Source organism: Kocuria salina (assembly GCF_013368965.1).
Taxonomy (GTDB): Bacteria; Actinomycetota; Actinomycetes; order Actinomycetales; family Micrococcaceae; genus Kocuria; species Kocuria rosea.
This window is the reverse complement of the sequence record NZ_SSSF01000001.1, coordinates 223,800-280,341: the sequence shown is the minus strand read 5'-3', so window position 1 is coordinate 280,341 and position 56,542 is coordinate 223,800. Positions and strand designations below refer to the sequence as shown.

Genomic DNA, 56,542 nt, shown 5'->3' with positions numbered 1-56,542 from the left:
ACGTCGGCGTGGGGCACCGGGTTGGGGTGCAGCCCGGCGGCGACGAGCCCGGCGAAGTGCGCCATGTCGACCATCAGGTACGCCCCGACCTCGTCGGCGATCGCGCGGAACGCGGCGAAGTCCAGCTGCCTCGTGTAGGCGGACCAGCCGGCGATGATGAGCTGCGGGCGGTGCTCGCGGGCGAGCCGGGCGACCTCGTCCATGTCGACCCGGTGGTCGTCCTCGGAGACCCCGTAGGCGGCGACCTGGTAGAGCTTGCCGGAGAAGTTGAGCTTCATCCCGTGCGTCAGGTGCCCGCCGTGGGCGAGGTCCAGACCCAGGATGGTGTCGCCGGGCTGGAGCAGCGCGGACATGGCCGCGGCGTTGGCCTGCGCCCCGGAGTGCGGCTGGACGTTGGCGTGCTCGGCGCCGAACAGGGCCTTGAGGCGGTCGATCGCCAGCTGCTCGATCACGTCCACGTGCTCGCAGCCGCCGTAGTAGCGCCGGCCGGGGTAGCCCTCGGCGTACTTGTTCGTGAGCACCGAGCCCTGGGCCTCCATGACCGCCGAGGGCGCGAAGTTCTCGGAGGCGATCATCTCCAGCGTGGACTGCTGGCGCCGCAGCTCGGCGTCGACGGCCGCGGCGACCTCGGGGTCGCTCTCGGCCAGCGGCTGGTACAGGGAGTGGTCCTCGTGCACGGTCATGTGCCCTCCTGGGAAGTTTTCTGTGTGCAACTGATATATCAGTTGTTCAGGCCTAGTATGTGACGAGGGGCACGGCGGGTCAAGCATGACGTCCCGCCCCGTCGTCATCCGGCGCTCGGGCCCCGTCACACACGCCGCAGGAAGGGCCCGCATGCTGCAGCACACCGACGAGACCGCGGCGGGCGGCCGGTCCCTGGCCGACCAGGCCTTCCTCCGGCTGCAGGACCGGTTGATCCTGCTCGACATCCCGCCCGGAAGCCCGCTCAACGAGGCCCGCCTGAGCGAGGACCTGGGCGTGGGGCGCACTCCGCTGCGCGAGGCGCTCAAACGGCTGGAGTCGGAGCACCTCGTGGTGACCTATCCGCGCCGGGGGACGTTCGCGACCACGGTGGACATCACGGCCCTGTCCGAGATCTCCCAGGTGCGCGAGGTGCTGGAGCCGCTGGCGGCCCGTCTGGCCGCCGCGCGGCGCGGGGGTGCCGCCCGCGAACGGCTGGAGCGGCTGCGGGAGCAGCTCGAGGAGCCGGCCGCCGAGGACCGCGAGGACACCCTCCGCTGGGACGTGGCCATCCATCGGGCCGTGTACGCCGCCGCCGGCAACGCGCACCTGGAGACGACCCTGACGCGCTACGGCAACCTCGCCACCCGCATCTGGTGCGTGGCCGCCGACCGGATCCCGCAGCTGCAGGAGCACATCTCCGTGCACACGGCCCTGCTCACCGCGGTGCTGGAGGGCAGGGGTGACGAGGCCGCCACGATCATGCTCGAGCACATCCGCGACTTCGAGGAGCAGGTGCGGCGGGTCCTCTGAGCGGCCAATTGTTGCGCTGATCACAACTTCGATGCGTCGCCGCCGCACCACGGGCGGCTGAATGTCTCCCTGTGTGACCGGGTTTAACCTCGCAGTAACACGAATTAACGTCACGGCCATTGACGGTGAGCTGGATCACTCCCTACATTGAGGCAACGCTGTTGCATTGACAGCAACGCACTTGCGCCAAGAGGCACTCCTCTTCCCCGGCTCCCAGGCCGTTCGGCACGGATCCGCTCCGTGCCACCAGGAGCACCCACGAAAGGACGACCATGACCACCTCGCCCATCACCGCCCCCGCTGCCTCCGTCGCCGAGCTCGAGCGTCTGAAGACCCTGCACAACGGGCAGAAGGAGCAGCTGACCTTCTCCGACGCCGAGTTCGAGCGCCGGCTGGACGGCCTGCGGCGGATCATGGCGGAGCAGCAGCTCGACGCCGTCATCCTCACCAGCTACCACGGCATCAAGTACTACTCGGACTTCCTCTACACCACGTTCGGGCGCAACTACGCCCTCGTCGTCACCGCCGAGGACTCCGTCACGGTCACCGCCAACATCGACGCCGGCATGCCGTGGCGCACCAGCTACGGCGACAACATCGTCTACACCGACTGGCGGCGCGACAACTTCTACTACGGCCTCCAGGAGGCCCTGCGCCGGCGCGGTGTGCAGGCCCGGCGGATCGGCGTCGAGGACGACGCCCTGCCGCTTCTGACCCGCCGGCGCATCCAGGCCGCCTTCGAAGGCGCGGAGCTCACCGACGTCTCCCAGGACGCCATGCGCCAGCGCATGATCAAGTCCGCCGAGGAGATCGAGGTCATCAAGCACGGCGCGCGCATCGGCGACCTCGGCGGCGAGGCCATCCGCGCGGCGATCCGCGAGGGCATCACCGAGTACGAGGTCGCGCTCATCGGCACCGAGGCGATGGTCCACGAGATCGCCCGCACCTTCCCGCACCGCGAGGTCCGCGACACCTGGGTGTGGTTCCAGTCCGGGATCAACACCGACGGCGCCCACAACTGGGCCACCACCCGCAAGCTGCAGCGCGGAGACATCCTGTCCCTGAACTGCTTCCCGATGACGTCGGGCTACTACACCGCCCTGGAGCGCACCCTGTTCCTCGGCGAGCCGGACGCCCGCTCGCGCGAGCTGTGGGAGATCAACGTCGAGGTCCACGAGCGCGGCCTCGAGCTGATCAAGCCGGGCGCGGTGTGCAAGGACATCGCCGCGGAGCTCAACGAGATCTTCATCTCCCACGGCCTGCTCGCCAACCGCACCTTCGGCTACGGCCACTCCTTCGGCGTGCTCAGCCACTACTACGGCCGCGAGGCCGGCCTGGAGCTGCGCGAGGACATCGACACCGTGCTGGAGCCGGGCATGGTCGTGTCCATGGAGCCGATGATCACGGTCCCGGAGGGCGAGCCGGGCGCCGGGGGCTACCGCGAGCACGACATCCTCGTCGTCGGCGAGGACGGCGCGGAGAACATCACCAAGTTCCCGTACGGCCCCGAGCACAACATCGTGTCCGCCTAGGCGCGGAACGACGACGACGGCGGCGGCGCCCCGGTGCGCCGCCGCCGTCCTCCCCGGCAGCTCCTCTGCCGCAGCCGCACCCCGCGGCACCGCCACATCCACTGCACGGAAGGACCACGGTGGTCACCACCCGTTCGCTCGAAGACCTCGACGCCCACAGCTACCAGGAGTACGTGGCCACCGGTCAGGGGCTGGTGCTCATCCCCACCGGGGCCACGGAGCAGCACGGGCCGCACATGCCGCTGGGCGTGGACGCCATGCTCTCCCGCGCCATCTCCCTGGCTGCGGCGGAGGACCTCGACGCCCTGGTGGCGCCGGCCTTCTGCTACGGCTACAAGTCCCAGCCCCGCTCCGGGGGCGGCAACCACCGCGCCGGCACCACCAGTCTCTCGGCCCAGGCCCTCATCGCACAGACGAAGGACGTGGTCCTGGAGTTCTTCCGCCACGGCGTCCGCCGGATCGCGGTGGTCAACGGCCACTTCGAGAACTACCAGTTCCTCTACGAAGGACTCGACCTCGCGGTGCGCGAGGCCCGGGCCGGCGGCCTCGACGACAGCCGGGCCCTGCTGCTCTCGTACTGGGACTTCGTCGACGAGCAGACCCTGGCGGCCGTCTTCCCCGACGGCTTCCTCGGCTGGGACATCGAGCACGGAGGCGTCCTCGAGACCTCGCTGATGCTCCACCTGCACCCCGAGAAGGTCGACATGTCCCGGGCCCCCGACCATCCCCCCGCTGACCTGGCCCCCTACGACGTTTTCCCCGAGGACCCCGCTCGCACCCCGAGCTCCGGGTGCCTCTCCTCTCCAGCAGGCGCGACCGCCCAGCGCGGCGAACTGCTGCTCTCCACCGTCCGCACCGGCATCGTCCGGGCGGTCACCAGCGAGTTCGGGAAGTGAGAAACACATGAAGAAGTCACACGCCTCCGCGGCGGCCGCCACCGAGGCCGTGACCGTGCCGCGGTTCCGGGGGCGGCACCTGCCGGCCCTGGACCGGCTCGTCATCACGGTCCTCCCGCCCCTGCTCATCATCGCCGTGCTGGTGGTGGTGACCATGGACCCGGGCGGCGCCGCCGAGGCCATCTCCACGGCGCGCACCTTCGTGACCGGGAACTTCACGTGGCTGTTCATCCTGTACTCGCTCGTGGCGGTCGCCGTGTGCGTGTGGCTGGTCGTCAGCCGCGTCGGCTCGATCCGCCTCGGCGGCCCGGAGGCCCGCCCGGAGCACGGCAAGTTCGCCTGGTACTCGATGCTCTTCGCCTGCGGACAGGGCATCGGCCTCATCTTCTGGTCGGTCGCCGAGCCCATCCTGCTCCGGGACGACAACCCCGTCGTGCCCGCGGGACAGGACGGCGCGGCCGAGGGCGCCATGGTGTGGTCCTACTTCCACTGGGGCCTGACGGCCTGGGCCATGTACTGCGTGGTGGCCGTCTGCCTCGCCTACTCCCACCACAACCTCGGCAAGACCCTCACCTTCCGCGAGGCCACGGTCGACATCCTGCCGAAGTGGTCGCAGCGCGGGGCCGGCGTGGTCGTGGAGCTGCTGGCCATCATCGCCACCGTCCTGGGCCTGGCCACGTCCTTCGGCTTCGCCGCCATGCAGTTCAGCTCGGGACTCGCGTCCTTCACGGGGCTCTCGCCGAGCTCGGGCGTCTGGCTGCTGGTGATCCTGGGCCTGGGCGGGCTCACCGCCGTCTCCGCGTTCTTCGGCATCAACAAGGGCATGAAGCGGATCAGCGAGCTCAACTCGGTGCTGAGCATCGTGCTGCTCGTGGCCGTGTTCGTCTTCGGCCCCACGATCTTCCTCATCTCCAACATCACGCAGACCTTCGGCTCCTTCTTCACCAACTTCCTGCCGATGAGCTTCTGGACCGACGCGGGGACCGCGGGCCAGGACATCGCCACCTGGCAGGACAGCTGGAACGGCTGGTGGACCGTGTTCATCTGGTGCTGGGTCATCGCCTTCAGCCCGTTCGTCGCCGGCTTCATCGCCCGCATCTCCCGGGGGCGCACCATCCGTGAGTTCGTCATCGGCGTCACGGTGGTCCCCTCCCTGATCGTGATGGCGTGGATCGGCGTGATCGGCTCGGCGGCGCTGCACTATGACGACCGCAGCGACCGCGGCATCTCCGCGGCGGTCGCGGCGGACACGTCCAGCGGACTGTTCGTCATGCTGGAGTCCGTGCCCGTCGTCGGCTCGCTGCTGCTCGTGGTCGCCACCGTGCTCGTCGCCACCTACTACGTCACCTCCCTGGACTCCGGCGCCCACGCCCTGGCCGAGTTCGTCTCCGCGCCGCGGAGGGCCGGGCCCCTCTTCCGCGTGGTGCTCGTGGCCAGCATCGCCGCCGTGGCGGTCACGCTGCTCACGCTCGGCGGCACCGCGGTGGTGGACACGGTGCAGACCGGCACCATCATCGGGGCCTTCCCGTTCTCCTTCGTCATCCTGTTGATGATCGCGAACCTGGTCCGGCGGCTGCTCACCCGCACCCCGGAGACCGAGCGCCTGGAGCGCGAGGTCAACGACCCCTCGCCGGACGCGCCCGGCGGCGGGGACGCCACGGTGGTGGAGCGGGCGGTGCCGCGGCCCCCGGCCCGGCCGGCCGCGGTGCCCGCCGGGCGGGAGCCGGTCCCGGACGCGCTCGCGCGGCCGTGATCCCCGCCCGCGGGACGGTGGCCCTGACCGCGGTCGCGGCGTGGCCACCGTCCCCCGGCGCGAGCGCCGCGCACGGCCTCCGGGCGGCGGGGCCGCGACACACGGCCCCGCCGCCGGGACGGCCGTGCACGGCGGACCCGCCCCCGTGCAGGAGAATGGAGAGTCCTATGACTGAATCACCGGCCAGCGCCTCCTCGAGCGAAGCCCGCGCGGCGTCCGTCGTCTCCCACGCCCTGCGGGTGCTGCGGTGCTTCTCCGCGGCCGAGCCCACGCTCGGGGTGACCGAGATCGCGGCGCGCGTGGGTCTGCACAAGAGCACCGTCTCCCGGCTCCTGACCACCCTGGAGCGGGAGGACGTGGTGGAGCGGGACCCGCAGACGCGGCGCTACCGCCTGGGGCTCGGCCTGATCTCCGTGGCCGGCCCGCTGCTCGCGGAAATGGACGAGCGGCGGGTGGCGTACCCCGTGCTGCTCGAGCTGACCGAGCAGACCCAGGAGACCAGCGCGCTGCTGGTCTGGAACGGCGACCAGGCCGTGTGCGTGGAGCAGATCCCCAGCCCGCGGCAGATCAAGCACACCACCCCGCTGGGCACCCGGTACGACACGGCCCTGAGCGCCTCGGTGCAGATCTTCCTCGCCGAGCAGCCGCCGGAGCGGGTCCGGGCGCTGCTGCTGTCCGGGATCGTCGAGCTGCCCGATCCCACCGAGGCGGGCATCGAGCTCTACCTGGAGTCCCTGCGGCAGGTCGCCGAGGACGGGGTGGCCCTCAACTACGGCAAGACCTCCGTGGAGGAGGTCGGGGTCGCCGCCGCCGTCCGCGACCACCGGGACCAGCTGGTCGCGGCCGTCATGGTCGCCGCGCCCCGCTACCGGGTCACGCCGGAACAGGCCGAGCTGCTCGCGTCCGCCGCCGTGGCGGCGGCGGGGGAGGTGTCCCAGCGGCTCGGCGCGGCACCGGCGGCCCGCCGGACCGGGCGGGCGTCCCTGGAGGTGCGCTGACCGGGGCGCTCCTCACGCCTCGTCGGCCACGGCCCGCCCGATGGTCTCCCGCAGGATCTCGCTGGTGCCCCCGAAGATCGTCAGCAGCCGGGACGCGAGATAGGCCTGCGCCACCGGGTAGTCGAGGATGTACCCGTAGCCGCCGTGCAGCTGGAGGCACCGGTCGGTGACGGACCGCGCCCGCTCACCGGCCCAGTACTTGGCCTTGGACGCACCCACCACGTCGAGGGTCCCCGCGTTGAACGCGTGCACCGCCCGCTGCACGTAGGCCTCGACGACCTCCACCTCGACCGTCAGCTCCGCGAGCTCGAACCGGGTGTGCTGGAAGTCCAGCACCCGGGAGCCGAAGGCCGTGCGCTCGCCGGTGTACCGGAGGGTGTCCGCCAGGGTCGAGCGGGCGACGGCGCTCGCGGCCACGGCCACCGCCAGCCGCCCCTGCGGCAGCACCTGCTGGATCTGCCGCAGCCCGCCGCCCTCGGCGCCGACGAGGTTCACCGCCGGGACCCGGACGTCCTCGAAGAACAGCTCGGCGGTGTCCGAGGCCCTGACCCCCATCTTGTCGAGCTGCTTGCCCGTCCCGTAGCCGGGGGAGTCCGCCTTGTGCACCAGGAACAGGCTGAGGGCGTCCTCCCCGGCGCGCCCGGTCTCCCCGTCCGTGCGCGCCAGGACGAGGGCGGCGTCCCCGCTGATCCCGTTGCCGATGAACGTCTTCTGACCGGTGAGCACCCACTCCTCGCCGTCGCGCACGGCCCGGGTGCGCACCCCGCGCAGGTCGGAGCCCGCGCCCGGCTCGGTCCAGGCCACGGAGGTGACGAGCTCCCCCGTGAGCATGCGCGGCAGCCACCGCCGCTTCTGCTCGTCGGTGCCGTGGGCGAGCAGGTGGGGCAGCACCCAGTCGTCGTGCAGGTGCAGGGCCAGGGCCACGCCGAGGGCGCCCTGGCGGACCAGCTCCTCGTCGAGCACGGCGCGGAACCGGTAGTCCGTCAGGCCCATGCCGCCGAACTCCTCGGGCACGGCGAGGCCGAGCAGGCCGGCCCCGCCGGCGGCCGTCCACAGGCTGCGGGGCATCATGTGCTGGGCGTCCCACGCGGCGTAGTGCGGGGCCACCTCGCGGGTCGTGAACTCGCGGGCCACCTCGCGGAACTCCTCGTGCTCCTCCTCGTAGAACGCCGGGGTCTCGGTCACGGGGTGCCTCCTGTGCTGGTGGGGGTCGGGGCGAACGCGGTGCGCAGCGCGGCCCAGGTCATCTCCTCGAGGGCGGCCCGGGCCGCGTCGAGCCGCCCCGCGTCCTGCGGGGCGCGCAGCCGGTGGGCCGTCCGCAGGGAGTGGGGGGTCGAGTTGATGAGCCCGAAGGCGGCCTGGGCGCGCAGGGTGAGCTCCGCGACGTCGCGCGCCGGGGCCAGCTCCTGCAGGGCGTCCACCCACAGCGTCACGTAGCCGCGCTGCAGGACGCGGACCGCGCGGCGGTCCTCCTCGGTCAGGTTCGGCAGCTCCCGGTCCTGCACCACGATCACGGCGGGACGGTGCAGCGCGAACTCCACCTGGAAGGAGATCAGCGCCCGCAGCCGCCGGGCCGGATCGGGGGAGCGGGCCACCACCTCGCGGCCCCGGTCGAGCAGGTCGTGGCTGACCTCGAGCAGGATCGCGCCCAGGACCGCCTGCTTGCGCGGGAAGTGCCGGTAGACCGCGGGCCCGCTGACCCCCGCGGCGGCGCCGATGTCGTCGATCGAGACGCCGGCGAAGCCGCGCTCGGCGAAGAGCGTGGCGGAGGCGGCCAGGAGGTCCTGGCGCCGCCGGGCCTTGGCCTGCCCGCGCACGGTGGTGGGCGGGCCGGGGCCGCGCTGGGTCTGGGTCACGGGTCCTGCTCTCGGGGTCGGATTCCTGGACATTCTAGTGAGCCACCACTAACCTGAACCCCAAGTTAGTCGTGATTAACCGAAATGGCATCCCCGGACGGCCGGCCCGGAGCGGAGGGAACCCATGCGCGTGCTGAGCACCCAGGTCGATCCGGGCGGCGCGGAGTTCGCCGCCAACGCGGCCGCCCAGCAGGGGCTCGCCGAGGAGCTGACCCGGCGCCTGGAGCGGGCGGCGCAGGGCGGGCCCGAGGCCTCCCGGCGGCGGCACGTGGCGCGCGGCAAGCTGCTGCCGCGCGAGCGGGTGGATCACCTGCTGGACGAGGGCAGCCCGTTCCTGGAGCTCGGCGCCCTGGCCGCGGAGGGGATGTACGACGACGAGTGCCCGGGGGCCGGCCTGATCGCCGGGATCGGCCTGGTCCACGGCCGGCAGGTGATGGTCGTGTGCAACGACGCCACGGTCAAGGGCGGCACCTACTACCCCGTGACGGTCAAGAAGCACCTGCGCGCCCAGGAGATCGCCCTGGAGAACCGGCTGCCCTGCGTCTACCTCGTCGACTCGGGCGGGGCGTACCTGCCGCTGCAGGACGAGGTCTTCCCGGACCGGGAGCACTTCGGGCGGATCTTCTTCAACCAGGCCCACCTCTCGGCGGCGGGCATCGCGCAGATCGCGGCCGTGCTCGGCTCCTGCACCGCTGGCGGGGCCTACGTCCCGGCGATGAGCGACGAGACCGTCATCGTGCGCGGGCAGGGCACGATCTTCCTGGGCGGCCCGCCGCTGGTGAAGGCCGCCACCGGCGAGGAGGTCACCGCCGAGGAGCTCGGCGGCGGAGAGCTGCACGCCCGGACGTCCGGGGTGGTCGACCACCTCGCCGAGAACGACGCCCACGCCCTGCAGATCGTCCGGGACATCGTGGCGACCCTGCCGCCGCCGGGCCCGCGGGCCTGGCCGGTGAGGGAGCCCGCGCCCCCGGCCGTGGCCGAGGACGAGCTCCCCGGGGCGGTGCCGGTCGACCCCAACTCCGGCTACGACGTGCACGAGGTCATCGCCCGGCTCGTGGACGGCAGCCGCTTCGCCGAGTTCAAGGCCGAGTACGGCACCACGCTGGTCACCGGCTTCGCCCACGTCCACGGCCACCCGGTGGGCATCGTGGCCAACAACGGGGTGCTCTTCGCGGAGTCGGCGCTGAAGGGCGCCCACTTCGTCGAGCTGTGCGACCAGCGCGGGATCCCCCTGCTGTTCCTGCAGAACATCACCGGCTTCATGGTGGGCCGCGACTACGAGGCCGGCGGCATCGCCAAGCACGGCGCCAAGATGGTCACGGCCGTGGCCACCACCCGGGTGCCCAAGCTCACCGTGGTGATCGGCGGCTCCTTCGGGGCCGGCAACTACTCCATGTGCGGGCGGGCCTACTCCCCGCGCTTCCTGTTCCTCTGGCCCCAGGCGCGGATCTCGGTGATGGGCGGGGCCCAGGCCGCCTCGGTGCTGGCCACCGTGAAGGCCGACCAGCTGGCCGCCCGCGGGCAGGAGTGGGACCCGGCCGAGCGCGAGGCGTTCATGGCGCCCGTCCGGGCCCGGTACGAGGCCCAGGGCAGCCCCTGGTACTCCACCGCCCGGCTCTGGGACGACGGCGTGATCGCCCCCACCGACACCCGGGAGGTGCTCGGGCTGGCCCTCGAGGTCTGCTCCCGGACCCCGCTGCCCGAGCCGGCCTTCGGCCTCTTCAGGATGTGATCCCCGTGACCGCCGGCACGCCGCCGCGCCGCTTCGACGTCGTCCTCGTGGCCAACCGCGGGGAGATCGCCCGCCGGGTCCTGCGCACGCTCCGGGCGCTGGGGATCCGCTCGGTCGCGGTCTACAGCGAGGCCGACCGGGACGCGGTGCACGTGCGGGAGGCCGACACAGCCGTGTGCGTGGGCCCGGCGGCCCCGGCCGAGAGCTATCTGCGCATCGACGCCGTGATCGGGGCGGCGCGGGCCACCGGCGCGCAGGCGATCCACCCCGGCTACGGGTTCCTGTCCGAGAACGCCGCCTTCGCCCGGGCGTGCGCGGACGCGGGGATCGTGTTCATCGGCCCCGGCGTGGAGGCCCTCGAGACGATGGGCGACAAGATCCGCGCCAAGCGGCACGTGTCCGCCGCCGGGGTGCCCACGGTCCCCGGGGTCTCCGAGCCCGGTCTCGACGACGACGCCCTGGCGGCCGCGGCCGCCGGGATGACGTACCCGATCCTGATCAAGCCCTCTGCCGGGGGCGGCGGCAAGGGCATGCACGTGGTGGCGGCCCCGGGCGAGCTGCCGGAGGCCCTGGCCACGGCCCGCCGGGTGGCCGCGGCGGCCTTCGGCGACGACACCCTGCTCCTCGAGCAGCTCGTCGAGTCCCCCCGGCACATCGAGGTGCAGGTCCTCGCCGACGCCCACGGGGCCGTGGTCCACCTGGGGGAGCGGGAGTGCTCCCTGCAGCGGCGGCACCAGAAGGTCATCGAGGAGGCGCCCTCGCCGCTGCTGGACCCCGCCACCCGGGAGCGGATCGGGCAGGCCGCCTGCCGGGTGGCCCGCTCCGTGGGCTACACCGGTGCGGGCACCGTGGAGTTCCTGGTGCCCGCAGCGCAGCCCGGCACCTTCTACTTCATGGAGATGAACACCCGCCTGCAGGTGGAGCACCCCGTCACCGAGCTGGTCACCGGCACGGACCTCGTGGCGCAGCAGATCCGCGTCGCCGCGGGGGAGCCGCTGGACCTGGCGCAGGAGGACGTGGTGCTCACCGGCCACGCGGTCGAGGCCCGGCTCTACGCCGAGGACCCCGCCCGCGGCTTCCTGCCCACCGCCGGCACCGTGCTCGCCCTGGAGGAGGCCTCCGGCCCGGGGATCCGCGTGGACTCCGCGCTGGCACCGGGGCTGACCGTGGGCTCGGACTACGACCCGCTGCTCGCCAAGGTCGTCGCCTGGGGCGCCGACCGGGTCCAGGCCCTCGACCGGCTCGACCTGGCCCTGGCGGACACCGTGGTGCTCGGGGTGGGCACCAACACCGAGTACCTGCGCGCTCTGCTGGCCGATCCCGGGGTGCGCGCCGGGGTCATGGACACGACCCTCATCGAGCGGCGCCTGCCGGAGCTGGAGTTCACGGCACCCGACGAGAGCCACTTCGCCGCCGCGGCCGCCCACCTCGCCCGGCACCGGCCCGCCGACCCGCGCCCCGCCGGGGACACGGGCCCCTGGTCCCGCCCGGACGGCTGGCGGGCCGCCGGCCGCGCCCGGCCCGCGGTGGTGCTGGCCCACGGGCTCGAGGAGCCCCGGCGGACCGCCGTGAACCCCGCCGTGCGCCTGACCCCGCTGCCGGGCCGCCCGGCCGCGCACCTGCTCGAGAGTGGCGGGACGGCCCGGGTGGTCCACGTGGCCGCGGGCGCGGACAGCGTCTGGGTGGGCGAGGGCGGCTGCGCCTACGAGCTCCGGGTGCTGACCCGCGAGGCCCGGCTCGAGCGGTCGCTGGCCGCCCTCGAGCGCACGGCCGGGCCCGCCGCCCCGGAGCTGCACTCGCCCATGCCCGGCACCGTGGTCGCCGTCCCGGCCGCCACCGGGGACCGGGTCGCCGAGGGGCAGACCGTGGTGGTGGTCGAGGCCATGAAGATGGAGCACCGCCTGACCGCCCCCACCGCCGGCACCGCCGAGCTCTCCGTGCGGGCCGGTGACCGCGTGGTACTGCACCAGCTGCTCGCCCGCGTGGTCCCCGACGTCGTCCCCGAGGGCGTGCCCGCACCGGTCCCCGGGGACGCCCGCGACGACGTGCCGGACGGCGCTCCCGCCGGGACGCCCGGCGGCGCCCCGGAGGACCCCGGCACCCGCCCGCAGACCGACCCCCGTCCGACCGACCAGGAGCGCACCCCATGAACTTCGAGCTCGACGAGGAGTACCAGGACCTCTCCGACACCGTCCGCGACTTCGCCGACGAGGTGATCGCCCCGGTCTCCGCGCGGTACGACGCCGCGCACGAGTTCCCCTACGACATCGTGGCGCAGATGGGGGAGATGGGCCTGTTCGGCCTGCCCTTCCCCGAGGAGTACGGGGGGATGGGCGGGGACTACTTCGCCCTGTGCCTGGCGCTGGAGCAGATCGCCCGCGTCGACCAGTCCGTGGCCATCACCCTCGAGGCCGGGGTGTCGCTGGGCGCCATGCCCATCCACCGCTTCGGCACCGAGGAGCAGAAGCAGCGGTGGCTCCCCGATCTCGCCGCGGGCCGGGCGCTCGCCGGGTTCGGGCTCACCGAGCCGGAGGCCGGCTCGGACGCCGGCGGGACCCGCACCACTGCGAAGCGGGAGGACGGGCAGTGGGTGATCGACGGCGCCAAGGAGTTCATCACCAACTCCGGCACGGCGATCACCCGCCTGGTGAACGTCACCGCGGTCACCGGCACCACGGAGCTGCCGGACGGGCGGGTGCGCAAGGAGATCTCCACGATCATCGTCCCCACGGACACCCCCGGCTTCTGCGCCGAGCAGGCCTACGACAAGGTCGGCTGGAACGCCTCGGACACCCACCCGCTGTCCCTCCAGGACGTCCGCGTCCCCGAGGAGAACCTGCTGGGGGAGGAGGGCCGCGGCTACGCCAACTTCCTGTCCATCCTCGACGAGGGCCGCATCGCCATCGCGGCCCTGGCCACGGGCGCGGCCCAGGGCTGCGTCGAGGAGTCCGTGCGCTACGCGCGGGAGCGGCAGTCCTTCGGCCGTCCCATCGGGGACAACCAGGCCGTCTCCTTCAAGATCGCCCGGATGCAGGCCCGCGCCCACACCGCCCGGCTGGCCTACTACGACGCCGCGTCCCGGATGCTCGCCGGGCGGCCGTTCAAGACGCAGGCCGCGATCGCCAAGCTCGTGGCCGGGGAGGCCGCGATGGACAACGCCCGGGACGCCACCCAGGTCTTCGGCGGCTACGGGTTCATCAACGAGTTCCGGGTGGCCCGCCACTACCGGGACGCCAAGATCCTCGAGGTCGGCGAGGGCACCACCGAGGTGCAGCTCATGCTCATCGCCCGCGAGCTCGGACTCTGAGGGGGCCGCCGTGACCGAGGAGCGCCGGGTGGTCCGCCAGCGCGGGCTGTGGTTCGAGGAGTTCGAGGTCGGCACTGTCTACGAGCACGCCCCGGGCCGGACCGTGACCGAGGCGGACAACGTGCTGTTCACGACCCTCACCATGAACACCCAGTCCCTGCACCTGGACGCCGCGTGGTCCGGGCGCCAGCCCTTCGGCCGGCGGCTCGTGAACTCCATGTTCACCCTCTCGACCATCGTGGGGGCGTCCGTGGCCCAGCTGACCCAGGGCACCATCGTGGCGAACCTGGGCTTCGAGGAGGTCGCCTTCCCGCACCCGCTCTTCCACGGGGACACCCTGTACTCGTCCTCCGAGGTCCTCGGCGCCCGCCCCTCGGCCTCCCGGCCCGGGCAGGGCATCGTCCGCGTGAAGCACGTGGGCCGCAACCAGGAGGGGGTCGTGGTGGCCGAGTGCACCCGCTCGGTGCTCGTGTGGTCCCGCGATGCCGCCCCGCAGTGACAGCGCACCGTGAAGCCCCACCGCGACACCCCGCCGCGACCCCCGGCCAAGGAGCCCCGATGACCGACCCGTTCACCCTCGGACCCGCCCTGCTGTTCTGCCCGGCCGACCGCCCCGAGCGCTACGCCAAGGCGGCCGAGCGCGCCGACGCCGTGATCCTGGACCTCGAGGACGCCGTGGCGCCCTCCGCCAAGCCCGCCGCCCGGGACGCCCTCGTGGCCACGCCCCTGGACCCCGCCCGCACGATCGTGCGGATCAACGCCGAGGACACCGAGGACTTCGCCCACGACCTCGTCGCCCTGCGGCACACCGGGTACACCACCGTGATGCTGCCCAAGACCGCCTCCGCGGAGCGGCTCGCCGTCGCCGCCGAGCTGGGCCTGCACCGCGTCGTCGCGCTGTGCGAGACCGCGGAGGGCGTGGTCAACGCGGCCGAGATCGCCCGGTCCCCCAACGTGGTCGCGCTGATGTGGGGCGCCGAGGACCTCGTGGCCTCGCTCGGCGGCAGCTCGTCCCGGCGCCGGGACGGCGCCTACCGGGACGTGGCCCGCCACGCCCGCTCCGCCGTCCTGCTCGCGGCCGGCGCCGCCGGCCGGCCCGCGATCGACGCGGTGCACGTCGACCTCGGCGACCACGACGGGCTGCGCGAGGAGGCCCTCGACGCGGTGGCCTCCGGCTTCGCGGCCACCGCCTGCCTCCACCCCGGGCAGGTCGAGACCGTCCGCGCCGCCTACCGGCCCGGTGCCGAGGAGGTCGCTGCCGCCCGGGAGCTGCTCGCCGCCGCCCGCCGCACCCCCGGCGTCTTCGCGTTCCGCGGGCGGATGGTCGACGCACCCCTGATCCGCCACGCCGAGCGCCTCGTGCGCCGCGCGGACGCCTGAGACCCCGTCCGTCCGCACGGACCGCCCGTTCCCGCCCCGTCCCGTCCATCCCCGTCCCGCCCGGAGGAGACCATGAGCCAGCCCCTGACGATCGTCGTCCCCGTCAAGCACGTCCCCGACGCCGCGGGGGACCGCGTCCTCGCCGGGAGCCCGCCCCTGCTCGAGCGCGCGTCCGGGATCCTCTCCGAGCTCGACGAGTACGCCCTCGAGGCCGCCGCGCAGATCGTCGAGACGCACGGGGGCGCGGCGGCCGGGCACCGCGTGCTCGCCCTCACCCTGGGACCCGCGGGTGCGACGGGCGGGCTCAAGCGCGCCCTCCAGCTGGGCGCCGACGCCGGGTTCCACGTGCTCGACGACGCCCTCGCCGGCTCCGACGCCTGGGTCACCGCCCGGGTGCTCGCCGCGGCGGTGCAGCGGATCGCCGCGGCGGAGGACCGGGCCGTGGACCTCGTGCTCACCGGCATGGCCTCCACCGACGGCGAGACGTCCCTGGTCCCCGGTCAGCTCGCCGAGCGGCTCGGCCTCGCCCACGTCGGCTTCGCGAGCTCCCTGGCGCTGGCCGAGGACGGCGCCTCGCTCACCGCCGTCCGGCACACCGAGACCGAGGCCCTCCGGGTCGCCGCGGACCTGCCGGCGCTCGTGGCCGTGACGGACCAGGTCAACACCCCGCGCTACCCCAACTTCAAGGCGATCATGGCGGCCAAGAAGAAGCCCGTGCAGACGTGGTCCGTCGCCGACCTCGGCCTGGACACCGGGGACGTGGGCCTCGCCGGCTCGCTCACCGAGGTGCTCGACGCCGTGCCGCGCCCGCCCCGGACCGCCGGGGAGGTCGTGGCCGACGACGGCGAGGGCGGCATCCGCCTCGCCGAGTTCCTCGTGGCCCGGAGGCTCGTCTGAGCACCCGGCCGCACCCCGCCGGACCCCCATCGCACGCGCCCGCCCGCCGGGCAGGAGGAGGACGACCATGACCACGACCACGACCACGACCGTCGCACTGGTGGTGCTGGCCACCACGGACCGGCTGCGCCGCGCCGACCGGGAGCTGCTCGTGCTCGCCGGCACGCTGGGCGAGACGCACGTCGTCGTGCCGGACGCGCCCGGCGACGCCCTGCTCGGCGAGCTCGCCGCCCACGGGGTGGGCGCCGTGCACGCCCCGGAGGGCGGGCCCGGCGACCGGCTCACCACGCCGGCGGTCGCGCTCGCGGAGGCCGCCGCCCGGGAGACCGGCGCCACGGCGCTGCTGCTCGCCGCCACCCCCGAGGCCAAGGACGTCGCCGCGCGCCTGGGCGTGCGGCTCGGGGCCGGGGTGGTCACCGACGTGGTCGCCCTCGACGCCGACCTCGTCGCCACCAAGTCCGTCCTCGCCGGCGGGTGGACCACCCGGTGCCGGGCCACGAGCCCGGTGCTGATCGCGACCGTCCGCCCCAACTCGGTCGAGCTCCCCGCCGACCCCGCGGCCCACGCCGCCGCGGGCGCCCCCGGCGCTGGGCCGGCCGGGGCGCAGCGCCCGCGAGTGCGCACGCACGCGCTCGAGGACACCGTGCCCGCGGCCCGGGTGGTGGGCCGGTCCGCGCTGCCGGCCTCCGGGCGCCCGGCGCTGGGCGAGGCGCGCGTGGTCGTGGCCGGCGGCCGCGGCACGGGCGGGGACTTCGGGCCGCTCGAGGCGCTCGCCGACGTCCTCGGCGGCGCGATCGGGGCCTCCCGCGCGGCGGTGGACGCCGGGTGGATCGGCCCCGAGGCGCAGGTGGGCCAGACCGGGCGCACCGTCTCCCCGCAGCTCTACGTCTCCTGCGGGATCTCCGGGGCCGTCCAGCAGCGCGCCGGGATGCAGACGGCGGGCACGATCGTGGCCGTGAACAAGGACGAGCAGGCGCCGGTCTTCGAGATCGCCGACCTCGGCATCGTGGGCGACCTGCAGAAGGTGCTGCCCCAGGCGGTCGAGCACCTCAGGGCGCTGCGCGGATAGGAGCCGGGCGGCGGAGCGGCCGGCAGGGCCGTCCCGGGCCGGGGCTCAGTGCGCCACGGTCCGGTGGCCGGCGTCCAGCCGCCGGGTCCAGCCGCGGGCGTCGAGGTGCTCGAGCAGCGGGATCGCGACGCGCCGGGAGGTGCCGAGCGCCTGGCGGGCCTGGCTCGTGGTGAAGGGCTGCGGCAGCCGGGCGAGCTCGCGCATCGCCAGGGCGGGGGCGGTGGGGAGCAGCACGACGCCGTCCCCCAGCCGGAGCAGCCGGCCGGTGCGCTCGGCCGCGGCGAGCTCGCGGGCGCCGAGCCGCAGCGCCGTCAGGTCGTCGGCCTCCGGGCTCCGGAAGGGCTCGGCCCCGAGCCGCCGCTCCAGCTCGAGCACGGCGGTCTCGTGGGCGCCGAGGCCGCCGCGGTGGTGCGGGGACCGGACGTGCCCGCCGTCCTGCTCCAGGCCGGCGCCGCGGACCACGGGGTCGACCAGCGCGGCGTCGGGCAGCGCGAGCAGGTCGCGGGCGGCGCCCCGCGAGAGACCCGCGGCCAGGGGATCCCGGGCGTGCAGCTCCTCCACGGCGGTGCGCAGCCGCTGCGTCCAGGACTCGAGCACGGGGGCGTGCACCCACCAGCCGCAGAGCGCGCGCACGTCGCCGGGCGGGGCGGCGTCCGCGGTGGGCACAAGCCCGAGGCGGTGCAGGTGCTGCGCCGGCACCGCACCGCGGCGGGCCACCTCCGCGCCGACGTCCCCGCGCAGGTCCGTGCCGGCGAGCCGGACGGCGCGGCGCGCCCGGTCGCCGCGCCGCCGCAGCGCGGGCGGGTCGGCGTCGAGGACCTGGGCGCCGCCGAGCACCGAGCGGCTGCCGGGGTCGCGGAGCACCAGGCGGTCCCCGAGGACCAGGGGCAGGGGCCGGTCCAGGACCAGCCGGGCGTGGTCATCGTCGAACGGGCTCAGCCGGGCGGGCACGGCCGCGGTGCCGGCGTGGACCACGAGGTGCTCGGCCGTGTCCGTGAGGGCGGGGCCGGTGGCCCGGCGGACGTCGAGGACGTCGGTGAGCGGCCACGTGCCGGGGGTGACCAGGGCGTCGCCGCGGTGCACGTCGGAGGCGGAGACCCCCCGCAGGTTGAGCGCCACGCGGGTGCACGGCTCCAGCGCGGTGTGGGCCACGTTCCGGCTGTGCATGCCCCGGACCACGACCGGCACGGTCCCGCCGTCCCCGAGCAGGTGCAGCCGGTCGCCCTGCCGGAGCGATCCCGCGGCCAGCGTGCCGGTCACCACCGTCCCGGAGCCGGTGATCGTGAAGGACCGGTCCACCCACAGCCTCAGCCGCCCCTGGGCGGGGGCGGGCGCCCGCGCCAGGACGTCGTCGAGGACGGCACGCAGCTCGTCGAGGCCCGTGCCCTCGAGGGCCGAGACGGTGACCACGGGCGCGTCGTGCAGACCGGTCCCGGCCAGCTCTGCGCGCACCTGGGCCAGCACCTCGCCGGTGCGACCGGGGGCCCGGTCGGCGCGGGTGAGCACCACCACGCCGTGCTCGATGCCGAGGGCCGCGACGGCGTCGCGGTGGTCGCCGGACTGGGCCTGCCAGCCCTCGTCGACGGCGACCACGAAGCAGACCACGGGAGCCGGGCCGAGACCGGCGAGCATGTTGCCGAGGAAGCGCTCGTGGCCCGGGACGTCCACGAAGGCCACGTCGCGCCCGGACGGCAGCGCGGTCCAGGCGTAGCCCAGGTCGATGGTCAGCCCGCGGCGGCGCTCCTCCTCCCAGCGGTCGGGCTCCATCCCGGTGAGGGCCCGCACCAGGGTGCTCTTGCCGTGGTCGACGTGCCCGGCCGTGGCGACGACGTGCACGCTCACCGGGCCCCTCCCGGGCCGCCGTCCGCCCCGGCCAGGGCGGTCAGGGCCGCCTGCACCGCCGCGCGCAGGCGCTCGTCCTCGGACTCGGGCACGCAGCGCAGATCGACCAGGCACGCGCGGTCGTGGACCCGGGGGAGCACGGCGGGGCGGCCGGTGCGCAGCAGCGGGGCCGCCGCCTCGGGCAGCCGCACCGCCCACCCCGGCAGGGGCACGCCGGGCGCGCCGCCGCCGCCGACACGGCCGTCGTGGGCGACCACGGGTGCGCCGACGGCCGCGCCGAGCCGTTCGGCCCGGTCGCGGAGCCGGTCCGGGTCCGCGTGCAGCGCGGTCGTGACCGGGGCGGGCCCCCCGGTGAGCGTGGCCTCCAGGGCGGCGAGCGCGAGCTTGTCGGCGCGGACCGCCCGGGCGAGGGGGTGGGCGGCCAGCCGGGCGACGGCGTTCGAGCCGCCGAGCAGCAGCCCGGCCTGCGGGCCGCCGAGCAGCTTGTCGCCGCTCGCGATGACGAGGTCGGCACCGCCCTCGAGGACCGAGGCGGCGTCGGGCTCGGACGGCAGCTGCGGGTCCGGGACGAGGAGCCCGCTGCCGAGGTCCGCCACGAGGGGCAGGCCGTGGGCCCGGGCCAGCGGCCGCAGCTCGTCGACCTCGACGGCCGAGGTGAACCCCTCCAGCCGGAAGTTGCTCGGGTGCACCTTGAGCAGGCAGCCGGTCTCCGGGCCGATCGCCTCGGCGTAGTCGCGCAGGTGGGTCCGGTTGGTCGTGCCCACCTCGCGCAGCCGGGCGCCGGTCGACTCGATCAGCTCCGGCAGCCGGAAGCCGGCCCCGATCTCGACGAGCTCGCCGCGGCTGATCACCACCTCGCGGCCGGCGGCCAGGGCCGTGGTGGCCAGCACGAGGGCGGCCGCGCCGTTGTTGACGACCAGGGCGTCCTCGGCGGGTGGGCAGGCGGCGAGCAGGGCCGCCCGGGCGGCGGCGCCGCGGCGGGAGCGGGTGCCGCTCACCAGGTCGAGCTCCACGTCGACGTACCCGCCGGCCGTGACCAGCGCGTCGAGCGCCGCCGCGGACAGCGGGGCGCGGCCGAGGTTGGTGTGCACCACCACGCCGGTGGCGTTGAGCACCGGCGTCAGGCTCGAGGCGGAGCGGGCCCCGAGCGCGGCGAGCACCGCCGGCTCGACCTCGCCGGGGGCGATCTCGCCGCGCCGCGCCCGGTCCTGGGTCTCGCGCACCAGCGCGCCGACGACGTCCTCGCTCAGCCGCTCGAGCGCCCGGCGGACGGGCGGCAGGGCCAGGAGCTGGTCGGTGCGCGGGATCAGGCGGCGCGGGTCGTCCAGGGCCACAGTCCCTCCTCGTCGGGCGGCACGCGGTGCGGGTGGTCGCTGCGCGGGTGGGCAGCGCAAAGAGTTGGCGGAGGCGGACGGGAATCGAACCCGCCAGGCCGAGGTGCTCGGCCTCACCGGTTTTGAAGACCGGGGGGCCCACCAGGACCCGGACGCCTCCGTCACCCAACCTAGCACCGCCGTCACCAGTAGGCTGACGACATGGAACAGACCCGGACGCCGACCCCGCCCCTGCCCGCGCCCGGGACGGTCCGCCTGACCGGCTTCGCCCACGGCGGCGGATGCGCGTGCAAGATCCCGCCCGGCGAGCTCGAGGACGCGGTCCGGGGCCTCACCGGCCAGGCGGGGGACGGCGTGCTGGTCGGTCTCGACGACGGCGACGACGCCGCGGCCGTCCTGGTGCGCGAGGACCTCGCGGTGCTGTCCACCGCCGACTTCTTCACCCCGGTGGTCGACGACGCCTACGACTGGGGCCGGATCGCCGCCGCGAACGCGCTCTCGGACGTCTATGCCATGGGCGGGCGTCCGGTCATGGCCATCAACCTCGTGGGCTGGCCCCGCGACGTGCTGCCCATGGAGCTGATGACCGAGGTGCTCCGCGGCGGCCTGGCGGTCGCCTCCGAGGCGGGGTGCCCGGTGATCGGGGGGCACTCCATCGACGACCCGGAGCCGAAGTACGGCATGGCCGTGACCGGTGTGGCCCACCCGGACCGGCTGCTGCGCAACGACGCCGCCGCACCGGGGCTGCCCCTGACCCTCACCAAGCCCATCGGCGTGGGACTGCTCAACAACCGGCACAAGGCGACCGGCGAGGTCTTCGCCGAGGCGCTCGCCACGATGACCCGGCTCAACCGGGACGCGGCCGACGCGGCGCTGGCGGCCGGGGCCCGGGCGGCCACGGACGTCACCGGCTTCGGCCTGCTCGGGCACCTGCACAAGATGTGCCGTGCCTCCGGGGTGGGCGCGGTGCTCGACCGGAGCGCCGTGCCCCTCGTGGAGGGCGCGGCCGAGGCGCTGCGGGACGGCTACGTCTCCGGCGGGACCCGCCGCAACCTGGACTGGGTGCGCCCGCACCTGCGGGCGGGGACCGGTGTCACCGAGGACGACCTGCTCCTGCTGGCCGACGCGCAGACCTCGGGCGGCCTGCTCGTGGTCGGCGAGGTGCCGGGCTACCCCGTGGTGGGCCACACCGTGGCCGGGTCCGGACTCCACGTGCGCTGAGCCCCGCCGGGGCACGGCGCCGGGCGCTCAGCCGACGGTCGTGATCGAGTCGTCGGTGATCCCGGCGGCGCGCCGGGCGGCCAGCCGGGCCTTCTGCGGCTCGATCGTGTAGCGGGGGTCCACGGCCGAGTGCAGACCGGCCTCCATCACGCCGAACCGGGTGAGCGCCGAGGACGCCAGCAGCGCCAGCCCCGAGACCGCGGCGACGGCCCGGTGCCGCCCGCCCAGCAGCGTGCCGAGACCGCCGGCGACCGCCAGCCGCTCGCTCCACGCCAGCATGGTCCCGGCCTGGCCGTGGTGCAGCGGCTCGGCCGCCACCGGGTCCATCCGGCGCTCCATCAGCTTCGTGGCGATCAGCTCACCGGCCACGCCCAGCACGGCCAGCCGCCGGGCGGGGCCGGCCTCGCCGACCGAGGTCGTGACCATCGCCAGGCCGCCCGAGGCGAGGCTCGCCGAGCTCACGAAGACGAATGCCAGGTCCTCGCGGGCGGCGTTCCAGGTGGGCGTCGCAGTATCGGAGAGCAGCGCCGCGGTGTACGCGGCGAGCGGGCCGGCGAAGACCGCGGCCTCGACGCCGGCCGGGCCCTCCACGGCGCGCAGCACCGGGCGCAGCGGGCCCAGCGGAAGACGGGAGCCGGTCATCCGGTCCACCTCGGCCGCGACCGCGGTCCCCATGCCGGCCCCGAACGCGCTGAGGATCCACGTGCCCATGCTCATCGGAGAGGTCGGCTTGAACGTGCGCAGCATGTGCAGGAAGCGTTCCGGGCGGCCGAGGTCCGCGACCAGCGCCGCGCCGCCGAGACCGAGCGCGGTCACCGACCCCAGCCGGGCGTTGCGGCGCAGCTCGGCCCGGCCCGTGAGCTGACCGCCGAGCGCGAGCAGCGCGGAGCCGCCGGCCACGCCGCCGAGGAACAGGTACGCGGCGACCTCGTGGCCCCAGGGCGCCGGCTTGACCACCGGGCGGCCGTAGTAGGAGCCGAACTCCGGCTCCGGGACCATCGGCATCTCCCGGGAGCCGTCGCCGCCGCCCTGCCCGGCGCCCCGGCGGCGCGGGCCGTCCTGCCGCCGGCGGCGCGGCGGCTCGGGCGGACGGTAGCCGTCGAACTCGGACAGGCTCACGAGCGGCCCCCCGCGAAGGCCAGGGCGGCGGCGGCGAGCATGCCCGCCGCGGCCAGTCCGGCCCGCTGGTACATCCGGGGCAGGTCCGCGGTCGGCACCCGCGGGTCGGGCGGGAGCCCGTAGACCTCCGGCTCGTCGAGCAGCAGGAACACCGAGCCGGTGCCGCCCACGCCGTCCAGCTCGTTCGCGCCGTAGAGCCGCGCCTCGGTGCGCCCCTGGGCGTGCAGCTCGGCGACCCGGTGCCGGGCCGTCTCGACCATGTCGTCGTGCTCGCCGTACTTGATGGACGTCGTGGGGCACGTCTGCGCGCACGCGGGCGTCTGGTCGTCCACCATGCGGTCGTAGCACAGGGTGCACTTCTGGGCGACGCCCACGTTCTTCACCGCAGGCTTGTCCGGCTTGCCCGGCTGCCCGTCCCGCTCCGTGCGCGGGGCCGCCGTGCCGTCGGTGCGCCGCTCGATCACGCCGAACGGGCAGCCGGCCACGCAGGTGCCGCACCCGTTGCACACGTCGTCCTGGACCACCACGGTGCCGTGCTCGGTGCGGAACAGCGCCCCGGTGGGGCACACGTCGAGGCACCCGGCGTGCGTGCAGTGCTTGCAGACGTCCGAGGACATCAGCCAGCGGAACTCCTCGGTGTTCGGCGGGGTGGTGTCCCCGGCGGCCGGCTGCGGGCGCGCCTCGGGCGGGCCGACGCGCGGCATGCCCAGGCTCACGAGCTTGCGCCCGGACTCGCGGGCCTCCTCGATCCGCTCGCTGTCCTGCTCGACGAACGCCACGTGCCGCCAGGTGCTGGCACCCAGGGCGCCGGTGTTGTCGTAGGAGGACTCGAGCAGCTCGAGGTCCCCGTCCTGGGGGTTCTGGTTCCACTCCTTGCAGGCCACCTCGCAGGCCTTGCACCCGATGCAGATCGAGGTGTCCGTGAAGAAGCCCTTCCGCGCGTGCGCGTGCTCCCAGTGCGCGTCGGCCGTGGGATCGGTCGGTCCGGCCAGCTGGCCCATCAGTGCTCCCTCATCGGGTCGGTGGTCGGGTCGGTGCCCGGACCGGTGCTCCGGTCGGTGCCGGGGACGTCGATCCGGGTGTTGCCGGTCTCCACGGTGGCGCCCGCGCGCTGCTGGTACTCCAGGACCAGGTCGAGCAGCTCGGGACCCCGCGGCCGGCGGCCCGGGCGGATGTGGCACGAGCCCACCTTGGAGTCCTGGATCTGCACGTTGGGCTCGAGGGTCAGGCCCAGCAGGTCGTTGGCGGAGTCGCCGCTGACCACGGCGTCGTCGCCCACGCCCCAGTGGTACGGGAGCCCGATCTGGTGCACGGTGTGCCCGCGCACCACGAGCGGGGTCATCCGCTCGGTGACGAGCACGCGCACCTCGATCGCCGCGCGGGGCGAGACGATCGTGGCCCAGCCGTACGGCTCCAGCCCGCACTCGGCGGCGAGCTCGGGGGAGACCTCGCAGAACATCTCCGGCTGCAGCTCCGAGAGGTACGGCAGCCACCGGCTCATGCCGCCGGCGGTGTGGTGCTCGGTGAGCCGGTACGTAGTGAACACGTAGGGGTACACGTCCGCCCCCGGCTCCCCGGCGCTCGGGGCGGTGAGGTTGTCCTGGCGGGCGAACAGCACCCGGGAGGGGTTGCGCTGCTGGGTGTACAGGGCGTTGGCGACCGGCGACTCCTGCGGCTCGTAGTGCGTGGGCAGCGGCCCGTCCAGCACGCCCTTGGGCGCGTACAGCCAGCCCTTGCCGTCGGCCTGCATGATGAACGGGTCGTCGCCGGCGAGCGCGGCCGCCCCCCCGGAGTCGGGGTCGGGGCGGGTGCCCGGGGCGAGGTGGAGCGGGAAGTCGGGCACGTCGTCCCCGACCCACTGGTCCTGCTCCTCGTCCCACCACACGAGCTTCTTGCGCTCGCTCCAGGGCCGGCCCTCCGGGTCCGCCGAGGCGCGGTTGTAGAGCAGTCGACGGTTGGCCGGCCACGCCCAGCCCCACTCGAGCGCGGTGGGGCCCTGTTCCCCGCCGGGTCTGCGGGCGGCGGCACGGTTGACGCCGCCGGCGTAGACCCCGGTGTAGATCCAGCAGCCGCCGGAGGTCGAGCCGTCCGCCCGCATCTCGGTGTACGAGGACAGCGGCCTCCCGGCGTCCGGCCCGGTGAGGTGCCGACCGTTGATCTCGGCGAGCACCGCCTCGGGGTCCGGCTCGCCGTGCTCGTCGACGGGGTAGTCCCAGGTGAGGTCGAGCAGCGGGCGGTCGCGCTCGTCCCCGGACCCGGCCAGCCGCTCCCGGATCCGCCGGCCCAGCTCGAAGAAGAACTGCAGCTCGCTCTGGCACTCGCCCGGCGGGGCCACGGCCTGGTGGCGCCACTGCAGCAGCCGCTGGGTCTGGGTGAAGGTGCCCGACTTCTCCACGTGCGTGGCCGCGGGCAGGAAGAACACCTCGGTCTCGATGTCCTCGGTGCGCAGCTCGCCCGAGGCGATCTCCGGGCCGTCCTTCCACCAGGTCGCCGACTCGATGAGGTTGAGGTCCCGCACCACCAGCCACTTGAGGTGGGACATGGCCATCCGCTGCATCCGGCCGTTGGAGGAGCCCACCGCGGGATTCTGGCCGAGCAGGAAGTAGCCCTCCACCTCGTCGTCGAGCATCTTCGTCAGCGTCTGGAAGGTGCCGTGCGCGCCGGTGAGGCGCGGGAGGTAGTCGTAGGCCCAGTCGTTGTCCGCGGTGGCGGCGTCCCCCCACCAGGCCTTGAGCAGGCTCGTCGTGTAGGCGTCGGCCTCGGCCCAGTAGCCCTTCTGCTTCTTCGACGCGATCGCGGCCAGGTAGTCGTCGAACGTGTCGTGGGTGCCGGCCACCGGCATGGGCAGGTAGCCGGGCAGCAGGTTGAACAGCGTGGGGATGTCGGTCGAGCCCTGGATGCTGGCGTGCCCGCGCAGGGCCATGATCCCGCCGCCGGGGCGGCCCATGTTGCCCAGCAGCAGCTGCAGGATGGACGCGGTGCGGATGTACTGCGCGCCCAGGCTGTGCTGGGTCCAGCCCACGGCGTAGGCGAAGCACGTGGTCCGCTCCCGCCCGGAGTTCTCCGTGATGGAGCGGGCCAGGTACGCGAAGTCCTCGGGGGAGACGCCGCACACCTCCTGCACCATCTCGGGGGTGTAGCGCGCGTAGTGCCGCTTGAGGATCTGGAACACCGTCCGGGGGTCCTGCAGGGTCTCGTCGCGCTGCATGCGGGCGTGCTCCATCGGGGCGCCGCCGCTGCCGAGCTGCTGGCCGGCGGCCTCGTCCACGGCCTCCGCCCCCTCCTCGGCGCCGTGGTCGGGGTCGCCCGCGGGCGCGTCCACCCGGCCGTCGTGGTCCCCGGCGCCGTCCTCGTTCTCGGCGTAGGCCCAGGTGGACATGTCGTACTGGCCGGTCTCCGGGTCGAACCCGGAGAACAGCCCGTCGAGGTCCTCGGCGTCGCGGTAGTCCTCGTTCACCAGCGTGGCGGCGTTGGTGTAGGCGCGCACGTACTCCTCGAACCACAGGTCGTGGGTGAGCACGTGGTTGACCAGGGCGCCGAGCAGGACGATGTCCGAGCCGGCCCGGATCGGGACGTGCTTGTCAGCGACCGCCGAGGTGCGGGTGAAGCGCGGGTCGACGTGGATGACCCGGGCGCCGCGCGCCTTGGCCTCCGTCACCCACTGGTAGCCCACGGGGTGGCACTCGGCCATGTTGGAGCCCTGGATGACGATGCAGTCGGCGTTGGCCATGTCCTGCAGGGACTGCGTGGCACCGCCACGTCCGAACGAGGCTCCCAGACCGGGAACCGTGGCGGAGTGTCAAATACGGGCCTGGTTCTCGATCTGGATCGCTCCCGCGGCGGTGAAGAGCTTCTTGATGAGGTAGTTCTCCTCGTTGTCCAGCGTGGCGCCGCCCAGGGCGGCGAAGCCCATCGTGCGGCGCAGCGGACGGCCCTGCTCGTCGGCGTCCTGCCAGCCGTTGCGGCGGGCCTCGAGGACGCGGTCGGCCACCATCTCGAGGGCGGTGCCGAGGTCCAGCCGCTGCCACTCGGTGGCCCGGGGCGCCCGGTAGAGCACCTCGGTCTGCCGGCCGGGGGCGTTGACCAGCTGCTCGCTGGCCGCGCCCTTGGGGCACAGGCGTCCGCGGGAGATCGGCGAGTCCGGGTCGCCCTCGATCTGGACGACCTTCTCGTCCTTGACGTACACCCGCTGGCCGCAGCCGACCGCGCAGTACGGGCAGACGCTCTGCACGACCCGGTCCGCGGTGGTCGTGCGCGGGCTCGTCGTCCGGGTGCGCTCCGAGGTCACCGCCGGTCCGCGACCGAGCAGGTCGCCCGAACGGATCTGCCGGAGGACCGGCCACTCCAGGGGACTGAATCGTGACATGTCAGGAGCATAGCCCGCCGGTGTGTCAGGAGCCACGCCGGCGGGCGGCGCGGACGCAGGCGCCGCCGGCGCGCGGAACCCGCTGGTCCCGTGGGGACTCCGCTAGGCCCGCGGGGACTCCGCCGTCCGGGAAGGGGTGCCCAGGACCAGGCGGCGGGTGCCCCGGACGGCGGCCGCGATCACCCGCTCGAGCGGTCCCTGACCGAACGTCGCCTGCCAGAGCACGGCGAAGCCGGCGGCCACGGCCACGTGCACGGCGAACCAGAGCACGCGGTCCTCGTAGTGGAGCGTCGTGGCCAGGGCGAGCAGGTGGGCCGAGTACAGGGTCAGGGTGCGGGCCCCCATGGCGCCCAGGGTGGTCCACAGCCGGTTCGGGCGCGCGACGAGCAGGAAGAGCCCCAGCACGGCCAGGCCGGTGCCCAGGTCCATGAGCAGCGTCACCGGGGTGTTGCTGTGCGGTCCGGGGGTGAGCAGCCACCACCACGTGGAGGTGGGCAGGTCCGGGCTCGGGCCCCAGACGAGGATCTCGTCGACCTGGTCCTCGCTCAGCCACGGGGTGTGCCGCAGCAGCTGGTCGTAGCCGCCGGCCTGCAGGACCAGCACCCAGTAGACGAACCAGGCGCCGAGCGCCAGGACCACGCCGGCCACGGCGATCCGGACCCGCACCACGACCTCGTGCAGGTCGGTCCGGCCGAGGAGCAGACCGGCGCAGAGGTACGTCAGGTAGGGCACGGCCGGGTAGGTCCCGGTCAGCAGCACCTGGGCCAGGGTGGCGCCCGGGTCCGCGAGCGCGCTGCCGAGGGTGGGGTTGACGGCCCCGGCCTGGGGCAGGGCGGGGCCGAGGACGTGCACGAGCACGGGGCCCAGGACCGCGGCGAGCGCCGCGACGGCGGCCAGCGTGCGGCGCCGCAGGCCGAGCAGCGGGACGGCGAGCAGGAAGAACGCGCCGTAGTAGACGAGGATGCCCAGCGCGGGCGCCGGGGACGGCATGACCTGGTTGATCGCCAGCCCGGCGGCGGCGATGAGCAGGGCCCGCACCACCAGGCCGGCGCGGGTGGCCGTCAGCGTGCGGCCCCGGTGCGGGGTGCGCCCGCCCGAGGAGAACGCCAGGCTCAGCCCGGCCAGCAGGGCGAACAGCGCCGCGGCGCGCCCGCCGAAGAGGCTCCACTGGAGGGTGGGCTCGAAGGTATCGGGGTCGTGGGCGGGCAGGATGTGGACCGCGATCATGCCGATCAGCGCCAGGCCTCGGGCGGCGTCCACGGCGATGAGGCGGGGTCTGCGGGCGGGGGCCGCGGCGGTCGTGCGGGTGGTGCCGGTCGTGGGGGCTTCGGACGTTCGGCTCATGGGATCTCCGGGGGGGGGCGGGGGCGCGCAGGGGATCGTGGCCGCTGCCGGCGGGGACCGGTGCGGCCCGTGCGCGGGGGTGCGCAAGGGGGTGCGCGCGGACGGGGCGGCTCGCGGGGGTCCGGGCGGCCGGCCGGTGGCACGTCCGGCCGGCCCGGGGGAGGGGCCGGTGCGGACGTCGGTGCGCCCGGGCGGGGGCCCGGTGCGGCGGCGGTCCCGAATCCCCCTCGGGCCGCCTCCGACCCTAGGAGCCGGATCCTCTCCTGTCCACTTGGCGCGTTTGCATTGTCCCAGGTCACAAGGCGTTTGTGACGTGTTCACCGGCGCCCCTCTGGAAGTCCGCCGGGGTCGCTGGTTCCATGGGAGCAGGCCTCTCCGGCCTGCGCCGGGCGCCGGGTGGGGGGCGCGGTCGCAGGTCCTGAGGAAGGTTCGATGATGAGCAGTGCACTGTCCCCCCGGCCGGCGTTCCGGTCGGTCGACCCCGTCCACGTCCCGCTGCTCCCGGAGCACCCCGACGACGCTGCCCCCGACCGCCAGGACGACGGCCTCGGTCTGCACCCCGCCGGGCTCCTCCAGCGGGTCTTCACCGCGGCGGGAGAGGTGGAGGCCGCGGAGTGGGCGCTCGACCACGTCCTCGACGCCGTGGCCTCCGGCGAGGAGGTGGGCATCGGTCTCGACGTCGCCCCCCTCGACGGCGCCCTCGAGTCGGCGCGCTGGGCACTGGACCGGGCGGTGGGCGCCCTGCGCGCCGAGATCCGCTGGGTGGCGCGGCACGGCGTCCCGCTCTGCCTCCTCGCCGAGGCCTCCGCGACGGAGCTGGACGAGGTGCGCTCCGTGCTGCGCTCCGCCGCTCTCGGGGCGAGGACAGGGGGACTGGCCGTCGCCGGCTGAGCCGACCTCCGCCCCGCGGGGGCTCGGAGCCCGGCCTTGTTGTTACGAATGGGTAACTGATACCGGCGGTTCCTGTTTCTCCTGGCGTGTCTGCTGTCGTCCCCCGAACGGACCACATAGATTTCTTCTGGGTGCGGCGGACGGTGATCTCCGTCACGTCGGACCCGGAGCCCCGTGCTCCACGACGCGAGCCCCGTGCTCGCCCCGGCGTGGCCCCGTCCCCCTCGGACTGCGAACCCAGCACTCCTGGCGGGCCCGTATCGACCCATGGAGGAAACGATGAGAACGAAGCGGATCGCGGGCACGTCAGTGGCGCTCTCCGGAGCCCTGCTGCTCACCGCGTGCGGCGGGGGAGACGGCGGGGGCACCGCCGCCGAGGGCGGCGGCGACGGCACCTTCAGCGTGTACATCGGGGAGCCCGAGAACCCGCTGCTGCCCGGCAACACCGGCGAGACGGAGGGCGGCCAGGTCGTCGACGCGCTCTGGACCGGCCTGGTCGAGTACGACCGGGAGTCCAACGAGGCCGTCTACACCGGCGTCGCGGAGTCGATCGAGTCCGAGGACCAGACGACGTGGACGGTCAGCCTCAAGGACGGCTGGACCTTCCACGACGGGTCCCCGGTGACCGCCCAGAGCTACGTGGACTCGTGGAACTACGTGGCCAACAGCGAGAACGCGCAGGGCAACTCCTACTTCTTCTCCAACGTCGAGGGCTACGACGCCCTCCAGGGCGAGGAGGGCGCGAGCCCCACCGCCACCGAGATGTCCGGTCTGCGCGTCGTCGACGAGCAGACCTTCGAGGTCACCCTCAGCGAGCCCTACGCGCAGTGGCCGACCACCGTCGGCTACACCGCGTTCTTCCCGATGCCGGAGGCGTTCTTCGAGGACCCCGAGGGCTTCGGCGAGCAGCCGATCGGCAACGGCCCGTTCAAGGCGGACGAGGCCTTCCAGGAGGGCCAGGGCATCACGCTCACCCGCTACGACGAGTTCGGCGGCGACGAGCCGGCCAAGGCCGCCGCCGTGGAGTTCCGCGTCTACACCGAGATCAACACCGCCTACAACGACCTCCAGGCCGGCTCGCTCGACGTGGTCGACCAGATCCCGCCGGACGCCATCGCCTCCGCCGAGGACCAGTTCGGCGAGCGGTTCAAGACCACCCCGCGCGGCGACATCACCGCGCTCGGCTTCCCGACCTACGACGAGCGCTTCGCCGACCCGGAGGTCCGCCGCGCCTTCTCCATGGCCATCGACCGGCAGGCGATCACCGACGCGATCTTCCAGGGCTCCCGCACCCCGGCCGCGTCCTTCGTCTCGCCCGTGATCGACGGCCACCGCGAGGACGCCTGCGACGCGTGCGAGCTGAACGTCGAGGAGGCCAACCGGATGCTCGACGAGGCGGGCTTCGACAAGTCCGAGCCCGTGGACCTGTGGTTCAACGCCGGCGCCGGCCACGAGGAGTGGATGCAGGCCGTCGGCAACCAGCTCCGCGAGAACCTGGGCGTCGAGTACCAGCTGCGCGGCGACCTCCAGTTCGCCGAGTACCTGCCCAAGCAGGACGAGAAGGGCATGACCGGCCCGTTCCGCTCCGGCTGGATCATGGACTACCCCGTCATGGAGAACATGCTCGGCCCGACGTACTCCACGGCGGCCCTGCCGCCGGCCGGCTCGAACGTGACGTTCTACTCGAACGAGGAGTTCGACGCCAAGCTGCAGGAGGGCAACGCCGCCGACTCGATCGACGCGGCGATCCAGGCCTACCAGGAGGCCGAGGACCTGCTCGTGGCCGACATGCCGGCCACGCCGCTGTTCTTCGGGCTCGTGCAGTACGCACACTCGGAGAACGTGGACGAGGTCTACGTCAACAGCTTCGGCCGCGTCGAGGTCGAGGACGTCGTCGTCACCTCGGAGTGATCCGACCCTGACCCGGGGCGCCCCGCACGGGGCGCCCCGGGCCCACCTGTCCGCGCAACACCTCCGCACACACAAGGAGACCCATGGGGCGGTACGTCCTCCGCCGTCTGCTGCTGACCGTCCCGGTGCTGCTGGGCGCGTCCCTGCTCATCTTCTCGATGGTCTACGCGCTGCCCGGCGATCCCATCCGGGCGCTGGCCGGCGACCGGCCGCTGTCCGAGGCCGTGCAGGCGCAGCTGCGCACCGAGTACAACCTCGACGACCCGCTGCTGATCCAGTACGCCAAGTACCTGGGCGGCCTGGTGCAGGGCGACTTCGGCACCGACTTCTCGGGCCGTCCCGTCCTCGACACGATCGTGGACCGGCTGCCGGTGACGGCCCGGCTGGCCCTCGTGGCCGTGGCCTTCGAGATCCTCATCGGCATCCTCGCCGGCGTGCTGGCGGGCCTGCGGCGCGGATCCTTCTTCGACAACCTCGTGCTGGTCTCCACCACGGTGGTCGTGTCCATCCCCGTCTTCGTCCTCGGCTTCCTCGCCCAGTACGTCTTCGGCGTACGGCTCGGCTGGTTCCCCATCGCCGGCATCTCGGACGGCTGGTACAGCTACGTCCTGCCCGGCTTCGTGCTCGCGGCGCTCTCGCTCGCCTACGTGGCCCGGCTGACCCGCACGAGCCTCGCGGAGAACCTGCAGAGCGACTACGTGCGCACGGCGCGCGCCAAGGGCCTCAGCGAGGTGTCGGTGGTCGGCAAGCACACCCTGCGCAACAGCCTCATCCCGGTGGTCACCTTCATCGGCGCCGACCTCGGCGCCCTCATGGGCGGGGCCATCGTCACCGAGTCGGTGTTCAACATCCCCGGTCTCGGCCGGGCGGTCTACGACGCGGTGCTGCGGCAGGAGGGCGCCGTCGTCGTCGGCATCGTCACCCTGTTCGTCTTCTTCTACATCTTCTTCAACCTGGTGGTCGATGTCCTCTACGCCGCCCTCGACCCGAGGATCCGCTATGAATGAGCCGCGTCCGGAGAGCGTCCGCGAGGAGCGGGACGCCCACCACGAGACCTTCTCCGACCGCGTGGACGACCGCGCCGACGAGATCGCCTCGGCGGCGGCCGCCGGGGACATCGAGCAGGTCAGCCTGTGGCGGGACGCCTGGAAGGGCCTGCTCCGCAACCCCTTCTTCCTGGTGGGGGCCCTGCTCTTCGTCGTGTTCGCGGTGATGGCCCTCGCCCCGCAGGTGTTCACCTCGGTGGACCCGCGGGCCTGCAGCCTCGGCCGCTCGGGGGAGGGCCCGCAGCCCGGGGCGCCGTTCGGCTACGACGTCCAGGGCTGCGACTACTACTCGAACGTGGTGCACGGCGCGCGCATCTCCCTGGCCATCGGCTTCCTCGCCGTCCTGGGCACCCTGGCCATCGGCGTGGTGGTGGGCGCGCTCGCCGGCTACTACGGCGGCTGGCTCGACTCGCTGCTCGCCCGGATCACCGACATCTTCTACGGCCTGCCGCTCATCCTGGGCGCCATCATCCTGCTCTCCGTGCTGCCCGAGCGCGGGGTGCTCGAGGTCTCCCTCGCGCTGATCGCGTTCGGCTGGATGACGGCCATGCGCCTGGTCCGCTCCAACGTGATCGGGGTCAAGGAGGCCGACTACGTCCAGGCGGCCCGGGCGCTGGGCGCGCGGACCGGCCGGATCCTCACCAAGCACATCCTGCCCAACGCCGTGGCGCCCGTCCTGGTCTACTCCACCATCGCGGTCGGCACGATCATCGCCTCCGAGGCGACGCTCACCTTCCTGGGCGTGGGCCTGCAGCTGCCCGAGATCTCCTGGGGTCTGCAGATCAACGCGGCGCAGAACAGGCTGCGCGACGCCCCGCACCTGATCCTCTTCCCGTCGCTGTTCCTGTCCCTGACCGTGCTCTCGTTCATCCTCATGGGCGACGCGCTGCGCGACGCCCTCGACCCGAAGTTGCGCCGATGACACCCTCCTCCGTCCCCGCTCCCACCCCCGCCCCCGTGCCCGCGCCGCCGGGCGGCGCGGCGGGCCCCGTGCTCGAGGTCGACGACCTCGCGGTGGAGTTCCGCTCCCGCCGGCGCACCGTCCGGGCCGTCAACGGGATCAGCTACACCGTCCGGGCCGGCGAGACCCTCGCGATCGTCGGGGAGTCCGGCTCCGGCAAGAGCGTCAGCGCCCAGGCCGTCATGGGCATCCTCGACATCCCGCCCGCCCGCATCACGCACGGCGAGATCCACTTCCACGGCGAGGACCTGCTGGGCATGAGCCGCCGGGACCAGCGGGCGGTGCGGGGGCCGGGCATCGCCATGGTCTTCCAGGACGCCCTCTCCGCGCTGAACCCGGTCTTCTCCGTGGGCCACCAGATCGGCGAGCTGTTCCGCGCCCACCGGGGCGCGTCCCGGCAAGAGGCGAAGGCCCGGGCGATCGAGCTCATGGAGCGCGTGGGGATCCCCGCGGCCCGGGAGCGCGTGGGCGACTTCCCGCACCAGTTCTCCGGCGGCATGCGCCAGCGCGTGATGATCGCGATGGCCATCGCCCTGGACCCGGACATCCTGATCGCCGACGAGCCGACCACCGCGCTCGACGTCACCGTCCAGGCCCAGATCATGGACCTGCTCACCGAGCTCCGCACGCAGACCGGGATGGGCGTCATCCTCATCACCCACGACCTGGGGGTGGTCAACGAGGTCGCCGACCGGGTCGCGGTGATGTACGCGGGCAGCATCGTGGAGAACGGCACGGTCGACGAGGTGCTCTCGGCGCCCCTGCACCCCTACACCCGGGGGCTGATGTCCTCGATGCCCAGCCTCGAGTCCCAGGGCGAGCGGCTCCTGCCCATCGCCGGGACCCCGCCGGACCTCTCCGCCATTCCCGCCGGCTGCGCGTTCCATCCGCGCTGCCCCATGGCGCGGTTCGGGCGGACGGCGGCGCCGGGCAAGGACTGCGCCGCGGACGTCCCGGTGCTGCGCGAGGTCGTGCCGGGCCGGACGGCCGCGTGCCACTACAGCGAGGAGCTCCAGCATGAGTGACACCCGGCCGACGACGACGGCGGACGCGCCCCTCCTGGAGCTGCGCGGGCTCACCAAGCACTTCCCCCTCACCCAGGGGGTGCTGCTGCGGCGGACCGTGGGCCAGGTCCAGGCGGTGGACGGCGTGAGCATGACCCTCGGCCCGGGGGAGACCCTGGGGCTCGTGGGCGAGTCCGGCTCCGGCAAGTCCACCGTGGCGAAGCTCATCATGGCGCTGCAGCAGCCCACCGCGGGCCAGGTCCTGTACAAGGGCCGGGACGTGGCCGCGATGTCCTCGCGGCAGCTGCGGGAGTACCGCCGCAACGTGCAGATCATCTTCCAGGACCCCTACTCGTCCCTCAACCCGCGGATGACGGTGGGGGACATCGTGGCCGAGGCCTGGGAGGTGCACCCCAACGCGGTGGCGCGGCAGGACCGCGCGGCCACGGTCCGGGAGCTGCTGGAGCGGGTGGGGCTGCGGCCCGACTACGCCAACCGGTACCCGCACCAGTTCTCCGGGGGCCAGCGGCAGCGCATCGGGATCGCGCGGGCCCTGGCCCTGCGCCCCGAGGTGATCATCTGCGACGAGCCGGTCTCGGCCCTGGACGTCTCCGTCCAGGCGCAGGTCATCAACCTCCTGCAGGACCTGCAGGACGAGTTCGGCCTGTCCTTCCTCTTCATCGCCCACGACCTCTCGGTGGTGCGCCACCTCAGCGACCGGGTCGCGGTGATGTACCTCGGCAAGGTGGTGGAGACGGGCGACCGGGACGCGATCTACCACCGGGCCGCCCACCCGTACACGCAGGCCCTGCTCTCCGCGGTGCCGGTCCACGAGCCCGCCCTGCGCGGGGGGCGCGAGCGGATCATGCTCAGCGGCGACCTGCCCAGTCCCGCGAACCCGCCCTCCGGGTGCCGGTTCCGGACACGGTGCTGGAAGGCGCAGGACGTGTGCGCCGAGCAGGAGCCGGAGCTCGTCGACCGCGGCCAGGGCCACCCGGCGGCCTGCCACTTCGCCGAGAGCCGGGACCTCGTGCCCGGCTCGGCGTAGCCGCCGGCCCCGGCGGCAGGCCCGCGCCGCCGGCCGGGCTCAGCGGGCCCCGGACCCTCCGGACCCTCCGGGGCCGGGTCCGCCGGGCGCTGCGCGGTCCCCGCCGGCGGGCAGGGCGGCCGAGTCCGGGAACGCCGCGCGGGCCCACAGCCGCATCACGGCGTAGCTGCGCCAGGGGCTCCAGGCGGACGCGGTCGCCGCGGCGGCGGCCGCCCCGGCCGCCCCGAGCGCGCGCCGCAGGACCAGGTCCTGGGGCAGGAAGACGTCGGGGTCGCCCAGGACGCGCAGCGAGATCGACCCGGCCGTCCACGGGCCGATGCCGGGCAGGGCCAGCAGGCGCTCGCGCAGCACGGCGGCGTCCTCCCCGGCCGGCACGCCGGCACGTCCCGGCGGGGCGTCGAGGACGAGTCCGTCGCGGACCGCCACGGCGAGCGCGTGCACGGTCGCGGCCCGGCGGGTGGTGACGCCCACGTCCCGCTGCAGCCGGGCCGGGTCCGTCCCGGCGATCCGGCGGGCCGTCGGGAAGGCGGTGGCGCCGCCGGTCACGGGCGTGCCGTGGTGGCGGACCAGGCGCCCGGCGAAGGTGCGGGCCGCGGCGAGGGAGACCTGCTGCCCCAGTACGGTCAGGACCGCCGTCTCGAAGCCGTCCGGTGCACCGGGCAGCCGGATCAGGGGCCAGGCGCGCACGTCCGCGGCGAGCACGGGGTCGGCCGCCAGGGCGCGGTCCGCCGCGGGGGACTCCGTGCCCTCGCCGAGCCAGCGGCGCACCCGCTCCAGCACGGGCTCCAGGGTCTCCGCCGCCCCGGGCCCCACGCGCACCGGCAGACCGGCCGGAGTGAGGCCCCTCCAGTCGACCGTCACCGTGCGGACCGCTCCGTCCACCACGACGGGGCGCCGGTGGGCGCCGCCCGCGAGGTCGTCGCACCCGGGCACGGCCTGGGAGGCCAGGAAGTCCCGGAGGAACCCGGGGGACGCCGGCGCCGGGAGCAGGACGTCCACGGCACCCGCGGACCCGTCGTCGTGCATGCGCTGCTCCCGGTCGTCGAGGGGCGGGGATCCGGACCCAGCCTGTCCCGGGGGCCACTGCGTGTCCAGGCGGAGAAGCGGCGGAGGCCCTGTTCAGATTGTTCAACAATCACTACACTGGCACGAGAGTGACCGCGGCCACGTCCAGGGTGGCCGGCGCCGTGCCCCGGCGCAGGTCGCCCCCGTCCCGAGGAGGCCGCATGTCCAGCTCCGCCCCCGTCCCGCCCGACCCGGAGGGCCGCGGCGCCGTCAGCAGCCCCGCGGCGATGCGGGCCGTGAACCGCTCCGCCCTGCTCGGCGCCCTCTTCCTGATGGCCACCAGTGCCATCGGCCCCGGGTTCATCACCCAGACCGCGAACTTCACCGTGCAGCTGGGCGCCGCCTTCGCGTTCGCCATCGTCATCTCCATCGTCGTCGACATCGCGGTGCAGCTGAACGTGTGGCGGATCATCGGCGTCTCCGGGCTCAAGGCGCACGAGCTCGGCAACCGCGTGCTGCCGGGCCTCGGCTGGTTCATCGCCGCGCTCGTGGCCACCGGCGGGCTCGTCTTCAACATCGGCAACACCGCCGGCGGCGGGCTCGGCCTCGACGCGCTGCTCGGCCTCGACCCCACCTGGGGAGGCATCATCACGGCGCTGATCGCGGTGGGCGTGTTCGTCAGCAAGCGCGCGGGCGTGGCCCTGGACCGGATCGTGGTGGCCCTCGGCGTGCTCATGATCCTCGTGACGAGCTACGTCGCGTTCGTCTCGCGGCCCCCGGTGGGGGAGGCGCTGCGCAACGTGGTGCTGCCCGAGAACGTGGACTTCCTGATCATCACGACCCTCATCGGCGGGACCGTGGGCGGGTACATCACCTACGCGGGCGCCCACCGCATCGTCGACGCCGGGATCACCGGCGTGGAGAGCGTCAAGCAGATCTCCCGCAGCTCCGTGGTGAGCATCGTGCTCACCGGGGTCATGCGCTTCCTGCTGTTCCTGGCGATCCTCGGGGTGGTCGCCGGCGGCGCCCAGCTCACGGGCGAGAACCTCGCCGCCCAGGCGTTCCGCTCCGCCGCCGGGGAGGTCGGCCTGCGCCTGTTCGGGGTCATCCTGTGGGCCGCGTCCATCTCCTCGGTCATCGGCGCCGCCTACACCTCGGTGTCCTTCCTCACCACCTCCCGGACGAAGCCGCGCACCCGGAACCTGATGACCATCGCCTTCATCCTGGTCTCGGCCACCGTGTTCGCCCTGCTCGGCCAGGCGCCGTCCACGCTGCTCATCGTGGCGGGCGCCGTCAACGGGCTCATCCTGCCGCTGGGCTTCGCGGTGCTGCTGTGGGTGGCCTGGCGCCGGCGGGACCTGCTGGGCGGCTACGAGTACCCCAAGTGGCTCGCGCTGATCGGCACCGTGGTGTGGCTGCTCACCATCTTCCTGGGCTACCAGTCCCTCAGCGGCATCGCCGCGCTGTGGGCGTGATCGCCGTGGGACCGGACAGCACGCAGGCCCGGCGGGACCGGGCCGCCCTGGCCCCGGGCGCCGCCCGGGCGATGTTCCGCAGCGGCCTGGTCACGCCCACGTCGGGCTGGTGCGACGGCTTCGCGCAGGCCAACCTGATCGTCGTCCCCGCGGACTGGGCCTTCGACGTCCTGCTCTTCGCCCAGCGCAACCCCAAGCCGTGCCCGGTGCTCGGCGTGCTCGAGGCCGGCGAGGTGACCGGGCCGCTGCTGGGCGGCGGCGACCTCCGCACCGACGTCCCGCTCTACACCGTCTACCGGGACGGAGAGGCGGCGGGCACCCGCACCGACCTGCTCGACGTGTGGCGCGAGGACCTCGTGACCTTCGCCCTCGGCTGCAGCTTCACCTTCGAGGCGGCCCTGCAGGAGGCCGGGATCCCGATCGCCCACATCGACCAGGGCGTCAACGTCCCGATGTACCGCACGAACGTCCCGTGCGCGCCCGCCGGGCGGCTGTCCGGCCCGCTGGTCGTGTCCATGCGGGCGATCCCCGCCTCCCGGGTGGCCGACGCGGTGCGCATCACCTCCCGCTATCCCGCCGTGCACGGCGCCCCGGTGCACGTCGGCGCCCCGCAGGAGCTGGGCATCCGGGACCTCGGGGCCCCCGACTACGGGGACGCGGTGCAGATCCCGGACGGCCACGTCCCCGTGTTCTGGGCCTGCGGGGTGACGCCCCAGGCGGCGGTGCTCGAGTCCGGGGTGCCGTTCGCCCTCGGCCACGCCCCGGGCCACATGCTGGTCACCGACCTGCCCGACTGGCAGTACCAGGTCCCCTGAGCGCGGCCGGCGCGGGGCCCTCCAGGACGTCCAGCAGCTGCTGCCGGGAGGCCTCCAGGTAGTCGTGCATCTGCACGGCGGCCTCCTCGCGCCGGCCCTGCTCGAAGAGCTCGAGGATCCGGGCGTTGCGCTCGATCCAGGGCGCGTGGAAGGACGGGTCCTGGCGCATGGAGTAGAACACCAGTCGCATCTCCGCGAGGGTCCGGGACATCAGCTCATCCTGGCGCGGCGAGCCGGCCAGCTCCACCACGCCGCGGTGGAACTGCTGGTTCGCGTCGGCCATGCCGGTGACGTCCCGGCGGTCGCGGGCGGCGCGGCCGTCCTCGACGGCGGCGTGCAGGCCCGGCTGCGGGACCGGGTCCGACCAGCGCAGCGCCGAGGTCTCCAGCGCGAGCCGCACCCGGTGGATCTCCCGCACGTCGTCCGCGCCGGGCCGGGCCACCGAGACGCCGCGGTTGGGCACCCGCACCAGCAGGTTCTCCCCGACCAGGATCGTGAACGCCTCGCGCAGGGTGTTGCGGGAGACCCGCAGCGCCTCGCTGACCCGGGCCTCCGAGAGCCGGGTCCCGGGCGGCAGCCGGCCGGCCACGACGCCCTGGCGCAGCACGTCCACCGCCCACGGGATGGCCTCGCCCTGCGGGGCAGGCCCGGCCTGGGCGACGGCCGTCGTCAGGAACTCGTTCTGCACGGTGTTCATCGATCCCCATCCTGACATCCCGGGGGCGCCCGGCCGTGCGGCGGCACCCTGGTGGCGGACCAGGCCGTCCTCTACGCTGTCAGGACGTCCGACCCACTCCCTGGAGGCTTCGATGCAGAAGACCGGTGCAGCACTCGCCACGGCGGCCGTCCTGACGGTGACCGCGTGCGGGGGAGGGGAGTCCGGCGGCGGAGCGGCCGGGGACGGCGAGCTGACCAGGGTCGGCGTGGGCGTCATCGCGAGCACCGACGTGGCACCCCTCTACCTCGGGATCGAGCAGGGCTTCTTCGAGGAGGAGGGCCTGGAGCTCGACATCACCCAGGCCCAGGGCGGTGCGGCCATCGTCCCGTCCGTGGTCAGCGGGGAGATGGACTTCGGCTTCAGCAACGTGACGTCGCTGATCGTCGCCCGGTCCCAGGGGCTGCCGCTGCAGATCATCGCCAACGCCAACAACTCCACCGGGGTCCAGGGCGAGGACTTCGCCGACGTCCTGGTGCGCGAGGACAGCGACATCCAGGACGCCGCGGACCTGCAGGGCAGGACCGTCGGGGTGAACACCCTGAACAACATCAGCGACACCACCATCCGCGCGGCCATCGAGGCGCAGGGCGGGGACCCCGGGGACGTCGAGTTCGTCGAGGTCCCGCTCCCCGACATGCCGGCGGCCCTGGAGCGGGGCGAGGTGGACGCGATCGGCTCGATCGAGCCGTTCCGGACCATCGCCATGCAGGACGGGGCGCGCTCGGCGGTCTCCAACTACGCGTTCCCGATCGAGGACCTGACGGTGGCCGTGTACTTCACCACCGAGGACGTGCTGGCCCAGGAGCCCGAGACCGTCGAGGCGTTCCGGGCCGCCATCGAGAAGTCGCTGCAGTTCGCGCAGGACAACCCCGACGAGGTCCGGGCCGTGCTGCCCAGCTACACGCAGCTCGACGAGGAGCTGATCGACCAGCTCGTCCTGCCCGCCTACCCCACCGAGGTGAACCGGCAGTCCGTGCAGGAGCTCGCGGACCTCGCCGTCCAGCACGGACTCATCGAGGAGGCCCCGCCCCTCGAGGAGCTGCTCCCCGAGTGAGCCCCCGGGGAGGTCCGGGCGCCCCGGGGACGGAGCCCGGTCAGGAGAGGCGGGCCAGCACCTGGTCGGCGGTCACCGCGTCCCCCGGTCCCACCGCGAGCTCCCGGACCGTGCCGGCCCGCGGCGCGGACACCCGGGTCTCGGTCTTCATGGCCTCCAGCACGGCGACGTCCTGGCCCGCCTCGACGTCGTCCTGCTCGGCCACCAGCCACGAGACGAGCGTGCCCGCGAAGGGCGCGGTGACGGCGCCGTCGTCGGAGGCCGCCCCCGCGGGGGCGGCCTCCGACGCCGCGGGGGCGGAGCCCAGGGCCGCGGCGAGGGCGTCGGGGATCCCGATGCTCACGCGCCGCCCGTCCACGTCCACCGTGAAGCGGGTGCGGCCCGGCTCGTCCGCGCGGGCGTACTCGGCGTCCGGGGCGAGCCGGCCGGCGAACTCGTCCTCGATCCACGTGGTCCACACCCCGAGCCCCTCGCCCCCGGCGAAGGCGGGGGCGTCCAGCACGGCGCGGTGGAACGGGACCGTGGTGGCCACGCCGTGCACCCGCAGCTCGCGCAGGGCGGTGCGGGCCCGCACGAGCGCCTGCTCGCGGGTGGGCGCGCTGACCACGAGCTTGAGCAGCAGCGAGTCGAAGGTCGTGGCCACCCGGGTGCCGCGGTGCACCCCGGAGTCCACGCGCACACCCGGGCCGGTCGGGGTGTCGACGGCCTCGACCGTGCCCCCGGAGGGCAGGAAGCCGCGGCCGGGGTCCTCGGCGTTGATCCGGAACTCGAACGCGTGCCCGCGCGGGACCGGGGTCTCGAGCACGGGCAGCGGGTCCCCGGCGGCCACGGTCAGCTGGGCGCGGACCAGGTCCACGCCGTAGACCTCCTCGGTGATCGGGTGCTCCACCTGCAGCCGGGTGTTGACCTCCAGGAAGGAGATCAGCCCGTCCGGGGCCACGAGGAACTCGGCGGTGCCCACCCCCACGTACCCGGCCTCCCGGAAGATGCCCTCGGCGGCGGCCGCGATCCGCTCGCGCTGGTCGTCCGAGAGGAACGGCGCGGGGGCCTCCTCGACGAGCTTCTGGTGGCGGCGCTGCAGGGAGCAGTCCCGGGTCCCGAGCACGACGACGTGGCCGTGGGAGTCGGCCACGACCTGCGCCTCCACGTGCCGCGGGCGGTCCAGGAAGCGCTCCACGAAGCACTCGCCGCGGCCGAACGCGCTCTGCGCCTCGCGGGCGGCCGAGCGGAAGGCGTCCTCGACCTCGTCGAGCTCCCGGACCACGCGCATGCCGCGGCCCCCGCCGCCGTGGGCGGCCTTCACGATCACCGGCAGGCCGTGCTCCTGCGCGAAGGCCCGGGCGTCCTCCGGCGACTCGACCGGGCCGTCGCTGCCCGGCACGAGCGGGGCGCCCGCGCGCCGGGCGATCTCGCGGGCGGCGACCTTGTCCCCCAGCAGCACGATCGTCTCGGGGGAGGGGCCGATCCAGGTGAGGCCGGCCTCGATCACCGCCCGGGCGAACCCGGCGTTCTCGGAGAGGAACCCGTAGCCCGGGTGCACGGCGTCGGCGCCGCACCGGCGTGCGATCGCGAGCACCTCGTCCCCGTCCAGGTAGGTCTCGGCGGCCGAGGTGCCCTCCAGGGCGTACGCCTCGTCGGCCAGGAGGACGTGCGGGGCGTCGGCGTCGGGGTCGGCGTAGACGGCCACGGACTCGAGGCCGGCCTCGGCGCAGGCGTGGACGACGCGGACGGCGATCTCCCCGCGGTTGGCGATCAGGATCTTGCGCACGGTGCTACTCCCGGGAGGTGTCGGTGGACATGTCGGTGGACGTGCTGATGGCGGTGCTGTCGGGTTCGGCCTGCGCGGTGGCGGGCCCGGGGTCCTTCGCGGGCGGCGGGCCGAGATCGGGCGCCGGCAGCCGGGTGAAGCGCAGGCGCCCGCCGGGGCGCAGCTGGGCGAGCACGGCGAGGTCCTCCGGGTGCACCACCCCGAGCACGGGGTAGCCGCCGGTGGTGGGCGCGTCCTGCAGCAGGACGACCGGCAGGCCCGCGGGCGGGACCTGGACGCAGCCGGGCACGGTCCCCTCGCTGGGCAGCTCGTCCGTGCGCACCCGCTCCAGCGGCTCGCCGGAGAGCCGGGCGCCCACGCGGTCGGAGGACGCGGTCAGCTCCCACTCCTGCGCGAAGAAGGAGGTTACGGCGGCGGGGGTGAACCAGTCGTCGCGGGGGCCCGGGACCACGCGGACCGTGGGCACCGCGGCCGGGGCGGGCGCCGGCTCGGGAGGCCGGACGGCGGTGCCCGGCTCCGGTCCGACCGGCAGGGCGTCGCCGGCGGCCAGGGGGGCCGGGCCCAGCCCCGCGAGCGTGTCCGCGGAGCGGCTGCCCAGCACCGGCGGGACCGCGATCCCGCCGCGGACGCCCACGTAGACCCGCGCCCCGGCCGTCACGGTGCCGACGGCCAGCCGTTCGCCGTCGCGCAGGGCGAAGGGGGTGCCGGGCAGGGGCCGCCACGGGGCCGGGCCCGTGACCGTCAGCGCTGCCCGCGCGCCGGTGACCGCCAGGACGTGCTCCCCGTGGGCGGTCAGCTCGAGCCCGCCGAGCAGGTGCTCCAGCACCGCCGCCCCCGGGCCGTTGCCCACGAGCCGGTTGGCCGACCCGGCGGCGGCGGCGTCGAGCGCGCCCGAGGGGGACACGCCCAGCGCGGCGGAGCCCGCCCGGCCGCCGTCCTGGACGAGGGTCTGCAGCCCGGGGGCGCCGACCGTCAGGTGGGGCCCCCGCACCGGGGCGGTCCGGGCTGCGGTCGCGGCGACCTCCACGAGCTCGCGCACGGGCCGGTAGCGCACCCGGTCCCCGGGGCGCAGCAGCGCGGGGTCCTCGCGGTCGAGGTCGAACATCCGGGCCGCGGAGCGGCCGATGAGCTGCCAGCCGCCGGGGGAGCTGCGGGGATAGACGGCGGAGAACCGGCCGGCCAGGGCCACCGAGCCGGCGGGGACGGCGGTGCGCGGCGTGCCCCGGCGCGGGACGTCGGGACCGTCCTCGCCCACGCAGTAGAAGAAGCCGGGCGCGAAGCCGGCGAAGGCGGCCGTCCACGCCTGCCCGGTGTGGAACCGGACCACCCCGTCCGCGCCGAGGCCCGTGAGCTCGCCGACCGCCTCGAGGTCCTCGCCGTCGTAGACGACGTCGATGGTCACGGTGCGGGCCCCGCCGCCCCCGGCGCTCCCGCGGGGGACGGCGCGGGCGGCGCGGACGACTCCCCGCAGCGCATCAGTGGTGCTCGTGCGCACCACCACGGTCTCCGCGCCGGCCACGCAGTCCACGAGCCCGGGCAGGTCCGCGGCGGCGAGCCGGGCGTGCACCGCCACGGCGTCGTGCAGGTCGGCGCACTCGACCAGCGCCGCCCGCGGGCCGAGCGGCCGGACCCGGCGGAGCCCCGCGGGGGCCGGCCCGCTCACAGGAAGCTCCCGACCCGCAGACCGGCCTCCTCGAGGGCGCGGCGCACGCGCTCGGCGATGGCCAGCGCCCCGGGGGTGTCCCCGTGCACGCAGATGCTCTGGGCGTCCACCGCCACGAGGGAGCCGTCGACGGCCTCGACCACGCCCTCGACGGCCATCCGCACCACGCGGGCGGCGATCTCGTCGGCGTCGTGCAGGACGGCGCCGGCCTCGGTGCGGGGCACGAGCGTGGCCTGCGGCGTGTAGCCGCGGTCGGCGAAGGCCTCGCGGACCGTGCGCAGCCCGGCCGCCCGCGCCTGGCGCTCGATCTCGGAGCCGGGCAGCACCAGCAGGGGCAGGGCGTCGTCGACGTCGCGCACGGCGTCCACCACCGCTCCTGCGTGCTCCTCGTGGTGGACGATCGCGTTGTACAGGGCGCCGTGCGGCTTGACGTAGCTCACCCCGGTGCCCGAGGCGCGGGCCAGGGCCTGGAGGGCGCCGATCTGGTACACCAGCTGGTCGGTCAGCTCCGCCCGGGGCACGGCGATGAAGCGGCGGCCGAAGCCCTTGAGGTCGTCGTAGGAGACCTGCGCGCCCACGGCCACGCCCTGCTCGGCGGCCACGGTGCAGGTCCGGCGGGCGACCGTCGGATCCCCCGCGTGGAAGCCGCAGGCCACGTTGGCGCTGGTGACCACGTGCAGGACGGCCTCGTCGCCGGCCATGGCCCAGGCGCTGAGCGACTCGCCGCAGTCCGCGTTGAGGTCGATGTCGGAGGGGGGCATGCTGTGCTCCTTGTCACGTCGGTCCCTCCAGCATGCCCTGTCCCCCAGGATTGTTCAACAATATTTGCCGTCGGGATCGGAATCCGCGCGGATCGGTGGACGCCGGGGCCCGGCCGCCGTAGGTTGGCCCGCACGAGGGCGCAGCGGTGCCGCGGGCAGCGCGGTGGGACCGCGCCGCCCGTCCACCTCCACCGATGGGACAGCACATGAGCGACAGGACCTCCCGCGCCGAGGACGACTCCCCGGGGCGCTCCGGCTCCGTCCTGGACCACCTGAGCGAGTCGACCGTGCTCCTGGACGTCCACGGGGCGGACCGGGACGGCGTCATCCGGCAGCTCGCCGAGCTCGGCGCGCACACGGGGCGGGCGTACGACGCCGACAGCACCGTCGCGGCGGCCCTGGCCCGGGAGGAGGAGGGGTCCACCGGGGTGGGCAACGGCGTGGCCCTGCCGCACGCCAAGTCCGCCGGTGCCGAGCGGCCGATGATCGCGTTCGCCCGCAGCCGGGACGGCGTGGAGTGGAACGCGCTGGACGGCGAACCGGTCCACCTGGTCTTCCTGATCTCCCTCCCGGAGGAGCGCTCCGGGGAGGAGCACCTGGAGCTGCTGGCCGAGCTCTCCGAGGCCCTGGCCGGGGAGTCCTGCCGGCGGGCCCTCCTCGACGCCGGGAGCGCGTCCGAGGTGCTGGCCGCGCTGGAGGAGGCGCTGGGCTGACCGGCCCGGCCGGGCGGTGCGGGTCCGGACCGCGGCGCCGAGGTCGAGCGCCCGCGGGCTCAGACCGACCGGGGCGGCCGGGGTGCGGACGGTGGTCTCCCGCCCGTCGGGCGGCGCCCCGCCGGACCGCGGGCCGGTCTCACCGCTGGGGGTGGGCGCCGGCCGGGGGCCGGGACCAGCCGGCGGTCCGGTCGCGCAGCGTGCGGTAGGCCTCCAGGACCCCGGGCGTCGGCTCCGCCTCGTACTGCCGGGCGCCGGCGAGCGCCCAGGCCGGGGGCTCGTCCTCGCCCGAGAGGGCCCAGGCGGCCTGCCGGGCGGCGCCGAGGGCCACGTACTCCGCCGGGGCGGGGACGAGCACGGGACGGCCGAGCACGGCCGGGGCGAGCCGGCGCACCGCCTCGGACTGCGCGCCGCCGCCGATCAGGAGGATCCGCTCCGCAGCGGTGCCGGTGGCCCGCTCGAGCGCGGCCACGCCGTCGGCGAGGGAGCAGAGCAGGCCCTCCACGCAGGCCCGGGCGATGTCCTCCCGGCCGGTGCGCGAGGACATCCCGTGCAGGGTGGCGCGGGCCTCGGGCCGGTCGGGCGTGCGCTCCCCGTCGAGGTAGGGGAGCAGGGTGACGCCGCCCGCCCCGGGACGGCCCGCGAGGGCGAGCTCGGCGAGGCCCGCGTGGTCGACGCCCAGCACCCGGGCCCCGAACTCCAGGATCCGGGCGGCGTTGAGGGTCGTGGCCATGGGCAGGTAGCGGCCGGTGGCGTCGGCGAAGCCGGTCACCAGCCCGCTGGGGTCCGCGGTGCGGGTCTCCGAGACCATGGCCGCGACCCCGGAGGTGCCGATCGACAGGGACACGTCGCCGGGGCCGAGCGTGACGCCCAGCGCGGCGGCCATGTTGTCGCCCGTGCCGGCCGCGAGCACCGCCCCCGCGGCCGTGCGGCCCATGACCGCGTTCGGGGCGGCGGCCACCTGCGGGAGCTCGAGGTCGTGGCCGAGCGCCTGCTCCACGAGGGCGTGGTCCCAGGCGCCGGTGCGCGTGGAGAAGTAGCCGGTCCCGGAGGCGTCGCCGCGGTCGGTGAAGAAGGACGACCGGTCGGCGTCGAGGTGGTGGGACAGGTAGTCGTGGGGCAGCAGCACCCGGTGGGTGCGGGCGGCGTGCTCCGGCTCGTGCTCCGCCATCCAGCGCAGCTTGGTGGACGTCATGGACGCGACCAGCACGCTGCCGAGCTCCTCGGCGCAGGCGGCCGCACCGCCCATCTCCTCGACGAGCCGGCGGGCCTGCGGCGCCGAGCGGGTGTCGTTCCACAGCAGGGCGTCGCGCACCACGGCGTCGTGCTCGTCGAGGGCGACCATCCCGTGCTGCTGGCCCCCGACGGAGACCGCGGCGGCCTCCGCGAGGAAGGGCCCGGCGGCGTCGTCGAGCGCGGCGAGCCAGGCCCGGGGGTCCACCTCGGTCCCGTCCGGGTGGGGGGCGCGGCGCTGCGCGAGGACCTCGCCGGTGCAGGCGTCGACGAGGAGCGCCTTGGTGGACTGGGTGGAGGAGTCGATGCCCAGGACGGTGGTGCGTGCCATGAAGAACCTCGGTGCGGGGTCGGGACGGAGCGGCGAGGGCGCCGCGGGACGGGACGCGCAGTGCCCGGCCCGGCGCAGGGGGGGATGTGCGCCGGACCCGGCCGGGACGGGGCCGGCACCCCGGAGGGGGGGGTGGGTGCCGGCCCCGGGTGTCTCAGCCCCGGGCGCCCATGAGGTGCTCGACGGCGAGCTGGTGCAGGCGCACGAAGCCGTAGTTGCGCTCCGACGGGTCCGTCAGGTCGAGGTCCTCGTAGGCGCTGCGGTCGGCGAGGAACGCCTCGAGGTCCTCGCCCTCGGCGAGGGTCGGCTCGCCGAGCTCGAGGATGCCGGACTGCTCCATGGCCTCCTGGACGTCGGGGTCCTGGCGGAAGGCCACCGCCCGCTCCTTCAGCAGCAGGTACATCCGCATGTTCGCCGCGGCCGAGTCCCAGACGCCGTCGAGGTGCTCGGTGCGGGAGGGCTTGTAGTCGAAGTGCCGGGCCCCCTGGTAGGCGCCCGGCAGGGACGGGAACCCGTTCTCCAGCAGGTCCACCGTGAAGAAGGCGCTGATCAGGTTGCCGTGGCCGAACACCAGGTCCTGGTCGTACATCGGGCCGTTCTGCCCGTTGAGGTCGATGTGGAACAGCTTCTCGCACCACAGCGCCTCGGCGAGGCCGTGCGTGTAGTTCAGCGTGGCCATCTGCTCGTGCCCGGTCTCCGGGTTCACGCCCACGACGTCCCCGTTCTCGAGCCGGTCGATGAACGCGAGGGCGTGCCCGATGGTCGGCAGGAAGATGTTGCCGCGGGGCTCGTTGGGCTTCGGCTCGAGGCCGATGCGCATGTCGTAGCCCTGGGACTTGATGTACCCGGCCACGGTGTCGATGCCCTCGGCGTAGCGGTCCAGGGCGGCGTAGAGGTCCTTGGAGGAGTCGTACTCGGTGCCCTCGCGCCCGCCCCACATCACGAAGGTCGTGGCGCCGAGCTCGGCGGCGAGGTCCACGTTGCGGAGCACCTTGCGCAGGCCGTAGCGCCGGACCCGCCGGTCGTTGGACGTGAACGCGCCGTCCTTGAAGATCGGCTCCGCGAAGGTGTCCGTGGTGACCATCTCGCAGACCATGCCGGTCTCGTCCATGGTCTGCTTCAGCTGCCCGATCAGCTTCTCGCGCTGGGCCTCGGTGGCGTCGAAGGGAATCAGGTCGTTGTCGTGGAAGGTGAAGCCCCAGGCGCCGAGTTCCTGGAGCCTGCGCACGGACTCGAGGGGGTCGAGCTCGGGCCGGGAGGCGGTGCCGAACTGGTCGCGGGCAGCCCAGCCCACGGTCCACAGGCCGAAGGAGAACTTGTCCGCGGGTGACGGGGTGAGTGACGAGGCGAGGGAGGTCGCGGGGGAGGCGGTGGGCATCGGAGGTCCTTTTCCAGTTGGTTAGTTTCCGTTACTTACTATAGAAGCTGGGATACCGTGGGGGAAGACCGCCGGCGGATTTTCTGCCGCCCGGTCGGCCGGGATCCGCGCCGGACCCGGTCCCCTCGGCACCAGAGGAGAGCCGTCCGTGCAGTCGAGCCACCTGCGGGAGCACAACCTCTCCACCGTGCTGCGCGCCGTCGCCGGGGCGGACGCGCCGGTCTCGCGCGCCGCGCTCGCCAAGCTCACCGGGCTCACGAAGCCCACCGTGTCCAAACTGGTGCAGGAGCTGCTCGAGGCGGGCCTGCTCGTCGAGGGCCGGCAGACGGCCGCGCGGGTGTCCGGGCGGCCGACGATCCCCCTGACCGTGGCCCGGGGGACCGTGCTGGGCGTGGGCCTGGAGATCGCCGCCGACCATCTCGCGTGCCTCGTCACGGATCTCGGCGGCCGCGTCCTGCACGAGGAGTCCCGGTTCGGGGCCTTCGCCGGGGCGTCCGTGGACGAGGTCGCCTCCGTGCTGGCCGGTCTGCTGGACACCGCCCTGGCGCCGCGCCGGGACGTGCCCGTGGCCGGGATCTGCGTCTCGGTCCCCGGGCGGCTCTCCACGGATCGTGCCACCGTGCTCTCCGCCCCCAACCTCGCCTGGCAGGACGTCCCGCTGGTCGAGCGGCTCCGGGAGCACCCGGCGTTCCGGGGCCCGGCGCTCACCGCCGGCAACGACAGCATGCTCGCCGCGCGCACCGAGGTCCTGCACCGGCCCGGCGCGTCCTTCCTCTTCCTGCACGGCCAGACCGGCATCGGCGGCGCCGTGGTCCTGGAGGGGCGCATCCACCGCGGTGAGCACGGCTGGGCGGGGGAACTGGGCCACGTCACGATCACCCCCGGCGGGGAGCTGTGCCGGTGCGGGCGGCGCGGCTGCCTCGAGGCCTACGTCAGCTACCACGCGCTGCGGGGCCGGACCGGCCTGCCGGAGGACGTCCGGATCGAGGACCTCGTGGCGGCCACGGCCGAGCGGCTGCAGAGCCGGGAAGCGGTCATGGAGATGATCGGGCGCCCCCTGGGCGTGGTGCTCGCGAACTCGATGAACGTCCTGGACCTGTCGACGGTCGTGCTCTCCGGGTACTTCGCCCCGATCGCCCCGGAGCTGGAGCCCGTGCTGCGCGAGGTCCTGGAGGCGCACGCGCTCACGGCGGAGGTGGGGCCCGTCGAGATCCAGCGCTCCGCCGCGGACGCCCATCCCGCCCTGACCGGCGCGGCCGCCACGGCCCTCGAGGCCATCCACGACTCGCCGGCCCGCTGGATCGACCGGCGCTGACCCGCCCCCGTCCGGGGACGACGACGGGGCCCGCTCGCACGAGCGGGCCCCGTCGCGCTCCGGCCGGGGCCGGGCGACCGGCTCAGCGGAACGCGGGGTGGTGCTCCCACTTCGCGTCGCCGCCGGGCTGCGAGCGGACCAGGGCCTCCTGGAGGGCGTCGTAGGCCGGCTTGCGCTCGTAGTCGCCCTCCATGGTCAGGGCGTCCCCGTAGCCGGGGAAGGTGTTCGGCACCCAGGAGTGCTCGTCGAGCACGCCCCACACGGTGAAGGAGTTGCAGTCCTCCACGGCCAGGCACGCCTCGAGGGCCGTGCGGTACCAGTCGGCCTGCTTCCGGCGCAGCTCGTCGGTCATCCGGTCGTTCCCGTCGACCGGTCCGCGGACGTCGATCTCGGTGACGGCCGTCTCCAGCCCCAGGTCGTCGAAGCGCTGGAGGTTCTGCTGCATGCGCCCGTCGAAGCCGTACTGGAGGCCGAGGTGGGTCTGCATCCCGAAGCCGTGGACCGGCACGCCCTGCGCGAGCAGGTCCTGGATCAGCGCGTAGTAGGCATCGGACTTCGCGTTGATGCCCTCCACGTTGTAGTCGTTGAAGAACAGCTGGGCGTTCGGGTCGGCCTCGTGGGCCCAGCGGAAGATGTCGGCGATGATCTCCGGGCCCAGCTCCCGCAGCCAGATGTTCTCCTGCAGGCGCAGGTTCCCGCTGTCGTCGAAGATCTCGTTGGCGACCTCCCACTGCTGGATGCGGCCCTCGTAGTGGCCGACCACCGTGTGGATGTGCTCCTTGAGGATGGCGCGCAGCTCGTCGGGGGTGTAGTCGCCTTCCTCGAGCCAGTCGGGGTTCTGGCTGTGCCAGAACAGGGTGTGGCCGCGCACGACCTGCCCGTTGGCCTCGGCGAAGTCGACGATGTCGTCCGCGGGGCCGAACTCGTAGACCCCCTCCTCGGGGTGGATGAACTCCCACTTCATCTGGTTCTCGGGGGTCAGGGAGCTGAACTCCCGCGCCAGGACGGAGCGGTACTCGGGGTCGGAGGGGAAGGGCTCCGGGTAGTCGGCGCTGGTGTGGTGGCCTCCGCCGGCCACGGCGCTGCCGATGCGGAAGTCCTTCGGGGTGTTCCAGCGCAGGGTGTCCTGCTTCGCCAGGCCGGGGGGCCGGGTCTCCGGGGCGGCGCTCGCGGCCTGGGGGACCGCGGTGAGGCACAGGGCGGCGACGGCGGTGGCCGCTCCGGCGCGGAGGAGGGGGGCTCGTCTGCTCATGTCGGGGCTTCCTTCATCGGGGGGTGGGGGATTCGCGGGGACGGGTGGGACGGGGCGCGGGCCGCACGGCGGCCCGCGCCCCGGGCTCAGGAGGCGTCGGCGGACGCGGCGAGCGCGCGGTCGGCGACGCGGACCTCGACGGGGGTCGTGAGGACGCGGTCGGCGTCCTCCACGTCCCGGACCGTGCCGGTGACCGTGAACCGGCCCTCGAGGGGCAGGTCCTCGCTGGAGGTGCCGGCGCGCAGGACGAACTCGCCCGGCTCCACGATCAGGCGCACGGCCCGGCCCGTGAACGAGGTGCGGTCGGCGTGGACGGAGAAGACCACGCGGGCGCTCTGCCCGGCCTCCAGCGCGATCTTGGCGAAGCCGACGAGCATCTTCAGCGGCCGGACGACCTGGGCGACGGGGTCGCTCAGGTACAGCTGGACGACCTCCTGGCCGGCCCGGCCGGAGGTGTTGGTCACGGTGACCGCGGCCTCCACGGTGCCGTCGGTGCCGATCTCGGCCGCGGACAGCTCGAGCGCGTCGTAGGAGAAGCTCGAGTAGCCGATGCCGTGGCCGAACGGGTACAGCGGCCGAGGGTCCAGGTTGGAGACGCCCTCCGAGTATCCGCCCAGGGCGGGGGTCAGGTAGGTGCCGGGCTGCCCGCCCACGTGCCGGGGGATCCCCACGGGCAGCCGCCCGGAGGGGTTCACCCGCCCGGAGAGCACTCCGGCGACGGCGTGCCCGCCCTCCTCGCCGGGCATGAAGGCCTGCACCACGGCCGCGCAGCGGTCGTCGAACGCGCCGAGGCTGTAGGGGCGGCCCGTCACGAGCACGAGGACCACCGGGGTGCCCGTGGCGAGCACGGCCTCGACGAGCTCGGCCTGCCGGCCGGGCAGGGACAGGTCCACGACGTCGCAGCCCTCGCCGGAGGTGCCCGTGCCGAAGAGCCCGGCGAGGTCGCCCACGGTGACGACCGCGAGGTCGGCCTCCTCGGCCGCGGCCACGGCCTCGGCGATGCCGCTGGTGTCGGGGTCGGTGAAGTCGACGCCGCGGGCGTGCCGGAAGGTGGTCCCCCCGTCCGCGAACTCCTCGGCGAGGGCGTCGACGATCGAGGTGATCTCGATGCCGGTGCCGGACTCCCCGAAGCGGGACAGGACGTGGTTGGTGAAGCTGTAGCAGCCGAGGAACGCGCGGGGCTGCCCGGCGCTGGGGCCGATGACCGCGACCTTCCGGGCGGTGTCGCGGGCCAGCGGCAGGACGCCCTCGTTCTTGAGCAGGACGACGGACTCCTCGGCCATGCGCCGGGCGAGCCGGCGGTTCGCCGGGGAGTCGAGGTCGACGGCCCCGCCCGCGGTGCCGGGGTCGAAGCCCGGATCCAGCAGCCCGAGCTCGACCTTCTGCGTCAGCACCCGCCGCACCGCGCGGTCGAGCAGGGACTCGTCGAGCGCGCCGTCGCGCACGGCGCCGGCGAGGTCCGCGAAGCAGCCGGTCTCGGGCAGCTCCACGTCCATCCCGGCCGCGAGCGACTGGACGCCGGCGTCGCGGGGGTCCGCGGCGACGTGGTGCATGGACTCCAGGAAGCTCACGGCCCAGTAGTCGGAGACGACCGTGCCCTCGAAGCCCCAGGTCTCCCGCAGGAGGGTGGTGAGCAGCTCGGGGTCGGCGACGGGCGGGACGCCGTCGACGTCCGCGTAGGAGTTCATCACCGCGCCGGCCTGCCCGAGCTTGACGGCCATCTCGAAGGGCACGAGGACGACGTCGCGGAACTCGCGCGGTCCGATCGAGACGGGGGCGTGGTTGCGCCCGGCGCGGGAGGTGGAGTAGCCCGCGAAGTGCTTCAGGGTGGCGATCACGCCGGCCTCCTGCAGCCCCCGGACGTACTCGGTGGTCAGGGTGCCCACGAGGTAGGGGTCCTCGCCGACGGTCTCCTCGACGCGGCCCCAGCGGTAGTCGCGGACGACGTCGAGCACGGGGGAGAGGCCGAGGTGGACGCCCACGCCCTTCATGTCGGCGCCGATGTGCCGGGCCATGGTGCGGACCAGCTCGGGGTCGAAGGCGGCGCCCCAGGCGATCGCGGCCGGGTAGCAGGTGGCCCCCAGGGTGGTGAACCCGGTGAGGCACTCCTCGTGGGCGATGGCCGGGATCCCGAGCCGGGAGGTCTCCACGACCTGGCGCTGCAGGGTGCGCAGGTGCTCCACCCCGTCCGCGGCCGAGATCGGCGCGCTGCCGAAGGCCCGGGTGATGTGGCCGAGACCGTGCGCGATCGCGGCCTCGAAGGTCGAGCGGTCGTCGGCGAAGGCGGACTCCATGGGGGCCGCGCCGCCCGTGGCCTCCTCCGGGTCGGGGCGCAGCCAGTAGCTGCCGAGCTGACCGGCCTTCTCCTCGAGGCTCAGCTCCTGCAGCAGGGCGTCGACGCGTTCGGCGACGGGGCGGGCGGGGTCTTTCCAGGGTGCTGTCATGGGGGTGTTCTTTCTGCTCGGTGGGCGCGTCACTTGCCGAAGCCGGCTGTGAGCCCGGCGACGAGGTGCCGGCGCCCGAAGACGTAGAGGACGAGGATCGGCAGCGCCGAGAGGACGACGGCGGCCAGGACGGCGGGGATGTCGGCCTGGAACTCCCCCTGGTAGGTCCACAGGGACAGGGGCAGCGTGCGCTTCGCGGAGCTCTGCGTGAGGATCAGCGGGAACAGGAAGTTGTTCCAGCTGTTGAGGGCGTTGTAGACGCCCACGGTGGTGATGGCGGGCAGGCTCAGCGGCAGCACGAGCGTGCGGAAGACCTTCCAGTCGCCGGCGCCGTCGAGGGTCATGGACTCGTAGAGCTCGTTGGGGATGTCCCGCATGAAGTTCGTCAGGATCAGGACCGTGATCGGGATCCCGGACGCGATCCCGGGCAGGATCAGGGCGGCCAGGGTGTCGTAGAGGCCGAGCTGGACGATGATCAGGTAGATCGGGATGATCGTCGCCTGGATCGGGATGGCGATGCCCAGCAGGAACAGCCGGTTCGAGAACACGGCCAGCCCGCTCCGGCTGCGCACGATCACGTAGGACGCGAGCAGGGACAGGAAGACGATCCCGGCCACCGTGAACACGACCACGACCACGCTGTTGAGGAAGTACTGGACGAACTGGTTCTGCAGGACCGTGGCGTACGGCGCGAACGTCGGGGACGAGGGCAGCAGCGGGTTCGTGGAGTAGTAGTCCTCGCGGGGCTTCAGGCTCGTGATCGCGATGTAGTAGATCGGGATGATGATCGCGCCCAACCACAGCCAGCCGCCGACGGCCGCCGGGATGTTCGGGAGCCCCCGGCGCCGGCGGGCGGGACGGGCGGCCGTCGGCCGGGCGTCCGGGCGGGGCGCGCCCCCGGGCCGCGTGCGCACGGGAGGGGTGTCCGTGGTTCGTGTGCTCATGGGACTACGCACCTTCCGCCTGGCTCTCCATCTTTTCGGCCCCGGTGAGCCGTTGCAGGCCGAGGGCGAGGGTGAGCCCCACGGCGACGAGAATGACCGCCAGGACACTGGCCTCGCCCATCTGGTTGCTGCGGAATCCGGTCAGGTACATGTCCAGGGGCAGGATCCGGGTCGCGGTGCCGGGCCCGCCCCCGGTGAGGGCGAAGACGAGGTCGAAGTAGGTCAGGGAGCCGACCAGCATCAGCGTGGAGGACGTCACGATGGTGTACTTCAGCTGCGGCAGCGTGATCGAGAAGAACTGCCGCACCGTGCCCGCGCCGTCGATGGTGGCGGCCTCGTACATGGTCCGCGGGATCTGCCGCACCCCCGCCTGGTAGAGCAGCGAGTGGAAGGGGATGAAGGACCACGAGATGACGACGACGACGACGTAGAACGCCAGGCTCCCGTCACCCAGCCAGTCCTGCCGCAGCAGCGCCGCGTCGAACGCCCGCGACAGCCCGAAGTTCGGGTCGAGCAGGGCCTTGAAGGCGATGCCGATCGCCGCGGCCGAGAAGAGCATCGGCAGGAAGTACAGGACGGAGAGGAACTCCCGGTACCGCTGGCGGCCGGCCATGAACACGCCGAGCAGCAGGCTCAGCGGGAACTGCACGGCGTAGCTCAGCAGCGTGAGCTGGACCGTCAGCACCATCGCCTGCCGCGAGACCGGGTTCTCGAGCACGGACACCCAGTTCTCGCCCCCGGTCCACTGCGGGGTGCCCAGGCCGTCCCACTCCATGAAGGACAGCACCAGGACGCCCAGCAGCGGACCGATCGCGAAGATGCCGAAGAAGACCAGGGCGGGCGCCAGCATCCAGTTGCTGGGGCCGGCGCCCGCCCGGGCCCTCCGCCGGGTGGAGGAGCGCACGAGCATCAGAGCGTCCCGTTCATCGCGGTCTGGAACTCCTCGGGGCTCATCTCGCCGGCGAAGACCTGGCTGAGGTTGGTCAGCAGGGCCTGTCCCTGGTCGGCCGGGAGCGCCTGGTCCCAGGAGAGCTGGAAGTTCGGCGCGTCCTGGACCATCGAGTAGGCGAAGTCGAGGTACTCCGGGTGCTCGGTCTCGGCGATCCTGTCCTCCACGCCGTCCACGGCGGGGATCAGCCCGGCGTCGAAGAGCGTGTCGACCGCGGCGTCGTCGAGGTTCATGTCGTCGAGGTACTCGAGGGCCGTGGCCTGCTCCTCCTCGGACGCGTCCGCGGACACGGCCCAGAAGTTCGCCGGGTTGCCCACGATGTTCTGCGGGTCGCCCTGTCCGCCCTCGATCTCGGGGAACGTGGTGTAGCCCAGGTTGCCCTCGGCGGTCCACTCTGGGGCGTCGGTGAGGAAGCTGGAGTAGACCCAGCTGCCGTGCAGCATCATGGCCGCCTGGTCGGTGTGCACGAGCGCCACGTCGGCGCCCGCGTCGGCCACCACGGATCCGTAGGCGTCGCCGAAGCCGCCGGCCTCGACGAGCTCCTGGATCTTCTCCAGGGCCTGGGTGATCGCCGGGTGCGACCACGCGTCCTCCTCGCCGTCCACGACGGCCTGGAACACCTCGGGCCCGCCGATCCGGTCGGTGAGGTACTGGATCCACATCAGGTATGGCCACTGGCTGGAGCCGGCCACGGAGATCGGCGTGACGCCCTCGGCCTTGAAGGCCTCCACGGCGTCCAGCATCTCCGCCCACGTGGTGGGGACCTCGACGCCGGCCTCCTCGAAGAGCTTGGTGTTGTAGTACAGGATGACGGGCTGGGTGTTGTTGTTCGGGACGGCGTAGAGCTTCCCGTCCACCTTGCCGGTCTCCAGCACGGAGTCGAGGGCGCGCTCCTCCATCTCGGGGATCTCCCCGGTCAGCTCCACCACGCTGCCGTTCTCGACGTAGCTCTCCAGGGTGTCGCCGCCCCAGTTGTAGATCAGGGTCGGCGCGTTGCCGGAGCCGACGCTGGTGCGGATCTTCTCCTTGAAGGCGTCGTTCGCGAAGTACTCGGCGGTGATCGGGCTGTCGCCGTTGGCGTCGTTCCACGCCTGGAAGGAGCTGCGGAACGTCTCCTCGGCGCCGCCGGTCAGCGTCCAGGCGCTGGCGCCGCCCTCGCCGCCCCCGCCGCCGGGCTGGGCCCCGGCGCTGCACCCGGCCAGGGTCAGGGCCGCGGCGCCCACGAGCGCGATGCGGGACAGCGAGCGGGGGGAGAAGGGGCCCCGGTGCGCGCCGGCGGGCGCGGGGCGGAGGCTGCGGTGGGTGGTCATGGCGTTCTCCTCGTCGTCGAGCAATGCATTGCGCCTACGAAACTTTTCGTATAGCGTTTCGTTGCGAGAAGAGTAAGTGGCCTGTTTCACACCCGTCAACCCCCTGGTGTGACCGGGGCCACTGCGGCGAAGTGCGTCGAAACGTTTCGCCGTCCGCCCGTGACCCGCCCGCGTCCGAGGAGATCGTCCCGCATGAAGAGAACCACGCTGAGCCAGGTGGCCGCCCAGGCCGGCGTCTCCAAGGGCACGGTCTCCAAGGTGCTCAACGGACGCCCGGACGTGGGGGAGGACACGCGGGAGCGGGTCCGGGCCGCGGTCGCCGACCTCGGCTACACGGGCTCGGCCGCCCGCCGGCCCCGGACGGCCATCGTGCTCGTCTTCGACACCCTCGAGAGCAACTACTCCCTCCAGGT

At 74.1% G+C, this 56,542-nt stretch carries 46 protein-coding genes and 1 tRNA gene (2 of these 47 only partly in view); 25 read left to right on the top strand and 22 right to left on the bottom strand.

Features of this window, described 5'->3' with window-relative positions; all coding sequences use genetic code 11:
* A protein-coding gene (gene glyA, locus E7Z53_RS01270; RefSeq protein WP_017833537.1) for a serine hydroxymethyltransferase crosses the window boundary here: on the bottom strand, nucleotides 1-683 show its 5' portion. 628 nt of this gene lie to the left of the window's left edge; the window shows 683 of its 1,311 coding nt (coding positions 1-683); the start codon lies at nucleotides 681-683; the stop codon falls past the left edge of the window.
* 151 nt (nucleotides 684-834) lie between these two features.
* On the opposite strand from glyA, the gene E7Z53_RS01265 reads away from it, so the two are divergent.
* From E7Z53_RS01265 to E7Z53_RS01245, 5 genes are all read left to right on the top strand, one after another.
* Entirely contained in the window at nucleotides 835-1,494 is a 660-nt protein-coding gene (locus E7Z53_RS01265) for a GntR family transcriptional regulator (RefSeq protein WP_017833536.1), read from the top strand.
* Between the two features lie 272 nt (nucleotides 1,495-1,766).
* Nucleotides 1,767-3,026, top strand: a complete 1,260-nt coding sequence (locus E7Z53_RS01260) for a M24 family metallopeptidase (RefSeq protein WP_035923474.1) — start codon at nucleotides 1,767-1,769, stop codon at nucleotides 3,024-3,026.
* Nucleotides 3,027-3,145: 119 nt separating this feature from the next.
* Entirely contained in the window at nucleotides 3,146-3,922 is a 777-nt protein-coding gene (locus E7Z53_RS01255) for a creatininase (protein ID WP_126346647.1), read from the top strand.
* Between the two features lie 7 nt (nucleotides 3,923-3,929).
* Nucleotides 3,930-5,675, top strand: coding sequence for a BCCT family transporter (locus tag E7Z53_RS01250; RefSeq protein ID WP_176336982.1), 1,746 nt, complete (start codon nucleotides 3,930-3,932; stop codon nucleotides 5,673-5,675).
* A gap of 167 nt (nucleotides 5,676-5,842) precedes the next feature.
* Nucleotides 5,843-6,673 (top strand): IclR family transcriptional regulator, encoded by an 831-nt coding sequence (locus E7Z53_RS01245; RefSeq protein WP_144835746.1) that lies wholly within the window; start codon nucleotides 5,843-5,845, stop codon nucleotides 6,671-6,673.
* A 12-nt stretch (nucleotides 6,674-6,685) separates the two neighbouring features.
* Here E7Z53_RS01245 and E7Z53_RS01240 read toward each other — a convergent pair whose 3' ends face one another.
* Together E7Z53_RS01240 and E7Z53_RS01235 are read right to left on the bottom strand one after the other, a co-directional pair.
* Nucleotides 6,686-7,858: an acyl-CoA dehydrogenase family protein gene (locus E7Z53_RS01240; RefSeq protein WP_035923467.1), complete on the bottom strand. Its 1,173-nt coding sequence runs from the start codon at nucleotides 7,856-7,858 to the stop codon at nucleotides 6,686-6,688.
* Complete coding sequence (locus E7Z53_RS01235; RefSeq protein ID WP_017833132.1) at nucleotides 7,855-8,529, bottom strand: TetR/AcrR family transcriptional regulator; 675 nt, start codon at nucleotides 8,527-8,529, stop codon at nucleotides 7,855-7,857. The genes E7Z53_RS01240 and E7Z53_RS01235 overlap by 4 nt, the downstream gene beginning before the upstream one ends.
* 124 nt (nucleotides 8,530-8,653) lie before the next feature.
* Between E7Z53_RS01235 and E7Z53_RS01230 the strand changes: the two genes are divergently transcribed.
* The 7 genes from E7Z53_RS01230 (at nucleotide 8,654) to E7Z53_RS01200 (ending at nucleotide 16,914) form a co-directional block, all read left to right on the top strand.
* Nucleotides 8,654-10,261 (top strand): carboxyl transferase domain-containing protein, encoded by a 1,608-nt coding sequence (locus E7Z53_RS01230; protein WP_035923465.1) that lies wholly within the window; start codon nucleotides 8,654-8,656, stop codon nucleotides 10,259-10,261.
* Nucleotides 10,258-12,411: an ATP-binding protein gene (locus E7Z53_RS01225; protein ID WP_176336981.1), complete on the top strand. Its 2,154-nt coding sequence runs from the start codon at nucleotides 10,258-10,260 to the stop codon at nucleotides 12,409-12,411. Before E7Z53_RS01230 ends, E7Z53_RS01225 begins: the two co-directional genes overlap by 4 nt.
* A complete protein-coding gene (locus E7Z53_RS01220) occupies nucleotides 12,408-13,568 on the top strand; it encodes an acyl-CoA dehydrogenase family protein (protein ID WP_176336980.1) in 1,161 nt (386 codons plus the stop codon). Before E7Z53_RS01225 ends, E7Z53_RS01220 begins: the two co-directional genes overlap by 4 nt.
* A gap of 10 nt (nucleotides 13,569-13,578) precedes the next feature.
* Complete coding sequence (locus E7Z53_RS01215) at nucleotides 13,579-14,067, top strand: MaoC family dehydratase (RefSeq protein WP_031282867.1); 489 nt, start codon at nucleotides 13,579-13,581, stop codon at nucleotides 14,065-14,067.
* A gap of 59 nt (nucleotides 14,068-14,126) precedes the next feature.
* Complete coding sequence (locus E7Z53_RS01210; protein WP_176336979.1) at nucleotides 14,127-14,948, top strand: HpcH/HpaI aldolase/citrate lyase family protein; 822 nt, start codon at nucleotides 14,127-14,129, stop codon at nucleotides 14,946-14,948.
* Nucleotides 14,949-15,020: 72 nt separating this feature from the next.
* Entirely contained in the window at nucleotides 15,021-15,845 is an 825-nt protein-coding gene (locus E7Z53_RS01205) for an electron transfer flavoprotein subunit beta/FixA family protein (RefSeq protein ID WP_176336978.1), read from the top strand.
* Between the two features lie 67 nt (nucleotides 15,846-15,912).
* Nucleotides 15,913-16,914, top strand: a complete 1,002-nt coding sequence (locus E7Z53_RS01200) for an electron transfer flavoprotein subunit alpha/FixB family protein (RefSeq protein WP_176336977.1) — start codon at nucleotides 15,913-15,915, stop codon at nucleotides 16,912-16,914.
* Nucleotides 16,915-16,959: 45 nt separating this feature from the next.
* On the opposite strand, the gene selB is transcribed toward E7Z53_RS01200, so the two are convergent.
* The 3 genes from selB to E7Z53_RS01185 form a co-directional block, all read right to left on the bottom strand.
* Nucleotides 16,960-18,750: a selenocysteine-specific translation elongation factor gene (selB, locus tag E7Z53_RS01195; protein WP_369597949.1), complete on the bottom strand. Its 1,791-nt coding sequence runs from the start codon at nucleotides 18,748-18,750 to the stop codon at nucleotides 16,960-16,962.
* Between the two features lie 2 nt (nucleotides 18,751-18,752).
* On the bottom strand, nucleotides 18,753-20,090 hold the full coding sequence (selA, locus tag E7Z53_RS01190) for an L-seryl-tRNA(Sec) selenium transferase (protein ID WP_035923454.1): 1,338 nt from the start codon (nucleotides 20,088-20,090) through the stop codon (nucleotides 18,753-18,755).
* 65 nt (nucleotides 20,091-20,155) lie between these two features.
* A tRNA-Sec gene (locus E7Z53_RS01185) sits at nucleotides 20,156-20,250 on the bottom strand.
* Between the two features lie 41 nt (nucleotides 20,251-20,291).
* On the opposite strand from E7Z53_RS01185, the gene selD reads away from it, so the two are divergent.
* The gene (selD, locus tag E7Z53_RS01180) at nucleotides 20,292-21,311 is read left to right on the top strand and encodes a selenide, water dikinase SelD (RefSeq protein ID WP_109221411.1); all 1,020 of its coding nucleotides are present in this window, start codon (nucleotides 20,292-20,294) and stop codon (nucleotides 21,309-21,311) included.
* Nucleotides 21,312-21,338: 27 nt separating this feature from the next.
* Here selD and nrfD read toward each other — a convergent pair whose 3' ends face one another.
* From nrfD to E7Z53_RS01155, 4 genes are all read right to left on the bottom strand, one after another.
* Nucleotides 21,339-22,430 (bottom strand): NrfD/PsrC family molybdoenzyme membrane anchor subunit, encoded by a 1,092-nt coding sequence (gene nrfD, locus E7Z53_RS01175; RefSeq protein WP_176336975.1) that lies wholly within the window; start codon nucleotides 22,428-22,430, stop codon nucleotides 21,339-21,341.
* The gene (locus E7Z53_RS01170) at nucleotides 22,427-23,431 is read right to left on the bottom strand and encodes a 4Fe-4S dicluster domain-containing protein (protein ID WP_035923449.1); all 1,005 of its coding nucleotides are present in this window, start codon (nucleotides 23,429-23,431) and stop codon (nucleotides 22,427-22,429) included. The genes nrfD and E7Z53_RS01170 overlap by 4 nt, the downstream gene beginning before the upstream one ends.
* The gene (fdh, locus tag E7Z53_RS01165) at nucleotides 23,431-26,796 is read right to left on the bottom strand and encodes a formate dehydrogenase (protein ID WP_255219358.1); all 3,366 of its coding nucleotides are present in this window, start codon (nucleotides 26,794-26,796) and stop codon (nucleotides 23,431-23,433) included. Before fdh ends, E7Z53_RS01170 begins: the two co-directional genes overlap by 1 nt.
* Before the next feature lie 102 nt (nucleotides 26,797-26,898).
* Entirely contained in the window at nucleotides 26,899-28,140 is a 1,242-nt protein-coding gene (locus E7Z53_RS01155) for a heparan-alpha-glucosaminide N-acetyltransferase domain-containing protein (RefSeq protein WP_176336973.1), read from the bottom strand.
* Between the two features lie 432 nt (nucleotides 28,141-28,572).
* On the opposite strand from E7Z53_RS01155, the gene E7Z53_RS01150 reads away from it, so the two are divergent.
* From E7Z53_RS01150 to E7Z53_RS01125, 6 genes are all read left to right on the top strand, one after another.
* Nucleotides 28,573-29,031, top strand: coding sequence for a hypothetical protein (locus E7Z53_RS01150; protein WP_035923440.1), 459 nt, complete (start codon nucleotides 28,573-28,575; stop codon nucleotides 29,029-29,031).
* A gap of 279 nt (nucleotides 29,032-29,310) precedes the next feature.
* Entirely contained in the window at nucleotides 29,311-30,942 is a 1,632-nt protein-coding gene (locus tag E7Z53_RS01145) for a peptide ABC transporter substrate-binding protein (protein ID WP_176336972.1), read from the top strand.
* A gap of 83 nt (nucleotides 30,943-31,025) precedes the next feature.
* Nucleotides 31,026-31,949 (top strand): ABC transporter permease, encoded by a 924-nt coding sequence (locus tag E7Z53_RS01140; protein WP_017833150.1) that lies wholly within the window; start codon nucleotides 31,026-31,028, stop codon nucleotides 31,947-31,949.
* Nucleotides 31,942-32,910, top strand: coding sequence for an ABC transporter permease (locus E7Z53_RS01135; RefSeq protein WP_109221407.1), 969 nt, complete (start codon nucleotides 31,942-31,944; stop codon nucleotides 32,908-32,910). Before E7Z53_RS01140 ends, E7Z53_RS01135 begins: the two co-directional genes overlap by 8 nt.
* Nucleotides 32,907-33,974, top strand: a complete 1,068-nt coding sequence (locus tag E7Z53_RS01130) for an ABC transporter ATP-binding protein (RefSeq protein ID WP_217905331.1) — start codon at nucleotides 32,907-32,909, stop codon at nucleotides 33,972-33,974. Before E7Z53_RS01135 ends, E7Z53_RS01130 begins: the two co-directional genes overlap by 4 nt.
* Complete coding sequence (locus tag E7Z53_RS01125) at nucleotides 33,967-35,001, top strand: ABC transporter ATP-binding protein (RefSeq protein ID WP_133409879.1); 1,035 nt, start codon at nucleotides 33,967-33,969, stop codon at nucleotides 34,999-35,001. The genes E7Z53_RS01130 and E7Z53_RS01125 overlap by 8 nt, the downstream gene beginning before the upstream one ends.
* A gap of 39 nt (nucleotides 35,002-35,040) precedes the next feature.
* Here E7Z53_RS01125 and E7Z53_RS01120 read toward each other — a convergent pair whose 3' ends face one another.
* The gene (locus E7Z53_RS01120; RefSeq protein WP_176336971.1) at nucleotides 35,041-36,027 is read right to left on the bottom strand and encodes a DNA-3-methyladenine glycosylase family protein; all 987 of its coding nucleotides are present in this window, start codon (nucleotides 36,025-36,027) and stop codon (nucleotides 35,041-35,043) included.
* 200 nt (nucleotides 36,028-36,227) lie between these two features.
* On the opposite strand from E7Z53_RS01120, the gene E7Z53_RS01115 reads away from it, so the two are divergent.
* Both E7Z53_RS01115 and E7Z53_RS01110 read left to right on the top strand, forming a co-directional pair.
* Complete coding sequence (locus E7Z53_RS01115; protein ID WP_017833155.1) at nucleotides 36,228-37,481, top strand: NRAMP family divalent metal transporter; 1,254 nt, start codon at nucleotides 36,228-36,230, stop codon at nucleotides 37,479-37,481.
* A gap of 71 nt (nucleotides 37,482-37,552) precedes the next feature.
* Complete coding sequence (locus E7Z53_RS01110) at nucleotides 37,553-38,296, top strand: putative hydro-lyase (protein WP_255219395.1); 744 nt, start codon at nucleotides 37,553-37,555, stop codon at nucleotides 38,294-38,296.
* On the opposite strand, the gene E7Z53_RS01105 is transcribed toward E7Z53_RS01110, so the two are convergent.
* Nucleotides 38,259-38,993, bottom strand: coding sequence for a GntR family transcriptional regulator (locus tag E7Z53_RS01105; RefSeq protein WP_217905330.1), 735 nt, complete (start codon nucleotides 38,991-38,993; stop codon nucleotides 38,259-38,261). The two genes, E7Z53_RS01110 and E7Z53_RS01105, sit on opposite strands and share 38 nt — an antisense overlap.
* Before the next feature lie 112 nt (nucleotides 38,994-39,105).
* Here E7Z53_RS01105 and E7Z53_RS01100 point away from each other — a divergent pair, with 112 nt between their 5' ends.
* A complete protein-coding gene (locus E7Z53_RS01100; RefSeq protein ID WP_017833158.1) occupies nucleotides 39,106-40,068 on the top strand; it encodes an ABC transporter substrate-binding protein in 963 nt (320 codons plus the stop codon).
* Nucleotides 40,069-40,108: 40 nt separating this feature from the next.
* Here E7Z53_RS01100 and E7Z53_RS01095 read toward each other — a convergent pair whose 3' ends face one another.
* From E7Z53_RS01095 to E7Z53_RS01085, 3 genes are read right to left on the bottom strand one after another with little or no spacing between them, the layout of a single operon-like run.
* A complete protein-coding gene (locus E7Z53_RS01095) occupies nucleotides 40,109-41,836 on the bottom strand; it encodes an acetyl/propionyl/methylcrotonyl-CoA carboxylase subunit alpha (RefSeq protein WP_176336969.1) in 1,728 nt (575 codons plus the stop codon).
* A 4-nt stretch (nucleotides 41,837-41,840) separates the two neighbouring features.
* Nucleotides 41,841-43,499, bottom strand: a complete 1,659-nt coding sequence (locus E7Z53_RS01090) for a 5-oxoprolinase/urea amidolyase family protein (protein ID WP_176336968.1) — start codon at nucleotides 43,497-43,499, stop codon at nucleotides 41,841-41,843.
* Nucleotides 43,496-44,260: a LamB/YcsF family protein gene (locus E7Z53_RS01085; protein ID WP_035923428.1), complete on the bottom strand. Its 765-nt coding sequence runs from the start codon at nucleotides 44,258-44,260 to the stop codon at nucleotides 43,496-43,498. Before E7Z53_RS01085 ends, E7Z53_RS01090 begins: the two co-directional genes overlap by 4 nt.
* A gap of 206 nt (nucleotides 44,261-44,466) precedes the next feature.
* Between E7Z53_RS01085 and E7Z53_RS01080 the strand changes: the two genes are divergently transcribed.
* Complete coding sequence (locus tag E7Z53_RS01080) at nucleotides 44,467-44,973, top strand: PTS sugar transporter subunit IIA (protein WP_017833162.1); 507 nt, start codon at nucleotides 44,467-44,469, stop codon at nucleotides 44,971-44,973.
* 139 nt (nucleotides 44,974-45,112) lie between these two features.
* Here E7Z53_RS01080 and xylB read toward each other — a convergent pair whose 3' ends face one another.
* Both xylB and xylA read right to left on the bottom strand, forming a co-directional pair.
* Entirely contained in the window at nucleotides 45,113-46,537 is a 1,425-nt protein-coding gene (xylB, locus tag E7Z53_RS01075; RefSeq protein ID WP_176336967.1) for a xylulokinase, read from the bottom strand.
* A 154-nt stretch (nucleotides 46,538-46,691) separates the two neighbouring features.
* The gene (gene xylA, locus E7Z53_RS01070) at nucleotides 46,692-47,915 is read right to left on the bottom strand and encodes a xylose isomerase (protein WP_176336966.1); all 1,224 of its coding nucleotides are present in this window, start codon (nucleotides 47,913-47,915) and stop codon (nucleotides 46,692-46,694) included.
* A 148-nt stretch (nucleotides 47,916-48,063) separates the two neighbouring features.
* Here xylA and E7Z53_RS01065 point away from each other — a divergent pair, with 148 nt between their 5' ends.
* Nucleotides 48,064-49,230, top strand: coding sequence for an ROK family transcriptional regulator (locus E7Z53_RS01065; RefSeq protein WP_176336965.1), 1,167 nt, complete (start codon nucleotides 48,064-48,066; stop codon nucleotides 49,228-49,230).
* 82 nt (nucleotides 49,231-49,312) lie between these two features.
* Here the strand turns inward: E7Z53_RS01065 and E7Z53_RS01060 are convergent, their stop codons facing one another.
* From E7Z53_RS01060 to E7Z53_RS01040, 5 genes are all read right to left on the bottom strand, one after another.
* Nucleotides 49,313-50,482 carry an endo-1,4-beta-xylanase gene (locus tag E7Z53_RS01060; RefSeq protein ID WP_035923418.1) on the bottom strand — a complete coding sequence of 390 codons (1,170 nt, stop codon included), beginning with the start codon at nucleotides 50,480-50,482 and terminating at the stop codon, nucleotides 49,313-49,315.
* Nucleotides 50,483-50,568: 86 nt separating this feature from the next.
* Nucleotides 50,569-52,926, bottom strand: coding sequence for a glycoside hydrolase family 3 N-terminal domain-containing protein (locus tag E7Z53_RS01055; RefSeq protein ID WP_176336964.1), 2,358 nt, complete (start codon nucleotides 52,924-52,926; stop codon nucleotides 50,569-50,571).
* Between the two features lie 29 nt (nucleotides 52,927-52,955).
* Nucleotides 52,956-53,870, bottom strand: coding sequence for a carbohydrate ABC transporter permease (locus E7Z53_RS01050; RefSeq protein WP_176336963.1), 915 nt, complete (start codon nucleotides 53,868-53,870; stop codon nucleotides 52,956-52,958).
* A gap of 4 nt (nucleotides 53,871-53,874) precedes the next feature.
* A complete protein-coding gene (locus E7Z53_RS01045; protein WP_017834650.1) occupies nucleotides 53,875-54,780 on the bottom strand; it encodes a carbohydrate ABC transporter permease in 906 nt (301 codons plus the stop codon).
* Entirely contained in the window at nucleotides 54,780-56,129 is a 1,350-nt protein-coding gene (locus tag E7Z53_RS01040; RefSeq protein ID WP_242630389.1) for an extracellular solute-binding protein, read from the bottom strand. Before E7Z53_RS01040 ends, E7Z53_RS01045 begins: the two co-directional genes overlap by 1 nt.
* Before the next feature lie 192 nt (nucleotides 56,130-56,321).
* Here E7Z53_RS01040 and E7Z53_RS01035 point away from each other — a divergent pair, with 192 nt between their 5' ends.
* Nucleotides 56,322-56,542, top strand: the 5' end (the start) of a protein-coding gene (locus E7Z53_RS01035; RefSeq protein ID WP_176336962.1) for a LacI family DNA-binding transcriptional regulator. 820 nt of this gene lie beyond the right edge of the window; the window shows 221 of its 1,041 coding nt (coding positions 1-221); the start codon lies at nucleotides 56,322-56,324; the stop codon falls past the right edge of the window.

Excerpts from the sequence above, each read along its gene's own strand:
- E7Z53_RS01265 (WP_017833536.1), top strand. The coding sequence starts at position 835 with ATGCTGCAGCACACCGACGAGACCGCGGCGGGCGGCCGGTCCCTGGCC.
- E7Z53_RS01260 (WP_035923474.1), top strand. The coding sequence starts at position 1,767 with ATGACCACCTCGCCCATCACCGCCCCCGCTGCCTCCGTCGCCGAGCTC.
- E7Z53_RS01250 (WP_176336982.1), top strand. The coding sequence starts at position 3,930 with ATGAAGAAGTCACACGCCTCCGCGGCGGCCGCCACCGAGGCCGTGACC.
- E7Z53_RS01245 (WP_144835746.1), top strand. The coding sequence starts at position 5,843 with ATGACTGAATCACCGGCCAGCGCCTCCTCGAGCGAAGCCCGCGCGGCG.
- E7Z53_RS01230 (WP_035923465.1), top strand. The coding sequence starts at position 8,654 with ATGCGCGTGCTGAGCACCCAGGTCGATCCGGGCGGCGCGGAGTTCGCC.
- E7Z53_RS01220 (WP_176336980.1), top strand. The coding sequence starts at position 12,408 with ATGAACTTCGAGCTCGACGAGGAGTACCAGGACCTCTCCGACACCGTC.
- E7Z53_RS01210 (WP_176336979.1), top strand. The coding sequence starts at position 14,127 with ATGACCGACCCGTTCACCCTCGGACCCGCCCTGCTGTTCTGCCCGGCC.
- E7Z53_RS01205 (WP_176336978.1), top strand. The coding sequence starts at position 15,021 with ATGAGCCAGCCCCTGACGATCGTCGTCCCCGTCAAGCACGTCCCCGAC.
- E7Z53_RS01200 (WP_176336977.1), top strand. The coding sequence starts at position 15,913 with ATGACCACGACCACGACCACGACCGTCGCACTGGTGGTGCTGGCCACC.
- selD (WP_109221411.1), top strand. The coding sequence starts at position 20,292 with ATGGAACAGACCCGGACGCCGACCCCGCCCCTGCCCGCGCCCGGGACG.
- E7Z53_RS01170 (WP_035923449.1), bottom strand. The coding sequence starts at position 23,431 with ATGGGCCAGCTGGCCGGACCGACCGATCCCACGGCCGACGCGCACTGG.
- E7Z53_RS01155 (WP_176336973.1), bottom strand. The coding sequence starts at position 28,140 with ATGAGCCGAACGTCCGAAGCCCCCACGACCGGCACCACCCGCACGACC.
- E7Z53_RS01150 (WP_035923440.1), top strand. The coding sequence starts at position 28,573 with ATGATGAGCAGTGCACTGTCCCCCCGGCCGGCGTTCCGGTCGGTCGAC.
- E7Z53_RS01145 (WP_176336972.1), top strand. The coding sequence starts at position 29,311 with ATGAGAACGAAGCGGATCGCGGGCACGTCAGTGGCGCTCTCCGGAGCC.
- E7Z53_RS01140 (WP_017833150.1), top strand. The coding sequence starts at position 31,026 with ATGGGGCGGTACGTCCTCCGCCGTCTGCTGCTGACCGTCCCGGTGCTG.
- E7Z53_RS01135 (WP_109221407.1), top strand. The coding sequence starts at position 31,942 with ATGAATGAGCCGCGTCCGGAGAGCGTCCGCGAGGAGCGGGACGCCCAC.
- E7Z53_RS01130 (WP_217905331.1), top strand. The coding sequence starts at position 32,907 with ATGACACCCTCCTCCGTCCCCGCTCCCACCCCCGCCCCCGTGCCCGCG.
- E7Z53_RS01125 (WP_133409879.1), top strand. The coding sequence starts at position 33,967 with ATGAGTGACACCCGGCCGACGACGACGGCGGACGCGCCCCTCCTGGAG.
- E7Z53_RS01120 (WP_176336971.1), bottom strand. The coding sequence starts at position 36,027 with ATGCACGACGACGGGTCCGCGGGTGCCGTGGACGTCCTGCTCCCGGCG.
- E7Z53_RS01115 (WP_017833155.1), top strand. The coding sequence starts at position 36,228 with ATGTCCAGCTCCGCCCCCGTCCCGCCCGACCCGGAGGGCCGCGGCGCC.
- E7Z53_RS01110 (WP_255219395.1), top strand. The coding sequence starts at position 37,553 with ATGTTCCGCAGCGGCCTGGTCACGCCCACGTCGGGCTGGTGCGACGGC.
- E7Z53_RS01105 (WP_217905330.1), bottom strand. The coding sequence starts at position 38,993 with ATGAACACCGTGCAGAACGAGTTCCTGACGACGGCCGTCGCCCAGGCC.
- E7Z53_RS01100 (WP_017833158.1), top strand. The coding sequence starts at position 39,106 with ATGCAGAAGACCGGTGCAGCACTCGCCACGGCGGCCGTCCTGACGGTG.
- E7Z53_RS01085 (WP_035923428.1), bottom strand. The coding sequence starts at position 44,260 with ATGCCCCCCTCCGACATCGACCTCAACGCGGACTGCGGCGAGTCGCTC.
- E7Z53_RS01080 (WP_017833162.1), top strand. The coding sequence starts at position 44,467 with ATGAGCGACAGGACCTCCCGCGCCGAGGACGACTCCCCGGGGCGCTCC.
- xylB (WP_176336967.1), bottom strand. The coding sequence starts at position 46,537 with ATGGCACGCACCACCGTCCTGGGCATCGACTCCTCCACCCAGTCCACC.
- xylA (WP_176336966.1), bottom strand. The coding sequence starts at position 47,915 with ATGCCCACCGCCTCCCCCGCGACCTCCCTCGCCTCGTCACTCACCCCG.
- E7Z53_RS01060 (WP_035923418.1), bottom strand. The coding sequence starts at position 50,482 with ATGAGCAGACGAGCCCCCCTCCTCCGCGCCGGAGCGGCCACCGCCGTC.
- E7Z53_RS01055 (WP_176336964.1), bottom strand. The coding sequence starts at position 52,926 with ATGACAGCACCCTGGAAAGACCCCGCCCGCCCCGTCGCCGAACGCGTC.
- E7Z53_RS01050 (WP_176336963.1), bottom strand. The coding sequence starts at position 53,870 with ATGAGCACACGAACCACGGACACCCCTCCCGTGCGCACGCGGCCCGGG.
- E7Z53_RS01045 (WP_017834650.1), bottom strand. The coding sequence starts at position 54,780 with ATGCTCGTGCGCTCCTCCACCCGGCGGAGGGCCCGGGCGGGCGCCGGC.
- E7Z53_RS01040 (WP_242630389.1), bottom strand. The coding sequence starts at position 56,129 with ATGACCACCCACCGCAGCCTCCGCCCCGCGCCCGCCGGCGCGCACCGG.